Origin of the sequence: Providencia sp. PROV004 (assembly GCF_011045615.1) — a bacterium.
GTDB lineage: Bacteria > Pseudomonadota > Gammaproteobacteria > Enterobacterales > Enterobacteriaceae > Providencia > Providencia rettgeri.
Map to the genome: position 1 here is coordinate 2,935,994 of NZ_CP042859.1, position 56,338 is coordinate 2,992,331.

Annotated in this window: 66 protein-coding genes (2 of these 66 cut by a window edge); 31 read left to right on the forward strand and 35 right to left on the reverse strand. The window is 40.7% G+C overall.

What is annotated here, in order from left to right; translation table 11 throughout:
* A protein-coding gene (locus FVA69_RS13265; RefSeq protein WP_004910017.1) for a hypothetical protein crosses the window boundary here: on the reverse strand, positions 1-309 show its 5' portion. Its footprint begins 51 nt before the window's first position; 309 of the gene's 360 nt are visible here — the first part of the coding sequence; its start codon is at positions 307-309; the stop codon falls past the left edge of the window.
* Positions 310-1,023: 714 nt separating this feature from the next.
* On the opposite strand from FVA69_RS13265, the gene FVA69_RS13270 reads away from it, so the two are divergent.
* On the forward strand, positions 1,024-1,944 hold the full coding sequence (locus tag FVA69_RS13270) for a chitinase (RefSeq protein WP_109911183.1): 921 nt from the start codon (positions 1,024-1,026) through the stop codon (positions 1,942-1,944).
* Between the two features lie 19 nt (positions 1,945-1,963).
* Here the strand turns inward: FVA69_RS13270 and kdgR are convergent, their stop codons facing one another.
* A complete protein-coding gene (gene kdgR / locus FVA69_RS13275; RefSeq protein ID WP_164528941.1) occupies positions 1,964-2,743 on the reverse strand; it encodes a DNA-binding transcriptional regulator KdgR in 780 nt (259 codons plus the stop codon).
* A gap of 231 nt (positions 2,744-2,974) precedes the next feature.
* Between kdgR and FVA69_RS13280 the strand changes: the two genes are divergently transcribed.
* Both FVA69_RS13280 and FVA69_RS13285 read left to right on the forward strand, forming a co-directional pair.
* Positions 2,975-3,934, forward strand: coding sequence for a sugar kinase (locus FVA69_RS13280; protein ID WP_109911181.1), 960 nt, complete (start codon positions 2,975-2,977; stop codon positions 3,932-3,934).
* A 12-nt stretch (positions 3,935-3,946) separates the two neighbouring features.
* Positions 3,947-4,564 carry a bifunctional 4-hydroxy-2-oxoglutarate aldolase/2-dehydro-3-deoxy-phosphogluconate aldolase gene (locus FVA69_RS13285; protein ID WP_004910004.1) on the forward strand — a complete coding sequence of 206 codons (618 nt, stop codon included), beginning with the start codon at positions 3,947-3,949 and terminating at the stop codon, positions 4,562-4,564.
* A gap of 227 nt (positions 4,565-4,791) precedes the next feature.
* Here the strand turns inward: FVA69_RS13285 and FVA69_RS13290 are convergent, their stop codons facing one another.
* Together FVA69_RS13290 and cbpA are read right to left on the reverse strand one after the other, a co-directional pair.
* A complete protein-coding gene (locus FVA69_RS13290; protein WP_004910002.1) occupies positions 4,792-5,085 on the reverse strand; it encodes a chaperone modulator CbpM in 294 nt (97 codons plus the stop codon).
* A complete protein-coding gene (gene cbpA, locus FVA69_RS13295; protein WP_123382179.1) occupies positions 5,085-6,026 on the reverse strand; it encodes a curved DNA-binding protein in 942 nt (313 codons plus the stop codon). The genes FVA69_RS13290 and cbpA overlap by 1 nt, the downstream gene beginning before the upstream one ends.
* A 209-nt stretch (positions 6,027-6,235) precedes the next feature.
* On the opposite strand from cbpA, the gene FVA69_RS13300 reads away from it, so the two are divergent.
* The gene (locus tag FVA69_RS13300; RefSeq protein WP_164528942.1) at positions 6,236-6,682 is read left to right on the forward strand and encodes a GNAT family N-acetyltransferase; all 447 of its coding nucleotides are present in this window, start codon (positions 6,236-6,238) and stop codon (positions 6,680-6,682) included.
* Positions 6,683-6,890: 208 nt separating this feature from the next.
* Here the strand turns inward: FVA69_RS13300 and FVA69_RS13305 are convergent, their stop codons facing one another.
* Together FVA69_RS13305 and FVA69_RS13310 are read right to left on the reverse strand one after the other, a co-directional pair.
* Positions 6,891-7,604, reverse strand: a complete 714-nt coding sequence (locus tag FVA69_RS13305; RefSeq protein WP_109911178.1) for an RNA polymerase sigma factor FliA — start codon at positions 7,602-7,604, stop codon at positions 6,891-6,893.
* Positions 7,605-8,053: 449 nt separating this feature from the next.
* Positions 8,054-9,148, reverse strand: coding sequence for a FliC/FljB family flagellin (locus FVA69_RS13310; RefSeq protein WP_164528943.1), 1,095 nt, complete (start codon positions 9,146-9,148; stop codon positions 8,054-8,056).
* Between the two features lie 381 nt (positions 9,149-9,529).
* Here FVA69_RS13310 and fliD point away from each other — a divergent pair, with 381 nt between their 5' ends.
* From fliD to fliT, 3 genes are read left to right on the forward strand one after another with little or no spacing between them, the layout of a single operon-like run.
* Positions 9,530-10,966 (forward strand): flagellar filament capping protein FliD, encoded by a 1,437-nt coding sequence (gene fliD, locus FVA69_RS13315; RefSeq protein ID WP_123382088.1) that lies wholly within the window; start codon positions 9,530-9,532, stop codon positions 10,964-10,966.
* A gap of 18 nt (positions 10,967-10,984) precedes the next feature.
* The gene (fliS, locus tag FVA69_RS13320; RefSeq protein ID WP_004909969.1) at positions 10,985-11,383 is read left to right on the forward strand and encodes a flagellar export chaperone FliS; all 399 of its coding nucleotides are present in this window, start codon (positions 10,985-10,987) and stop codon (positions 11,381-11,383) included.
* A complete protein-coding gene (gene fliT / locus FVA69_RS13325) occupies positions 11,373-11,762 on the forward strand; it encodes a flagellar protein FliT (protein WP_164528944.1) in 390 nt (129 codons plus the stop codon). The genes fliS and fliT overlap by 11 nt, the downstream gene beginning before the upstream one ends.
* A 52-nt stretch (positions 11,763-11,814) precedes the next feature.
* On the opposite strand, the gene def is transcribed toward fliT, so the two are convergent.
* Positions 11,815-12,324 carry a peptide deformylase gene (def, locus tag FVA69_RS13330; protein WP_004909962.1) on the reverse strand — a complete coding sequence of 170 codons (510 nt, stop codon included), beginning with the start codon at positions 12,322-12,324 and terminating at the stop codon, positions 11,815-11,817.
* A 706-nt stretch (positions 12,325-13,030) separates the two neighbouring features.
* Between def and FVA69_RS13335 the strand changes: the two genes are divergently transcribed.
* On the forward strand, positions 13,031-13,945 hold the full coding sequence (locus FVA69_RS13335; RefSeq protein WP_238789238.1) for a YadA C-terminal domain-containing protein: 915 nt from the start codon (positions 13,031-13,033) through the stop codon (positions 13,943-13,945).
* 134 nt (positions 13,946-14,079) lie between these two features.
* On the opposite strand, the gene FVA69_RS13340 is transcribed toward FVA69_RS13335, so the two are convergent.
* On the reverse strand, positions 14,080-14,580 hold the full coding sequence (locus FVA69_RS13340; protein WP_042851567.1) for a hypothetical protein: 501 nt from the start codon (positions 14,578-14,580) through the stop codon (positions 14,080-14,082).
* Positions 14,581-15,044: 464 nt separating this feature from the next.
* Between FVA69_RS13340 and FVA69_RS13345 the strand changes: the two genes are divergently transcribed.
* From FVA69_RS13345 to aes, 3 genes are all read left to right on the forward strand, one after another.
* A complete protein-coding gene (locus tag FVA69_RS13345; RefSeq protein ID WP_004909951.1) occupies positions 15,045-15,512 on the forward strand; it encodes a DUF1097 domain-containing protein in 468 nt (155 codons plus the stop codon).
* 551 nt (positions 15,513-16,063) lie between these two features.
* Entirely contained in the window at positions 16,064-16,195 is a 132-nt protein-coding gene (locus tag FVA69_RS13350) for an entericidin A/B family lipoprotein (protein WP_004909948.1), read from the forward strand.
* A 218-nt stretch (positions 16,196-16,413) separates the two neighbouring features.
* The gene (aes, locus tag FVA69_RS13355; RefSeq protein ID WP_164528945.1) at positions 16,414-17,379 is read left to right on the forward strand and encodes an acetyl esterase; all 966 of its coding nucleotides are present in this window, start codon (positions 16,414-16,416) and stop codon (positions 17,377-17,379) included.
* A 92-nt stretch (positions 17,380-17,471) separates the two neighbouring features.
* Here the strand turns inward: aes and cspE are convergent, their stop codons facing one another.
* The gene (gene cspE, locus FVA69_RS13360; protein ID WP_004909940.1) at positions 17,472-17,684 is read right to left on the reverse strand and encodes a transcription antiterminator/RNA stability regulator CspE; all 213 of its coding nucleotides are present in this window, start codon (positions 17,682-17,684) and stop codon (positions 17,472-17,474) included.
* A gap of 1,162 nt (positions 17,685-18,846) precedes the next feature.
* Between cspE and uraH the strand changes: the two genes are divergently transcribed.
* Complete coding sequence (uraH, locus tag FVA69_RS13365) at positions 18,847-19,257, forward strand: hydroxyisourate hydrolase (protein WP_109911174.1); 411 nt, start codon at positions 18,847-18,849, stop codon at positions 19,255-19,257.
* An 85-nt stretch (positions 19,258-19,342) separates the two neighbouring features.
* Here uraH and FVA69_RS13370 read toward each other — a convergent pair whose 3' ends face one another.
* From FVA69_RS13370 to FVA69_RS13385, 5 genes are all read right to left on the reverse strand, one after another.
* Positions 19,343-19,903: a DedA family protein gene (locus FVA69_RS13370; protein ID WP_004909929.1), complete on the reverse strand. Its 561-nt coding sequence runs from the start codon at positions 19,901-19,903 to the stop codon at positions 19,343-19,345.
* A gap of 199 nt (positions 19,904-20,102) precedes the next feature.
* Positions 20,103-20,369 (reverse strand): helix-turn-helix domain-containing protein, encoded by a 267-nt coding sequence (locus FVA69_RS13375; protein WP_004909925.1) that lies wholly within the window; start codon positions 20,367-20,369, stop codon positions 20,103-20,105.
* Between the two features lie 727 nt (positions 20,370-21,096).
* A complete protein-coding gene (locus FVA69_RS21835; RefSeq protein WP_004909922.1) occupies positions 21,097-21,270 on the reverse strand; it encodes a hypothetical protein in 174 nt (57 codons plus the stop codon).
* A gap of 65 nt (positions 21,271-21,335) precedes the next feature.
* Complete coding sequence (locus FVA69_RS21840; RefSeq protein WP_432652811.1) at positions 21,336-21,479, reverse strand: terminase small subunit; 144 nt, start codon at positions 21,477-21,479, stop codon at positions 21,336-21,338.
* A 141-nt stretch (positions 21,480-21,620) separates the two neighbouring features.
* Positions 21,621-22,136 carry a lipocalin family protein gene (locus tag FVA69_RS13385; RefSeq protein ID WP_004261469.1) on the reverse strand — a complete coding sequence of 172 codons (516 nt, stop codon included), beginning with the start codon at positions 22,134-22,136 and terminating at the stop codon, positions 21,621-21,623.
* 400 nt (positions 22,137-22,536) lie between these two features.
* On the opposite strand from FVA69_RS13385, the gene FVA69_RS13390 reads away from it, so the two are divergent.
* Positions 22,537-22,668, forward strand: a complete 132-nt coding sequence (locus tag FVA69_RS13390; protein ID WP_109911171.1) for an entericidin A/B family lipoprotein — start codon at positions 22,537-22,539, stop codon at positions 22,666-22,668.
* Between the two features lie 438 nt (positions 22,669-23,106).
* Here the strand turns inward: FVA69_RS13390 and fliE are convergent, their stop codons facing one another.
* Positions 23,107-23,418: a flagellar hook-basal body complex protein FliE gene (gene fliE / locus FVA69_RS13395; RefSeq protein WP_004909916.1), complete on the reverse strand. Its 312-nt coding sequence runs from the start codon at positions 23,416-23,418 to the stop codon at positions 23,107-23,109.
* Between the two features lie 246 nt (positions 23,419-23,664).
* On the opposite strand from fliE, the gene fliF reads away from it, so the two are divergent.
* From fliF to fliR, 13 genes are all read left to right on the forward strand, one after another.
* Positions 23,665-25,350 (forward strand): flagellar basal-body MS-ring/collar protein FliF, encoded by a 1,686-nt coding sequence (gene fliF / locus FVA69_RS13400; RefSeq protein WP_164528946.1) that lies wholly within the window; start codon positions 23,665-23,667, stop codon positions 25,348-25,350.
* A complete protein-coding gene (fliG, locus tag FVA69_RS13405; RefSeq protein WP_004909913.1) occupies positions 25,347-26,339 on the forward strand; it encodes a flagellar motor switch protein FliG in 993 nt (330 codons plus the stop codon). Before fliF ends, fliG begins: the two co-directional genes overlap by 4 nt.
* Positions 26,332-27,060 carry a flagellar assembly protein FliH gene (gene fliH, locus FVA69_RS13410; RefSeq protein WP_109911169.1) on the forward strand — a complete coding sequence of 243 codons (729 nt, stop codon included), beginning with the start codon at positions 26,332-26,334 and terminating at the stop codon, positions 27,058-27,060. The genes fliG and fliH overlap by 8 nt, the downstream gene beginning before the upstream one ends.
* Positions 27,057-28,421, forward strand: coding sequence for a flagellar protein export ATPase FliI (fliI, locus tag FVA69_RS13415; RefSeq protein WP_164528947.1), 1,365 nt, complete (start codon positions 27,057-27,059; stop codon positions 28,419-28,421). The genes fliH and fliI overlap by 4 nt, the downstream gene beginning before the upstream one ends.
* An 11-nt stretch (positions 28,422-28,432) precedes the next feature.
* Positions 28,433-28,876: a flagellar export protein FliJ gene (fliJ, locus tag FVA69_RS13420; protein WP_004909907.1), complete on the forward strand. Its 444-nt coding sequence runs from the start codon at positions 28,433-28,435 to the stop codon at positions 28,874-28,876.
* The gene (locus FVA69_RS13425; protein WP_164528948.1) at positions 28,877-30,244 is read left to right on the forward strand and encodes a flagellar hook-length control protein FliK; all 1,368 of its coding nucleotides are present in this window, start codon (positions 28,877-28,879) and stop codon (positions 30,242-30,244) included.
* A 162-nt stretch (positions 30,245-30,406) separates the two neighbouring features.
* Positions 30,407-30,886 carry a flagellar basal body-associated protein FliL gene (gene fliL, locus FVA69_RS13430; RefSeq protein WP_109911167.1) on the forward strand — a complete coding sequence of 160 codons (480 nt, stop codon included), beginning with the start codon at positions 30,407-30,409 and terminating at the stop codon, positions 30,884-30,886.
* A gap of 5 nt (positions 30,887-30,891) precedes the next feature.
* Entirely contained in the window at positions 30,892-31,899 is a 1,008-nt protein-coding gene (gene fliM / locus FVA69_RS13435) for a flagellar motor switch protein FliM (RefSeq protein ID WP_004909898.1), read from the forward strand.
* A complete protein-coding gene (gene fliN / locus FVA69_RS13440) occupies positions 31,892-32,308 on the forward strand; it encodes a flagellar motor switch protein FliN (protein WP_004255621.1) in 417 nt (138 codons plus the stop codon). Before fliM ends, fliN begins: the two co-directional genes overlap by 8 nt.
* 22 nt (positions 32,309-32,330) lie before the next feature.
* Positions 32,331-32,789 carry a flagellar biosynthetic protein FliO gene (gene fliO, locus FVA69_RS13445; RefSeq protein WP_109911166.1) on the forward strand — a complete coding sequence of 153 codons (459 nt, stop codon included), beginning with the start codon at positions 32,331-32,333 and terminating at the stop codon, positions 32,787-32,789.
* A gap of 13 nt (positions 32,790-32,802) precedes the next feature.
* Positions 32,803-33,546 carry a flagellar type III secretion system pore protein FliP gene (gene fliP, locus FVA69_RS13450; protein WP_004909893.1) on the forward strand — a complete coding sequence of 248 codons (744 nt, stop codon included), beginning with the start codon at positions 32,803-32,805 and terminating at the stop codon, positions 33,544-33,546.
* Between the two features lie 22 nt (positions 33,547-33,568).
* Positions 33,569-33,838: a flagellar biosynthesis protein FliQ gene (gene fliQ, locus FVA69_RS13455; RefSeq protein ID WP_004255630.1), complete on the forward strand. Its 270-nt coding sequence runs from the start codon at positions 33,569-33,571 to the stop codon at positions 33,836-33,838.
* 2 nt (positions 33,839-33,840) lie between these two features.
* Positions 33,841-34,620, forward strand: a complete 780-nt coding sequence (gene fliR / locus FVA69_RS13460; protein WP_117162049.1) for a flagellar biosynthetic protein FliR — start codon at positions 33,841-33,843, stop codon at positions 34,618-34,620.
* Between the two features lie 885 nt (positions 34,621-35,505).
* Here fliR and flgL read toward each other — a convergent pair.
* The 11 genes from flgL to flgB form a co-directional block, all read right to left on the reverse strand.
* Positions 35,506-36,441: a flagellar hook-associated protein FlgL gene (flgL, locus tag FVA69_RS13465; protein ID WP_004909889.1), complete on the reverse strand. Its 936-nt coding sequence runs from the start codon at positions 36,439-36,441 to the stop codon at positions 35,506-35,508.
* 28 nt (positions 36,442-36,469) lie between these two features.
* Positions 36,470-38,113, reverse strand: coding sequence for a flagellar hook-associated protein FlgK (gene flgK / locus FVA69_RS13470; protein WP_110731852.1), 1,644 nt, complete (start codon positions 38,111-38,113; stop codon positions 36,470-36,472).
* Between the two features lie 141 nt (positions 38,114-38,254).
* Entirely contained in the window at positions 38,255-39,235 is a 981-nt protein-coding gene (flgJ, locus tag FVA69_RS13475) for a flagellar assembly peptidoglycan hydrolase FlgJ (protein WP_109911162.1), read from the reverse strand.
* A complete protein-coding gene (locus FVA69_RS13480; protein WP_164528949.1) occupies positions 39,235-40,338 on the reverse strand; it encodes a flagellar basal body P-ring protein FlgI in 1,104 nt (367 codons plus the stop codon). The genes flgJ and FVA69_RS13480 overlap by 1 nt, the downstream gene beginning before the upstream one ends.
* A gap of 35 nt (positions 40,339-40,373) precedes the next feature.
* A complete protein-coding gene (locus FVA69_RS13485; RefSeq protein WP_004909879.1) occupies positions 40,374-41,156 on the reverse strand; it encodes a flagellar basal body L-ring protein FlgH in 783 nt (260 codons plus the stop codon).
* A gap of 70 nt (positions 41,157-41,226) precedes the next feature.
* Positions 41,227-42,009, reverse strand: a complete 783-nt coding sequence (gene flgG / locus FVA69_RS13490; RefSeq protein WP_004909875.1) for a flagellar basal-body rod protein FlgG — start codon at positions 42,007-42,009, stop codon at positions 41,227-41,229.
* Between the two features lie 18 nt (positions 42,010-42,027).
* The gene (locus tag FVA69_RS13495) at positions 42,028-42,783 is read right to left on the reverse strand and encodes a flagellar basal body rod protein FlgF (RefSeq protein ID WP_109911160.1); all 756 of its coding nucleotides are present in this window, start codon (positions 42,781-42,783) and stop codon (positions 42,028-42,030) included.
* A gap of 15 nt (positions 42,784-42,798) precedes the next feature.
* Complete coding sequence (gene flgE, locus FVA69_RS13500) at positions 42,799-44,067, reverse strand: flagellar hook protein FlgE (RefSeq protein ID WP_164528950.1); 1,269 nt, start codon at positions 44,065-44,067, stop codon at positions 42,799-42,801.
* 27 nt (positions 44,068-44,094) lie between these two features.
* Complete coding sequence (locus tag FVA69_RS13505; RefSeq protein ID WP_004909870.1) at positions 44,095-44,952, reverse strand: flagellar hook assembly protein FlgD; 858 nt, start codon at positions 44,950-44,952, stop codon at positions 44,095-44,097.
* A gap of 12 nt (positions 44,953-44,964) precedes the next feature.
* Entirely contained in the window at positions 44,965-45,369 is a 405-nt protein-coding gene (gene flgC, locus FVA69_RS13510) for a flagellar basal body rod protein FlgC (RefSeq protein WP_004909868.1), read from the reverse strand.
* Between the two features lie 5 nt (positions 45,370-45,374).
* Entirely contained in the window at positions 45,375-45,788 is a 414-nt protein-coding gene (gene flgB / locus FVA69_RS13515) for a flagellar basal body rod protein FlgB (RefSeq protein WP_004255669.1), read from the reverse strand.
* Between the two features lie 206 nt (positions 45,789-45,994).
* On the opposite strand from flgB, the gene flgA reads away from it, so the two are divergent.
* From flgA to FVA69_RS13530, 3 genes are all read left to right on the forward strand, one after another.
* Positions 45,995-46,663 (forward strand): flagellar basal body P-ring formation chaperone FlgA, encoded by a 669-nt coding sequence (gene flgA / locus FVA69_RS13520; RefSeq protein ID WP_164528951.1) that lies wholly within the window; start codon positions 45,995-45,997, stop codon positions 46,661-46,663.
* Positions 46,664-47,032: 369 nt separating this feature from the next.
* Positions 47,033-47,335: a flagellar biosynthesis anti-sigma factor FlgM gene (gene flgM / locus FVA69_RS13525; protein ID WP_004909864.1), complete on the forward strand. Its 303-nt coding sequence runs from the start codon at positions 47,033-47,035 to the stop codon at positions 47,333-47,335.
* Between the two features lie 11 nt (positions 47,336-47,346).
* Positions 47,347-47,787: a flagella synthesis protein FlgN gene (locus FVA69_RS13530; protein ID WP_110732275.1), complete on the forward strand. Its 441-nt coding sequence runs from the start codon at positions 47,347-47,349 to the stop codon at positions 47,785-47,787.
* Positions 47,788-47,961: 174 nt separating this feature from the next.
* Here FVA69_RS13530 and FVA69_RS21385 read toward each other — a convergent pair whose 3' ends face one another.
* The 3 genes from FVA69_RS21385 to flhB all read right to left on the reverse strand — a co-directional run bounded on the left by FVA69_RS21385 (position 47,962) and on the right by flhB (position 51,588).
* Positions 47,962-48,153 carry a hypothetical protein gene (locus FVA69_RS21385; RefSeq protein WP_231136804.1) on the reverse strand — a complete coding sequence of 64 codons (192 nt, stop codon included), beginning with the start codon at positions 48,151-48,153 and terminating at the stop codon, positions 47,962-47,964.
* Between the two features lie 191 nt (positions 48,154-48,344).
* A complete protein-coding gene (flhA, locus tag FVA69_RS13540; RefSeq protein WP_004909858.1) occupies positions 48,345-50,444 on the reverse strand; it encodes a flagellar biosynthesis protein FlhA in 2,100 nt (699 codons plus the stop codon).
* A complete protein-coding gene (flhB, locus tag FVA69_RS13545; protein WP_109911158.1) occupies positions 50,437-51,588 on the reverse strand; it encodes a flagellar biosynthesis protein FlhB in 1,152 nt (383 codons plus the stop codon). Before flhB ends, flhA begins: the two co-directional genes overlap by 8 nt.
* A gap of 283 nt (positions 51,589-51,871) precedes the next feature.
* On the opposite strand from flhB, the gene FVA69_RS13550 reads away from it, so the two are divergent.
* Both FVA69_RS13550 and FVA69_RS13555 read left to right on the forward strand, forming a co-directional pair.
* Positions 51,872-52,012, forward strand: coding sequence for a CcdB family protein (locus tag FVA69_RS13550; protein WP_227024189.1), 141 nt, complete (start codon positions 51,872-51,874; stop codon positions 52,010-52,012).
* Positions 52,013-52,027: 15 nt separating this feature from the next.
* Complete coding sequence (locus tag FVA69_RS13555; protein ID WP_164528952.1) at positions 52,028-52,585, forward strand: hypothetical protein; 558 nt, start codon at positions 52,028-52,030, stop codon at positions 52,583-52,585.
* A gap of 51 nt (positions 52,586-52,636) precedes the next feature.
* Here FVA69_RS13555 and FVA69_RS13560 read toward each other — a convergent pair whose 3' ends face one another.
* The 6 genes from FVA69_RS13560 to FVA69_RS13585 form a co-directional block, all read right to left on the reverse strand.
* A complete protein-coding gene (locus tag FVA69_RS13560; protein ID WP_238789239.1) occupies positions 52,637-52,954 on the reverse strand; it encodes a helix-turn-helix transcriptional regulator in 318 nt (105 codons plus the stop codon).
* Positions 52,955-53,040: 86 nt separating this feature from the next.
* Positions 53,041-53,679, reverse strand: coding sequence for a protein phosphatase CheZ (locus tag FVA69_RS13565; protein WP_164528953.1), 639 nt, complete (start codon positions 53,677-53,679; stop codon positions 53,041-53,043).
* Positions 53,680-53,703: 24 nt separating this feature from the next.
* Positions 53,704-54,096 (reverse strand): chemotaxis response regulator CheY, encoded by a 393-nt coding sequence (cheY, locus tag FVA69_RS13570; RefSeq protein ID WP_004909843.1) that lies wholly within the window; start codon positions 54,094-54,096, stop codon positions 53,704-53,706.
* A 41-nt stretch (positions 54,097-54,137) separates the two neighbouring features.
* A complete protein-coding gene (locus tag FVA69_RS13575; RefSeq protein WP_004909841.1) occupies positions 54,138-55,205 on the reverse strand; it encodes a protein-glutamate methylesterase/protein-glutamine glutaminase in 1,068 nt (355 codons plus the stop codon).
* A complete protein-coding gene (locus FVA69_RS13580) occupies positions 55,205-56,041 on the reverse strand; it encodes a CheR family methyltransferase (protein WP_164528954.1) in 837 nt (278 codons plus the stop codon). The genes FVA69_RS13575 and FVA69_RS13580 overlap by 1 nt, the downstream gene beginning before the upstream one ends.
* A 133-nt stretch (positions 56,042-56,174) precedes the next feature.
* Positions 56,175-56,338, reverse strand: the 3' end of a protein-coding gene (locus tag FVA69_RS13585; protein WP_109911154.1) for a methyl-accepting chemotaxis protein. It continues 1,405 nt past the right edge of the window; only the last 164 of its 1,569 coding nucleotides appear in the window; its start codon lies off the right edge, out of view — the gene reads right to left on this strand; the stop codon is at positions 56,175-56,177.

A 56,338-nucleotide genomic window follows, 5' to 3' on the forward strand; every position in this document is an offset into this window, starting at 1 on the left:
ATTCATCCAAGCCATTGAATTAGGGCACCCTGCTCCCGTCGGGTTAACATCACACACATTAAAACGCTGTGGAAACGCGTTTTCATCTGCATTTCGCTGTTCTAACAACGCTTGATAACTTTGTTCTTCTTGAGAAAGTTTCTTTTTGGGATCAAAGACAAACTTTTGTTGTGCCTGTAATTCTTTAATTCCTTGGTAGTCTTTATCAAACTCGCGATCAGCGGGTGACTTTTCTTTAAATGTAAAGTCGCTGGCAAAGCCATAAGAAGTGAAACAAAGAAAAATAATAACAATAATCTTTTTAAACATATCAATTTCCTGCTGTGTCCATAAGCGAATATTATATGTCAGCAGCAACACTGAATGTTGAATAATAATAAGTGAAATTTATAAAAACCTTAATATTCAAATAAGTAATTTACATGAGTTATTAAATCAATTGATTGATACATCGTTGTTATTGACTTATCTGAATACTAAGGGTGTTTTTTCACCAACCATCCCCCACATTAACCCATTAATTTCTGTTACTTTTCAACCTTGTTATCCTCTTCAATTTTGTCCAAGTATATAAGCTCAACTTCAAAACAAATCAGAATAATTAATTAGTTCCATTATGGGTTTATTTTAAATCTGTTGGTTGTTTTTATGGCAATGCGAAGATGAAATATTAATCTCAAAAAGGGTGTTTACACAGCATATGATGATGCAAATGGCAATCTAAGCGTCTCTGCTAATTGGGGGAATACAAATTTGAAAGAAGGCAAAGCGCCAGCTCCTAGATAAAAAGTGGAGGTAGGCGAATAAGCAAATATCAGTATATGATCCGGCTTTCTGAACGCAGTCGACAGCGAATCACTTCCATTTCCATGCTCATAACCGACCTATAACCTATTAGGTTACTAATAATTTTTGTTCTTGTTACAGAGTCAATTTTCTATAAAAGTGACCTTGTCCTATCAATTACACCGTAGAGCATAGGCTAAAATTTCCTTTTATAAATTAATAAACTAAGGGTATACAATGCATAAAACTTATTTTGGTCCTTATATGGATGTCAGTGTTGATGCAACTTGGAATGATTGGCAAAATTACCCAAATGGCAGGCCTAATGCAAAATATAGCCAAGCCGCTATTAAGTATGGGGTAGATATACTGTCTCTTGGTTTTTTAACCGCCACATTAGATAAAAAAGCAGCATGGTCAGCCCAGCCATCCATGCCAATTAGCTGGGCTAAACCTTTGTGTGATGAACTGATTGCTGGCGGTGTTAAAGTTGCTGTTTCATTTGGGGGAGCTGCTAACCAAGATGTTTCATTGGTACAAACACAAGAACAACTCATCAACACCTACCAAGAAGCCATTGATACACTCAATGCCTCACATATTGATTTAGATTTCGAGAATGGTCTGTACGATGCTGATAATGCATTTTATGCCTTAAAAGTCATTGTAGATAATAATCCACAAATCACCCTCAGCTTAACCTTGCCGACTATGCCAACAGGGCTAACCAGCACAGGCTTAGCACTCGTGAAAAAATCGGTTGATGCGGGTTTAATGATGAAGGTTAATGGGATGGCAATGGACTACTACGACCCGAATATCACGAGCCTTGGGGATGCAGCGGTAAAAGCCGCCAATAGCATCAAAAACCAACTAAAACCGCTATATCCAGGGATAGACGATAACGAACTATATAATTATGTACAAATTACACCCATGATTGGTCTCAATGATGACCTCACCATGTTTAACTTTAATGATGTCAATATTCTCGCTGAATTTGCTAAAAATAATGGCCTTAACTTGGTGTCAATGTGGAGCTTAACCCGTGACCGCCCGGGAAATAAACCTTTCCCAGAGGCCATAAGCTCTGGCAACCCAGAACAAACCTATGAATTTGAATATACCGATTTATTTACTCAACAACTTAATTCATAAATAGCCCATATCACCAATATTATGGATATTGGTGATAACCCATTTTCTGTGAAATATTACGCCCGGCTGTTTTCAGTAATTCGACATAATCGCCAATGCGTTGTTCATCAAAACGAATAGTTGGGAATGAAATCGATAACCCTGCAATCACATGGCCAAACCTGTCATACACTGGTACTGCAATGCAGCGCAGGCCTAACTCCTGCTCTTCTCGGTCCTGCGCATAATGGCACTCACGAACTGTGGCTAATTCCGCCAGCAAGTCCTCTAAGGTTAAAATCGTCGTTGCTGTTTTTTGGCTAAAGGTTTCATCTTTCAATGCTAGACGAATCGTTTGTTCATCTTGCCAAGCGAGTAAAATCTTACCGATTGCAGTGCAATATAATGGGTTACGACGCCCAACTCGTGAATACATACGCAAATTATAACTCGAGTCGATTTTATGAATATAAATAATGGCGTCTTCATCTAATGCACCCAAATGCACCGCTTCATTCGTCAGTTGGCCTATATGGCGCATTTCCTTATCTGCAATTTCGATTAAATCAACATACTCGAGGGATTTCGCACCTAATTCGAAGAGCTTCAAGGTCAGTGAATACTTATCTGCCCCACCTTCTTGTTCGACATACCCCAACTGCTTCATCGTTTGCAAAAAACGAAATGTAGTGGCTTTTGACATCAACAAACGTTGGGACAATTCAGATACGCCAATCTCCTTTTGCTCTCCAAGGGCACTAAGAATACTAAATACCTTTACTACCGCTGACACGGCATCCGTTTGTGTTGTCTTATCCATTACCTTTCCATCATCCTATAAATTGCAAAATTGATAGCAATATTATACCCCAAATTAACGAAACTAACTGATATCACCTAAGTTTGAGTAGCATAATTGTCTCTTCATACAAAAACAAGAACGATGATTCGATATTTTTAAAACGGCGTTTCATTTTTATTGAAATTGGCAATGAAATGCGCTTTAATAGCACTATCAAGTCAGCAATAGTTTACTAATTCGGTGGTGAAAATGAGTGCATATCCGCAAGTTGCCGTTATTGGCGAATGCATGGTTGAGTTGCAAAAATCGGGTGAGCTTTATAAACAAACGTTTGGTGGGGATACGCTAAATACCGCACTATACCTGTCTCGTTTAACCAAAGATCACAGTGTGATAACCCGTTACATCACCGGTTTAGGCAAAGACCCATTCAGCCAACAAATGCTAAACAGTTGGCAACAAGAAGGCATCAATACTGAAGAAGTGTTTATTTCAGACAAACATTTGCCCGGGATGTATTTGATCGAAACCGCTGCTGATGGCGAGCGCCGTTTTTTCTATTGGCGAGATAATGCCGCGGCAAAATTTTGGCTTGATGCAGTGTGCCTTGATCAAAACAGCAAAGCCCACACACAGCAAATTCTAAATTCACAACAATTTATCTATTTAAGTGGCATCAGCCTAGCCATTTTGCCTGACGCTTCACGTCAGTTACTATTTGAAATGTTACAACAAGCTAAGCAGAATGGCGCCAAAATTGTATTTGATAATAACTATCGCCCAGCACTTTGGCCATCGAAACAAGCCGCTCAACAAGCATACCAGCAAATTCTCACGTTAACGGAGATCGCTTTTCTGACCTTTGATGACGAACAACTGCTTTACGGTGATATTGATGAAACCGATGCAATTGCCCGTACCCAACAATATGGCGTGAATGAGATTGTGATTAAGCGCGGTGCCGATGCCTGTTTTGTGGTTATTGATAACGAACGCATTGAAGTTCCTGCCAATAAAATAAGCCATGTGGTTGATACCACTGCCGCAGGGGATTCTTTCAGTGCCGGCTACCTTGCTTGCCGTATTTTAGGTGGCAGCCCATGCGAAGCGGCAAAAACAGGTCATTTACTGGCTGGAACCGTCATCCAACACCGGGGAGCGATTATTCCATCCGAAGCTATGCCAACCACTGCTTTAGAAACATGTTAAGAGGCTTTAACCATGAATCAATTACTTGAAAGAATTAAGAAACTCAATGTTGTTCCTGTTATCACCATTAATAGTGCAGAGCATGGTGCGCCATTAGCAAAAGCCTTAGTGGATAATGGCCTGCCATGTGCAGAGGTCACCTTCCGCACCCCGGCCGCGGTACAAGCGATTAAAAATATGCGTGCTGCCTACCCTGAATTACTGATTGCTGCAGGTACCGTATTAACCACAGAGCAAGTTGACCAAGCCATTGAAGCGGGTGTGGATTTTATCGTCAGCCCGGGCTTTAACCCCAAAATTGTCGCCTATTGCCAACAAAAGAACGTGATCATTATTCCTGGTGTGAATAATCCAAGTTTAGTAGAACAAGCCCTTGAATTTAATCTCACCACGTTGAAATTCTTTCCAGCCGAAGCCTCTGGCGGGGTTGCCATGCTCAAAGCACTCAGCGCCGTTTACCCGGTTAAATTTATGCCAACTGGCGGTATTGGTGTGAAAAATATTAAAGAATACACAGCACTACCTTCTGTATTAGTGTGCGGCGGTTCATGGATGGTGCCCAATGACCTTATTGATAGTGAGAACTGGCAAGAGCTTGGTAAGTTAATTGCTGAAGCTGCAACCATTTAATTAACAATAAAAAATCTCGTTGTCGTTATTACGCCCTTACTGGATGGTAAGGGCTTTTTTGTTGTTCGTGTTCATTAAAATATTATTTAATTATTAGCTTTATCAAATTAATCAAAAAATATAATACAATTTACTAATAATTTAGATTTTAGATGTAATTATAACCACCACAAACCCAATTTTAGTTATTAAGGCTCGTGGTGGTGAACAATTAAACTATTAGCTAACTAACCAATAAAACGTTTTAGTTGTAGCCGCAGCATCTCATTTTCACGCTGAAGCCGCTCATTTTGCTCCATCAAGCTCATTGCCATTGCAATTCCCGGCCAGTCAATTTCGAGCTCATGGTAAAGTCGCACTGCCCTTCTCACGATGATCACTGCGTGATCATCAAATAACCATTCATTAGCAGTTTCAATGGGTTGAACTATCCCAAGGCCGACAATTTCCCGTAATTCCTCTTCCGCAATACCCGTGTGAATACAGAAATCAATAACGGTTAATGATGTGAACTGTTCCATTATTTGCCTCCCCAATTTTTACGTGGGTCAAAACTCTGTTGGGTCTCCGCCAATTTCTGCCACAGCGCATCCGCTTCTGCATTACTGCTATTTGGCATCACGATTTTTATAATCGCATACAAATCCCCTGCTGTACCTTTATGTTTCAGTCCTTTACCTTTAATACGTAATTTTTGTCCGGCTTGGCTATTAGCAGGAACAGTGATCACAATTGGGTCTTTTAATGTTGGAATGGTGACTTTAGTTCCGAGGGCTGCCTCCCATGGAGCAAGCGGCACGACCACTTCTAAATCATGGCCTTTGATATCAAATAATGGGTGTGGTGCAATGCGGATGGTTATCCATAAATCGCCATTTTCACCGCCATTTTCCCCCGCAGTGCCTTGCCCTTTTAAACGGATGCGTTGCCCGTCAATCACGCCTGCTGGGATAGTGACATTAAGTGTTTTGGGAACTTCATTTTCGATAAAACCAAAAGCGTTATAGACCGGTAGGTTATAACTGATGGTACGCTTATGCGACTCTTGACTTTCTTCAAGGAAAATAGCCAATTCAACTTCTAAATCCTGCCCACGATGACTGCGCGCCTGCCTTGTGCTGCCACCCCGTGCTCGTTGAGAAAACATCGATGAAAAAATATCATCAAAGCCGCCTGCATCAAACCCTTGCTGGGAATAGGTGTGGCTCTGTTGGCCTTGGTTAGCTTGGTTAAAATAAGGGTCATTCCTGTGTTCCCACATTTCATCGTATTCTGCGCGTTTTTCTTTGTCACCAAGTACCGCCCATGCCTCTGCAATTTCTTTAAAGCGCGCTTCGGCATCCGGTTCTTTACTAACGTCAGGATGATATTTTCGCGCTAAACGGCGATACGCAGTCTTAATGGTTTTTAAATCATCAGTGCGTTTAACACCCATGATGCTGTAATAATCCTTTAGTTCCATAGTCATATCTCGTTCACTTGTCTGTTGAATAGAATTCTTATGGTATTTACCCAGTTGGGCTAAACATCACAACTACCTTGAATTTAACTTAGGACATTTACGCAGTAATTGGAATAGCTAGGCTATGATAAAATTCCACAAAAAACAGGAAATTTACGTTATTTCAGGCTAAACCTATAAGAGTGTCGTTTGATTACAAAGGGAACTCTATGGATGCTATTGCCAGTCGCCTGAACTATAAAGTCAACTTTGCTATCTCTATTGAGGATTTTATTCGGTTAATTCGCCAGTCTCCATTTAAGGAAATGGTGCCAACCGATAATCTTACTCAATTAGATGCGATGCTGAATAATGCGGATTTATTGGTTAGTGCATGGGATGGCGAACAAGTCGTCGGATTTGTCCGCACAGTAACAGATTTTAGTTCTTGTTGTTATATCTGCGAACTGGCCGTTGATGCGCATTATCAAAAACACGGCATCGACCGCCAATTAATGCGCCTCGCCGCTGAAGAGCTCCCCGCCGACTGCCAGATTTTATTTTTTTCCACCGACAGTAACCTCACCGAATATTTAAAACTGGGCTTCACCCAATCCCCAAGAGCGTGGCATACCAAGGCAGGGAACTATTTGGCTAAATCTGCCAATGAAAATTAATATTGAGATATTATTTAGCAATACGATGCTTTAAACATTTACACAAAATAAATTTAAGAAAAGATCTTTTAACACCAATGCGGATGCTCTAAATAATTCGGATTGTGGGTAGAAGACCAGAGAGGATATCTCGGGGAGCATACATAAGTATGTGACCCGAGTAGCCGAGCGCAGTCGACACCCCCACAATGCGAAGTATGACGAGCATCTATCTGAGGCGGCCACGAAGGCGCTTGATAGCCTGACTATGCAGCTGACTCACCCTCGACTCCCCTACATCCAACACCGCCCCAATCTCTTTAAGATTCAGCTCTTCTTGGTAATACAGTGTCAGCACCATTTTTTCGCGTTCTGGTAACTGATTGATTGCCGCCGCGATTTGGTCACGTAGGCTAGAATCCAGCAACAAACTCAGCGGGTTGCCGCCATCGTCTTCATCCATTTGCGGCTCACAGCTTTCCCCGTGAATTTCATGCCACTCATCGTAGGAAAACAGTTGACTATTATTGGTATCTAGTAGCGCTTGGCGATACTCCGCAAGGTCGATATCCAGCGCTTTGGCGATTTCTGGCTCAGTGGCACTGCGCCCTAACGATTGCTCCAGCACACCAATGGCTTTGGTCATTTCTCGTGCTTGGCGGCGCACACTGCGCGGCACCCAGTCACGGCTACGCAATTCATCTAACATCGAACCACGAATTCGCTGCACTGCATACGTGGCAAACGATGCCCCTTGGGTAACATCGAAACGTTCCAATGCATGCAGTAAACCAATGCCCCCCGCTTGAATTAAGTCGTCGATATCAACACTGGCGGGTAGTCTGACTTGCAGTTTCAGGGCTTCATGGCGTATTAGAGGGTAATAACGCTCCCATAGGCTATTTTTATTAATCACACCTTCGGCAGTATACAAATCACTCACAACCTGAATCACCCTTCAAGCTTTATAAAAGGTATTCATTATCTGTGTTGGTTTTGAATTCAATCCGTAGAGTAAGGCACTAAATGTGGCTTTATTTGCCTTATCCTAAATAGGTCAAATTTGAATAATTACCAGGTTAATGATTGTTTTAACACAACTTTCAGGGGATTTTACTGGCAATACAAGTGGGAGTGGTTGGTTTGTTAAAACCACTTTTTGAACCATTTTTAGCTTTTGGTGTTTTGGCTTTAAAAATATGTTTCTTTAGCCTATATAGTTCGTGCTATAGCTAGACGGCAAATAAGTTTATACCGATGAGCGTACATAAGTACGTGATTCGGATGAACTTATGAAGCCAACAACGCTATGGTGCGAAATATGACGGCTAATATGACGGGCAAAGAAAAGGCCAGCATTGCTGGCCTTCAATATAATCAACCAATCACGAATTAACGTAACAGGCTTAAAACACCTTGTGGAACTTGGTTAGCTTGTGCTAACACAGCGGTACCTGCTTGTTGCAGAATTTGACCACGGCTCATGTTAGAAACTTCTGTTGCGAAGTCAGCATCTTGAATACGGCTACGTGCTGCACTCAGGTTGTTAACAGAGTTGTTCAGGTTGTTGATGGTAGATTGGAAACGGTTTTGGATCGCACCTAATTTAGAACGGCTTTCATCAACTTTATTAATTGCGTCATCTAAAGTTTTCAGAGCATCAGCTTTAACTTCTAACCCAGCTTTACCGTCAGTAGCTTTAAATTCACCCTCTTCAGCATTGATAACTGCTTTATTAGCATCTGCCCCGGTACCTACTTTTAATGTCGCAACCACTTCGGTACCATCATCTTTCGTTACAACAAATTTGTTTGCAACGTCTGCACCATCTTCTTGATATTTAGTGACCGCTGTGATACCCGCACCGAAGCCAGTTGCACCTGCAATCGCAGCATCAGCAACTGTTGCATCTATTGCGTCACCTTTAGAAGTAGCTGTGCCCGCAACTTTCGCATCAAATAATTTTTCTTTTTCAACTTCTAAAACTTTAGTATCAATTTTATCTAATTTAAAATTGATAACTTCATTATCATTAGTACCCACTTGGATACTCATATCTGTTTTTTCACCACTCAGAACTTTAACACCGTTAAACTGCGTTTCTTTAGAGATACGATCGATTTCTTTTAAACGTTCATCAACCTCATTCTGAATCGAAGTGATATCTGAATTAGAGTTAGTGCCATTTTTCGCTTGAACCGTTAACTCACGAATACGTTGTAAGTTATCATTGATTTCGTTCAATGCACCTTCAGTGGTTTGTGCGATAGAGATACCATCGTTAGCGTTACGAGCTGCCTGAGTTAAACCTTTAACGTTTGAAGTAAAACGGTTAGCAATCGCTTGGCCTGCCGCATCGTCTTTAGCGCTGTTGATACGTGAGCCAGAAGATAAACGCTCAATTGCAGAACCTAATACGCCTTGTGAACGGTTTAAGTTGTTCTGAGTTGTCAGAGACAGAATGTTAGTGTTGATAACTTGTGCCATGATGTGATCCTTATTATTCAAATTAATGCGTTAAGCCAAAATGCTTAACTTGATGAATTTCGTCAGCAACTAGGTTATCGGCTACAAAAAAGTCCCCTTTAGGCTTTTTGATGAAAATTTTTATCTATAAGGTTAGAAATGGCTTTACCGCCCGCTTTTAATGCCATTATTTTTTAACACTTTCGTTTTTAACACACTCATTTATCTTTATTAACTTTCTTATTATTTAATTTCAATAGCGATAATTAACTACTTTTCTCTTATCAGCTCCCGCCATCACTCTTTTTCAGAATAGTCTAAAATTTTGCTCCGTTTTGCCGATAAGACTCTAAATAGATTTTATTACAGGTTTTATGTCACAGACATAGCGTAGGAGAAAATATGGCAGGAATATCCACTCTCGGTATCGGGGCAAACTTAGATTTAAATGTGCAAATGGACCAAATTGAGGCAATGGAGCGTCGCCGCCTTGACCCATTAACCACACAGAAAGCCAGCTATGACGCGCAAATTAGCGCCTATGGCAAAATGCAATCATCATTAGAAAAACTGAAAAAAGCCGCTGAGGACTTAAAAAAATACGGCGATATCAGTACCACCAAAGTCACTGGTGAATATAAAGCCTTTGACGTAAAAACCGATGGTAAAGCAGTCGCCGGTGTGCACGATGTGTTAGTGACGCAACTTGCTAAAGCACAAACTATCGCCACTAAAGGCCATTCTGACAACAAGCAACTCTTAGGCAGTAATGCTAAAGAACGTACCATCACGATCACTCAGCCTTCACAAAAAGAAGAAAAAGATAAGATTGTTATTAAACTTGATGACCAAAGTACATCTTTAATCGAGCTCGCTGATGCAATTAATAAAACAGATAAAGGTGTTACCGCATCTGTTATTAAAGACCGAGATAATCAATACCACCTTGTCGTAACCTCAAAAAAAGAAGGTACTGACAACCGCATTAGCATTAATGTGGAGGGTGACGATGAACTGGCTAAAATACTAAATGTGGAATCTGATGTTGATAAAGACGGAAAAATTATCATCAAAGATGAGAAAACTAGCGGTATGGAGCAAAAGGTTGCCCCTCAAAATGCACAGTTAACTATTGATGGATTCGAACTTGAGTCGCAAACCAATGAAGCCAAAGATTTGTTCCCTGGTTTAACACTGACACTAAAAAAAGAAAGCGAAGACAATAAAGCTGACCATTTAATGGTTTCTGAAGATATCGAGCCCGCTAAAGATAAAATTAAAGCATGGGTAGATGCCTATAATGAATTCCAAACGTTAGCGAAAGAACTGACAAAATACACACCAAATGAAAGTGGAACAACTCCTAATAAAACCAACGGCCCGCTCATTGGAGATTCCACGTTACGAGTTATTCAAAGTACGATGCGTACTCAAGTCCGTGCTCCACAAAATAGTGGTGAAATCGACACGCTGAATAAAATGGGGATCAAACAGAAAACAGATGGAACCTTAGAAATTGACAATAAGGTTCTGGATAAAGCGCTTAAAGAAAACCCATCAAGCGTCAAAGTATTTTTTGCAGGTGACGGCAAAGAAACCGGTTTTGGGACTGAAAACTTTAACTTTTTAAAGGGTACTTTAGATACAAAAGATGGTTCACTACACAACGCCACCGATGGTATCCAAAAGAAAAAGAAAAGTTTAGATAAACGTATTGAGCAGACCAATAAACAAATCGAAAACACCATGGACATGTACCGTCGTCAATTCCAAAACCTCGATAAAATGATGAGCTCACTCAATAGCACTACGAATTCTTTAGGCCGATTATTAGGCTAACACTTTTAGGTTAAAAACATGTATCAACGACACGCACAGCAAGCTTACCAACAGGTTGATTTAGAGAGTGAAATCACCAACGCGACCCCATACCAACTGATCCAAATCCTGTTTAAAGGGGCCCTTAGTGCCCTGAAACGCGGTGAGATTTTTATGCAGCAAGGTAAGGTGGCAGAAAAAGGTAAAGAAATCTCAAAAGCTATCGACATCATTGACACTGGGTTAAAGCAGTCGTTAAATTATGAAGCTGGCGGCGAACTTGCAGAAAATTTAGCAAGTTTGTATGAGTACATGACAATGCAGTTACTTCGCGCCAACCTCGAAAACAACGTGGCTTATGTCCAAGAAGTTTATCAGTTACTCTCCGATATCGCCTCTGCGTGGCAACAAATCGGTGCAAATGTGGATGAAAGATAATCAGGTGGACAATAAAAATCCTATCGATTTACATGAAATATACCGTAATGTCTTAGTATTAAGTGAAAATTTAGTTGCCTTAGCGCAATCCGGGGAATGGGAGACGTTGGTCTCCCGAGAGACAGAATATGTCCTTGCGGTGGAAAACCTCACCAAGTTAACGCAAGCGTTCGAAGAACAGCAGCCAATAACTGAAGAGTTTATTCAGTTATTGCATAAAATTATTGAAAATGAACGCATTACTAAAGAATATTTACAACAGCATTTAAACTTTTTAAGCAAAGAAATTAAGCTATTAGACCAAAAACGGGTATTAAATAACAGCTATGGCCAATTTGATGAGCCGGATACCCCGTTAGTCGTTCGCCCGATGGAATAATTTGAGTGTCAGGCCGACAGACCTGACACGCCTTTTATCTTCAACTCTCAGCCTATTGCTGCTGTTTTAAACGTTGCTGCTTTTTCAGCTTTTTCAACAGCATATTGCGTTTTAGCGGCGATAAGTGATCGAGGAACACTTTACCGTGTAAATGGTCGATTTCATGTTGCATGACAATCGCTAAGAACTCGTCGCTGTCTACTTCAAACGCTTTACCGTGCCTATCGAACGCTTTCACTTTAACGCGCAGGAAGCGGTCTACATCGGCGTAGATTTCGGGTACTGACAGGCACCCTTCTTGATAACTGGTTTCCCCTTCACTTTCGACGATTTCAGGGTTAACAAATACCATCGGCTCATCACGGTTTTCTGAAATATCAATCACCATAATGGATTTAGTTTCCGCAATTTGCGTGGCAGCGAGACCAATACCGTTATCGGTGCTGTACATGGTATCTAACAAATCGTCGATCAAGGTTTGTACCGCAGCGAAATCCGTCACTGGGCTGCATTTAATACGCAGTCGTTCATCTGGAATTTCAATAATTTCTCTTACTGCCATAATTTAAACCCTATAAATTCGATTACTTTCATTCAAATATCAATCATTCAAACTATTTTAAGCAACAGTGACGCATACAATAGCCGCTAACTGCCGCCACAACTCTGCCTGTGAAGTATGAAGAACAGATAAAATATTATCGTCTTTCTATTTCACCAACAACATGCAAAAAATGGCATTGTTAATCAGAAAACAAAATTTATTTTAAACATCAATAAATTAACGCCTGCCTATTTAGACTGCCCCTTCATGGAACATAAGCCACATAAAATTTTACAGAAAAATAACACGTTATTTGGAAAAAAACATCTAAAACAGGAAAAATGGTGACCCTTTGTAGGCTCTTCACTGTTTTTGCTTTTACCCACTGATGGCATCTATTCGCTTGTGGCTATTTTTTCGCTTTTAGTTTTTATTAATATTGAGAATATATTTAGGCCACATTAAAGTTACTATCAATTTAAATTAACTTTTCAAAATAAGCACTATCAACTATAATTCCATCAAATAAAAGTATCTAGTTAATATAAAAAATATATATCACTGTATTTATTTCACTCAAACACGGATATCCCGAATAAATATCATTTTAAAAATCGATTTTACCCACCAAATAAATATCTTTATTATAAACGAATAAAGGAAAATAAATTTATCTTTCATTCTTCTTTTAGATAATAATTTTAAATAATACGGAAATTAACAAATGAAAAAGAAAATATCATCCCGTCTTTTGTCAGCTCTATTACTTAGCGGTGTGTCTTGCAATGTAATAGCCAACACTTCATTTTCAAGTCCTCCACCATCCTTAAGCAGTGTCAACGCGCAAGGTATCAGCACTAATGTTAAAAAAATTAGTGATATCAGTGGAAAAATCAACCATATCAACACTACAATTAACCAAATGGACTCACGTTTTAATAGCGACATTGACACATTAAAACAAAATAATAGTAAACTTAAATCAGAAACTATAGATATACGAAATGATTTAAAAGCATTGAATGATGAAATCGTTAGTTTTGAACAAATATATTCTCAAGATATTTTTCAGGAAATAAAAAACAACAATGATTTAATTAATAGTAAAATCACATCAATACAACAAGGCAGAGAAAAAGAGCACCATGCACTTGACTCAAAATTAAAAGATGTCGAATTACATTTGCAAGGAGCACTAACTGGTGTCAATGCGGCTGACCAAATCACCAACCAATTAAATACCAATATGCAAAATCTAGATAACAAAGTGATTGGAAATACCTCGTCAATTAAGACCCTAAAAAGTAACACGTCGAAAACGCAAAAAGCTAATGAACTCAAATTCACCAGCTTAGAAAATAAAGTTGATCATGGGCTCCATCAGCTTGATAGGAAAATAGATAAACGTGCTCAAGAAGCGAATTCCGGTATTGCGTCTGTCGCAGCAATGAGCAATATTCCTTACGCAACAAATACTCGTTTTAGCGCAGGGATTGGTGCAGGTAATTACAAAAATGGCTCAGCGATCGCTGCCGGTGCTCAATATCAACTAAAAGAAAACATCAACCTACGCAGTTCTGTATCTTGGAATAATTCAGATGCTGCGGTTATTGGAGCGGGTGTCGCCTTCGGGTGGTAATTCTTCAACCTATATTGTTCTTATCATTTTTATAAATTATTTATAAGCCTTAACCAATAGTACCAATGATATATTGGTACTATTTATATTCGCCACGCAAATTAATATCAACATTAACTGGCTTTAAATTAAGCTTAATCTTGGCTGTAAGTGATAATGGCAATTGGTGTAGGGTTAATGGTAACCCAAAGATTAGACATGCCACTACGAGTTTGAGATGACTCACTCACTTTGTGACAGCTAGTCTCTGATTGGCATTTAGTGAGAATGTCACTAGCGACTTGTGAGCTAAACCCTTGCTTTGTCAAATAGCCCATTTCATTTTCTAGCTTCTGTTGGAAGTCCAAAAAATCCGGTTTTGGCGAGGCATAATCCTCAACCCCAACAAGTGTGGTAGCCACTTGAATGAGCGTACCACCATCAAAAGTGAGTTGGTTTTCATAGCTCCAATCATTAAATGGCTTTTGCTGCCCAAAAGTACAAACTGTTTTACTACCACTTGCTTGGCATTTCCCCGCCTTAATAAAACTGATGCTATCAATGCTTTGCCCCCAGTTTAAGCCAAATGGTGCAGTCGATGTGCTATCACACCCTACCAATAACAGTGCAGTAGCACCAGCTATCATCCATTTCATACCCTTACCTCACAAGTCAATTTTCTTCATGCTACAGCGAGGAGTCGCTAAATTAAAGTAAAAAAGCCATCAACTATTCACACACTCAAAATTAATCTTTAAATTATACATTATTTATTTAACGTTAAATTTACAGATAATTATTTATTATCAATAAGATAAAATTAAAACATATAAATTATCGGATACTCATTGCCAGATTTACCTTAGCTCTATACAATGCTTTTCTTTACACGGCCCCAGAGTCACTGCAATTACAAATAACTATCCTATTATTAGTCAGTTACCCCTCTAGCCATACCTAAAACTCCCTAGATGGTGTTCGAATAAAAGATAGCTGAATCGTTAAAGCTTAACTCTAGAATAAATTGGCTTTGCAGCTAATGGGCTTAGTAACCAAGCGATAGGCCATAGCATTCATCGTCCGTATTATTAACAAACAACCATAACGTAAAGTGCATATTGTGAAATTACTATTTTGTCTTTCTTTAACAACCGCCATTCTTTCTGGTATATGGGCTTGGGTTGCTGATAGTTTAGGGCTAATCGGCTGGGCAGGCTTTTTAGGCTGTACAGCCTATTTTGCTTATCCTAAAGATGGGATAAAAGGTCTGGGTATTACCGCATTAACCGTCTGTAGTGGTGTGGTTTGGGGCTTAGTGATCCTGCACAGCGGTGACTACCTGAAGCAGTTACCTCACTTTGTAGGATACTTCGTTACTGGTATTGTTGCCTTTTTGATGTGTATACAAGCTAAAAAACAGTGGCTTTCTTATATACCCGGCACGTTTGTCGGCACCTGTACTATTTTTGCGGCAGAAGGTGTTTGGTTGGTCACTATTCAATCACTATTAATTGGTGTGCTATTTGGTTTCGCAATGAAAAAAAGTGGGCTTTGGTTATTTGAAAAGTTCTCACTGGGTAAAAACTAAAAAAAACCGCCTATATGGCGGTTTAAATAAATCAATGAAACCAAGGGAATTTCAAACAGATTCGATATTACATTAAAATTCTCTTACGACAATATATAACATTTTGATTTAACTTGTGATTAATTAAAAAATCGACTAAGTATTATTACATAAGCTCACAAATATAATAACGATGAATTTGTTAACAAAATGATAAAATTCCATCATGGAATATCCATTTAGATTAATAAAGTTTATGTAACTGGTCTAATACCAGTCGCATTCATGTTTACTAACATAAGGATATAGTGGAATTCGGATTTTTCTGTATCTTTCTTTTCTCTAAAATAGTTAAAACTATTTATCATTTATTGCTATAATTCTCTTTTTATTTATTAACTTATAGCCTTATGCTTCATTAAAATGAAAAATCAAAGCATAATAAACTGATAATTTTTATATTATCAAATCGCAACATACGTCAGCTCAAAAAACACTCATTTATCCTTCTGCTATACTTATACGTGAAATATCTTATAACCCGTAAGTGAGTTTAACCAAAGGAAGAAGATATGATTAAAAAAATTTGTTTTTTGGCCTGTTCATTAGCTGTCGTATTCTCTTTAAGCGCATGCAACACCACTCAGGGTGTTGGTGAAGACATAGAAGCCGGTGGAGAAGCCATACAAAGAGCTGCTAAATAATTGTTAACTGACATCATCGTTAAATATTAACTTTCCCACCTAAAACTCTCATATATTTCAAACGGTGATGATCTCACCGTTTGAGATATAAATTAAAATACCTATAAATTCTCAAGCCTTATAATTTAAAAATACAGAACCTTTTAATATTGGTTAGCAGGATCACAACTTAATTATGCCCCCCTTTTACAATGGAAACATCTAGCTAGGAGAGCATAATGAACAAAAAAAATAAAATTAATGTGTTAGACCTTATTTCACCTGAGATGCAATCTGTAATGCGATTTTATGCAGAAAATCCATCTCCAGCACCTCTTGACGCCACTTATAATGGTATGCGACAAGCGTATATTGAAGATAGAAAATATTGGAATTCAGAAGCGCCAACGATGCACTCCATTCACGATATTCAAGTTCCAACTAAATATGGCAATATTTTGACGCGTATATTTCAGCCGATTGAATCCCCATCAGCCACCTTGTTTTATCTCCATGGCGGTGGGTTTATTTTAGGTAATTTACAGACCCACGAACGTATTATGCACTTACTGGCACTATATTCGGGCTGTACAGTTATTGGAGTTGATTATTCGTTATCCCCTGAAGCAGGCTACCCTCAAGCAATTGAGGAAATATCCATGGTTTATCAGTACTATCAGCAAAATGCTGAACAATATAATATCAATATGCAACAAACTGGCTTTGCCGGTGACTCAGCTGGCGCGATGTTATCTCTTGCTTCTGTACTTTGGTTACGTGATAACGTGATAGAATGTACCAATATAAAAGCTGTTTTATTGTGGTATGGGCTGTATGGTTTACAGGATTCAATAAGCCGACGGCTATATGGTGGAGAATGGGATGGGTTACAAAAACAAGATTTAGAAGATTATGATAATGCCTATCTTGGTGAAGCTGGCGATAGAGAGGCGCCATATTATTGCTTATTCAATAATGATTTAACCTACGGTATTCCACCTTGTTATATTGCCAGTGCTGAGTTTGACCCACTATTAGATGATAGTTTGGCTTTATTCCGAACGCTAGATGCCAATGATATACCTTGTGAATATAAAATGTACCCAGGAACTTTGCACGCCTTCTTACATTATTCACGCATGATGCAAATATCAGACGAGGCGATTCGTGATGGTGCTAATTATTTTATCAAACAACTTTTATAATATTAACTCTGTATTTATTGAAAATAGCAGGCTATAAAACGAAAAAACCTCGCATTTAGCGAGGTTTTTGAATGCTTAGCGATTCGTTATCGTTATTTAGCGATAACGTTAGCTGCTGCTGGGCCTTTAGCACCATTTTCGATGCTGAATGAAACTTGTTGGCCTTCTGCTAATGATTTGAAGTTATCACTTTGAATTGCAGAAAAGTGAACAAATACATCTTTGCTGCCGTCTGCAGGAGTGATAAAACCAAAACCTTTATCATCGTTAAACCATTTTACTGTACCAGTCATTGTATTAGACATAGAATTTCCTTTAATTTTTTAAAATTGCCATAAGGCATGTTGCGGTTTGTTCTTGTTGTACTTATGGGAATTAATTAGAAGGAATTCGCAATGAAGTGGTATCTGAGATAGCGCTTAATGGTGAACATCTTAAAACTGACTAACATAAATAGGCCTGTACTTCCAAACCAGTGAGCATATTAAGCCACACTTAGAACCAAATGGCAAATTTTATTTTCGCGTCGATTTTATAAACAAATAGTTTGCTGTTCATCTTAATCTTAACCCAAAAGTTCTTACGTCCTCGGGTTTAGTATCTATCAAAAACGCCGTAATCCGGTCTTTCACCTCTCATCACAGCTCGCTGTTGCTCATGTACAGCCTCTCTATCAGCTCTTTTTTGTTCAGATGAACGGGCGTCTTTATGTGGCTTAGGCCAGGTTGACTTATTGGGCTCAAAAGAAGGTGTAAATGTACAACCTGTCACTAAAAAGAGGCAAAAAAGCGAAGAGATTAATTTCATAATGATCTACTTGGGTAATTATTGACAATAGAAAAACCTAGCAAAATTAAATATCGATAACAACCTTAAATATCCTATGTGAATGTTGAAAACATTAAGGATTGGCGGCTTAATCCTATTTAAATGAATAATAGGTAATAGAAACGACTATAAAAAAGTATCAATCAACTGACTGATTGATTCCATAATATAAAAAGCAGCCATTTATAGCGGCCTCGCCATACTAGATGTCTATATATTTACATTATAATCATCGAATTCTTTAATTATCTCATCAGCTATCTGCTCAAAAAAACTACTTATATTTATATTAAGGATCCTTAGTACTGATACCAACATATGGTATCAATTTTATTAACACCTCGTACATCGCGATACAATTATTGATCACTTTTACAGCCGCTCAATCTTGCAAACTCACTTGCGGTATATCCAGCATTGCGCCTTAATATTTTAATTTTCTTTCCTATTAATGTTGACACAGTGCTTTCAGTCTTCATACAAAGACTCCAGTCGAAATCGATAAACTTACTATTTTTAATCTATCTACCATTAACTAATGTAATGAAGTTTAGATTAAAAAAATGTAATCAAACTGTAAGGCTAACCATTAGCCTCCATTGATAAAGTATCCTCAATATATCAATAGAGGATATCTAAATGAAAAAAAAACTACTTTTAGTATTCATTCCTTTTATTTTAACTCCAGCAACTTCAATAGCGTCAAATAATATTTTAAGTGTTCATATTCTTAATCAGCAAACAGGGAAGCCAGCCCCTAATGTTGAGGTTACATTAGAGAAAAAACAGGGAAACAATTGGGTACTCATAAACACAGAAAAAACAAGTAATGATGGCAGAATTAAATCTATCTTACCTGACAGCCCTGAGAAGCCTTCTATAGGAGACTATAGAGTGATTTTTAAAACTGGTGAGTATTTTAAGCAACAAGGTAAACACAGTTTTTTCCCTGAAATCCCCGTTGAATTTCAAATAGATAATTTAGATGAACATTACCATATCCCCTTGCTTTTAAGCCAATATGGTTATTCAACATATAGAGGGAATTAACTCTTTTCAGCTTATAAACCAATGCAGTATTAATCAGGTATTGATACTGCATTCGCATAATATAATTACAAGTAACTATCTCGTATTATTTCCGCATTTTTTGCAATAGATGTTTTCTCCAAAAAATTAGCAATAACAAAAATATACCTACAGCTATTAGCATACTTATTGAAAAATGAGTTGGTAGTGAAAGAACTAGTTTACTAATAAAATATCCTGCAGAAACTATCAAAGCTCCCCAAATTGCGCCACCGATAATATTTAATATAAAAAATTTAAATGGACTTACATCACTAGCACCGATAATAATAGGTCCTATTGTCCTTAACCCATAAGCAAAGCGAATACCTATAACAACCCAATTCTCATTTTTTTGAATATATTCTTGCGCATATACTATTTTATCTTTTTGACTATGTAGTTTGGGTAAAATTTGTGCTCCAAAATAACGGCCTATAAAAAACAATACATTATCACTAACAATCCCACCTAAAGAGGCTGCTATAACTACTTGAGGGTAAGAAAGTAATTGATTATGTGCTGCTATGCCCGATAAAAAAGCTACTGTTTCTCCCTCAATCATGGAACCCAGAAACACAGCTAAGTATCCATATTCAATTATCCAGTGAGATAGAGCCTCCGACATATTATGATTGACCTTTATTATGACGTTTAACAATAGCTATAAATATCATGTAATTAATTCAATTGCGAGAATTAAATAAATACACTATATACTAGTATAGTAATCACTTTATCGCTCCTCCCTATATAGTAAAAACCAACCGTTTACAGTTGGTTTTTGCTATATAACTCAAGCGAAAGCAAGTTTCATCGAAATAAACTTAGTTTATATCTCCGCTACATGCAATTATAGTTTTATACTCATCCAAATTACTAAAAAAACTTTCAATATCAACATTCAATACCTTTAATATAGCTACTGTCTCCGCTATTCCTATCTTATCAATTTCATATTCATAACGATATAGTTGCTGCTCACTCTCTATTCCCGCCATTCTAGATAGCTCGAATACTGATAACCTAGCTTTTATCCTTAATTGACGAAGACTGCAAGCAATATGATTAGAAATCGAATTTTGGTTATCCATTAAATATCTCCTATTATTAATTAGTATTTACATAAAAAGCCTTGAAGGTAGTGACCTGTTTTATGGACTAATTAATAATATATGGAAACATTTAATTTATATCGTATGCTGTAAGTATTAAAAATTTCATTACTAAATTTCTGACTCTACCTTTTGCATACTCTTTAGCCTGTTTATTTAGTAAGTAATTGAATACCAAAATTGGAAAACTCACATAATTAGATAATGTTCTAAATATACCAACCACTCAAGCTGACACATGAGTTTTTTCCTTACGATGATTGATTAAATCCACTTTCACAAACTTTAAATTCATCACTCAATTTTCCCCAGTTTTCAGGTGCGCCACTACCTTCATAAGTCCATAATGAATTAGCTTGCGATGAAAAAGTGAAAGCAGCCAAAATACATAATATTATTTTATTGTAACACATATGATAATAACTCGAGTTATTAATTTGAGTTTCAAAACTACACTTTGATTCACACAAATAGCATTAGGATTCACCCCATTAATTCAGCAAAAAGCACTCCTTATCAAAAACAAACCATACAACACTCTGTTATAATCAAAATACCACCCAAAAGTTAACCTAAATCTCCAAATCCATTTCCACTTCGTCCGCTAATTGCTCTGCTTCTAGCTTAGCGAGTCTCTCAGCTTTTCCGTTCAATTTGCTCTTTAAATGCCTGAATTTTGACATTCTTACCTAAGAGCTCATGATTTTTAATCTTTATCAGGCCATTTGATTTTCATGAGAATAGTTTCTTTGGTGCTCTCATCGTAGTCACGGATTGTCGTAGAGATATCAAAACCTGATAATGTTGTCCGCCATGATTTAGGCCAACTGCTTATTGGTTTTAGCTTCCCACCATCATTGACAATATCTGATACATCCATTTGGTCAATTTCGACAAAGCGGTTAAAAACATAATCAGCATTTATTTCGACACGTTCATTCCTATTTAATTTAAGTCTTTAATTCTATTTTGAATGTTAACATTTATTAACAGTCGGCTTGATTTTACGTTTGCAGTTTTATCGCTGTATCCTGCACGAATAGCCGCCTGTGTAGTGTTTAAATCGCTGAGGTACTCGCAACAAAAAATTTCTTATTTGCTGGTAAGCGCCATATTATGCCTATAACTTTGCTTAAGAGGATATAGGTAATAATGTCAAATAAGAAACCCGCACTTGGCGGGTCATATATTTCACTTGTTAAACTTCTCATTTTTAATAAAGAATAGGTTCTACTGGAATATCAATATTCTTTGCCTATCAAAACCATGGTTACTTGCAAAACTAAGGTATTCATTTAATAACTCTGGTGGCATAGTTGGAGTACGCGATAGTACCCATAGATAATCTTTATTAGGTCCAACAACTAATGAATACTGATAGTTATCATCTAGCTTAATAATATTATAGCCGCCGTAAAAGGGCCCAAAGAATGAAACCTTTAAAGCCCCAGTATCCGAGGATTCAACAAAGTAAGCTTTCCCTATACTCTCTTTCCATTTTTTGCTTTCAGAATTCCATCCTCTATTCACTACTTTTACACCTCCGTCATCACGAAGAGAATAGTTAGCAGAGACTTTACTTAATCCTTTTTCAAATCGATTATCTATTCTCGCTACTTCATGCCATTCGCCAAGGTAACGTGATAAATCAAACTTCTCAACAGGTGATATATCTTTTGGCACTTTAACGCTACATCCGTTAAGTAGAAGCATACTTAAAAACATAAAAATTGACTTCACTCGCATGGTAACTCCGTTGAATATTTCTCGATGAGATACTATCCTACAAAAAACTTGTGGCGTTACCTAACCAATTAGGTAAGGCTATTGATGATAATAACAAAAGAAAACCAAATAATAAGTATTGAAAAACATAAAGCATACGGATAAATAGCTCTTTTAATATCATAGAGTATACCCTTTATTGCTAATGTAGATTGATCACCCAAAATAAGTACTAACACTTAAAATATAGCAGCTCATTTTCATTTGTCAGGTATCACTAACAATACTAATTCCACAAAAATATGAGGGTTTAATCCTAACCTTACTGCAGTATACAGCTAAAAATAGTCATCGACTTGTTCTGCTATAATTAAAGATGACCTTTTGTAATTTATAACTTTAAACTTGAAAGGAAGATAATATGTTAAAAAAAATCAATTTCCTCATTTGCTCATTAGTTGTTGCTTTCACATTAACTGCCTGTAATACCACTAAAGGTGTTGGTGAAGATATAGAAGCAGGAGGAGAAGCAATACAAAGAGCGGCCCAATAAACATTAATGCTCTTATTTCAAATGCTAGAGGGTATATTTATTTTGAATCCTCTAGTATTCCTTATTCATTTAACGAGACTCTAATTTGTATTTTATTTTCTGTATTGCTTACACTTTATTCATGTAAATCCTTTATAAAGAGTCTATGCTGATAGTGTACTCTAACCTATTGTATCAGTTTATTTTTCCTTGATATTTGGGGCTTTTCTTTGCTTTTCAGTTTTTCTATAAATAAAAGCCATCAGCTATTAACTGAAGGCCTAAGAAACTACAAAAAAATCAGATTTTAATAATGCCACTTTTAAAGTGGAACCATGTTTTTCTCACATTCCTGCCGAATTTGCTCAAGCGCAGTTTCCCACGCCCATGTTTTCTAACACACGTTAATATACGGCCATCACTATCAACGACTTGACCTTATTCAAATAGATAAACCAATCACACTGGCATTGACATAATTTCTTGATACGCCGCCACCAGCTTATTACGCACTTGAATACCCATTTGTAAACTTAAACTGGCTTTTTGCATATCGACCATTACATCATTCAAGGAAATATCTTGCTTTCCTAACGTGAAATTTTCAATTTGCTTGGCAGAATCATTACGTGTTTTATTAATTTGATTTACAGAAGCAACCAGATGGTCAGCAAATCCAACTGGCTCTATTGCTGGTTTTATTGGGTTAGTGGCTTGGGTTGCCACGACATTTAATTGTGAAATAACCCCTTCAATGGCTTGAACTGTCATTCGATTCTCTTCTTATTAATTATTGTGAATTTTTCACTAACCTATATTGGCCAGCTTACCCTATCACACCCTTTTTAACTTGAAGCCGATAAATAACACCAATTTTATAGGCTGATTCCGTCATTAGATTCCCGCAAGACAAGAAATAATAGCAAAGTGAAAAAGTGACGTTACGAAGAGGGAAATAACATTGTTTCACCAAAAGTATTTTCATCCGTCTAGTAGTCTGCCAAGCAGGGAATATTTATGAGTGCCGCATCTAAAGACACGGGGGAGGCCAAAAAGGGTTTTGCCTCTATAGTTGAAAGGATTAAAGCTGATCCTAAAATACCGTTAATGATTGCGGCGGCTGCGGCTGTTTCAATTATTGTCGCCCTTCTCCTCTGGTTACGCAGCCCTGACTACCGTGTACTTCTTAGCAATTTAAGTGCTAAAGATGGTGGCGATATTGTTGGCCAGCTAACTCAGATGAATGTGCCATATCAAATTGCTGATAATGGTAGCGCTATTTTAGTTCCTGCAGATAAAGTGCATGAATTACGTTTAAAGCTCGCTCAATCAGGTTTACCTAAAGGTGGCAATACGGGTTTTGAATTATTAGATAAAGAACAATTTGGTATTAGCCAATTTAGTGAACAAATCAACTACCAACGTGCGCTAGAGGGTGAACTCTCACGAACTATTGAATCATTAAGCCCAGTACAAAGTGCTCGGGTACATTTAGCGATTCCTAAACCGACCTTATTTGTGCGTGAGCAAAAGCTGCCAACAGCTTCGGTGACGGTCGGTTTATTACCAGGAAGAATGCTCGATGAGGGGCAAATTAGCGCCATTGTGCATATGGTATCCAGCAGTGTCACAGGATTAACTGCAAGCAATGTCATTATTGTTGACCAAGCGGGCCGTTTACTGACCAATAATGATAATAGCCAGCAGTCGGTTAATAGTGCGCAAATAAAAATGACCAAAGAGATGGAGTCGCATCTCAAACAGCGTATTGAAGATATTTTGTCCCCTCTCGTGGGGCGCGCCAATATCCATGCACAGGTTACCGCGCAAATGGATTTCTCTAAAGTGGAGCAAACTTCAGAGGAATATAAGCCTAACCAAACGCCAGATAGCGCTGCTATTCGTTCCCGCCAAAATAGCCAAAGTATGCAAAATAATAATGGTGGAACAGGTGGAGTACCAGGAGCGCTTTCAAATCAACCCGTTAGTGCACCAAATGCACCAATTGAAACCAATAAAGACAATAAAGATGGCACTCAAACAGCAAATAACCGTAATAGTGTCTCAAACTCACAAAGCGATGAAACTACGAATTACGAGGTAGATCGCAAAATTAGCCATACCCAACGGCAAATTGGTGTCGTTGATAGGCTCTCGGTCGCAGTTATTGTTAATTACCATTCACAAGATGGCGAAAATGGTCCAGAAATGAAGCCATTGCCGCCAGAAATGCTGCAACAAATTGAAGCATTGACACGCGAAGCCATGGGTTTTTCCACTGCACGAGGTGATTCTCTCAACATTACCAATTCATTGTTTACCAATGAGACGCCTGTTGAGGAAGAACCATCGTTACTGGAAAGCCCACAATTTATTGCTCAGCTTCTGGATTACGGAAAAATACTGCTTATTGCCATTATTGCTTGGTTTATGTGGCGTTTTGGTATCAAACCACAATGGGTTAAATACCGTAAGACACAGCAAGCTCAAGCCGATGCTGAAGTTTTCGTTGCAACACAAATGAAAACCCCTCTCGTGGTTGATGAAGTGATTGATGAAGATATGGATGAGCAAACGCGTCGTCGTCTAACTCGTCAACGTGTTAGCGCAGAAATCCAAAGCCAACGCATACGTGAAATGGCAGAAAAAGACCCACAAATCGTGGCAATGGTTATCCGTCAGTGGTTAGGAAAATCCCAATGAGTTTAAGTGGAACAGAAAAAAGTGCCGTCATGTTAATGACACTCGGTGAAGATCAGGCTGCTGAAGTGTTTAAGCACCTGAACCCTAAAGAAGTTCAGCAATTGAGTATGGCGGTGTCAAACATGCGCCAAATCTCAAATAACGAACTGGCGGAAGTGTTAACAGAATTTGAAGAGTCCGCAATTCAATTTGCGGCGCTTAATATTAACACCAACGATTACCTACGTTCTGTATTGATAAAGGCTCTGGGCGAAGAACGTGCTGCGAGCCTGCTGGAAGATATCTTTGAAAAACAAGAAACCACCTCAGGGATCGAAAGCCTCAACTATATGGAACCACAAACCGTTGCCGATATTATTCGCGATGAACATCCACAAATTATCGCCACCATTTTGGTTCATTTAAAACGCAACCTTGCAGCAGATGTACTTGAATTATTCGAAGAGCGCCAACGCAACGATATTATGCTACGTATCGCCACCTTTGGTGGCGTACAACCTGCGGCATTAGCGGAATTGACTGAGGTATTGAACAATTTACTGGATGGTCAAAACCTCAAGCGCAGCAAAATGGGTGGCGTAAGAACCGCGGCAGAAATCATCAACTTGATGAAAAGCCAGCAAGAAGAAAGCGTTATCGATGCAATGCGTGATTACGATGGTGAACTGGCTCAACGAATTATTGATGAAATGTTCCTATTCGAAAACCTTATCGAAGTGGACAATCGCAGCATTCAACGTATTTTGCAGGATGTTTCGACAGACTCGCTGGTTATTGCCCTCAAAGGCAGCAACCAAGCTCTACGCGACCACTTCCTCAACAATATGGCTGCTCGTGCAGCGGAAATCGTACGCGACGATTTGGAATCTCGCTCTCCTGTACGTATGTCTCAAGTGGAAAACGAACAAAAAGCCATTTTGCTTATCGTTCGTCGTTTAGTCGAAAAAGGCGAAATCGCTATAGGTGGTGGAGACGACGTGTATGTCTAAGTCAACAATTCCAAATGACCAATGGCAACCTTGGCAGCTTCGTGAGCTTAATCAATGGGATCTCAACTCAGGCATTCCTGCATTAAGCGATGTTCCTGAACCTGACGCCCCCAAAGTCCCATGCCTTGAGCCGAAAGAAGTGTTAGAGCAAATTAACTTGCTCGATAACATAAAAGAAGATGCGCAGCGCACCGGCTACCAACAAGGGCATGAAAAAGGCCAGCAAGAAGGTTATCAAGCTGGCTTTGAACAAGGCTTGCGTGCTGGAGAAGAGCAAGGCCGTGAGCAAGCGCTCGCTATGCAACAACCCGTAATTGAAACATGGCAAAAATTGCTGTCTGAGTTCAATTATTCACTCGATACCTTTGATACGGTGGTGACCACTAAGCTGTTGCAGATAGCGTTGACCGCCGCTAAGCAAGTCTTAGGCCAATCTACCGTCTGTGATGGTACGGCATTACTGGAAGAGATCAGTCATTTACTCCAGCAAAAACCAATTTTTGCTGGGCAACCTGAGCTGCACGTCAATCCAAATCATTTTGAATTAATCGAGCAGCATCTCGGTTCCCTACTCAACTTGAATGGCTGGCGCTTAGTGGCTGACCCTAAACTGCATATCGGTGGTTGCCGAGTCGTCGCAGAAGACGGTGAAATTGATATGACTGTGGCGACACGCTGGCAAGAATTGTGTCGTTTATATGCACCGGAGAGCTTTTCATGACGGCACGATTGGGACGCTGGATTGCCTCACTGGACGATTTAGAATCGCGGATGAAAGGGATCCCGATGGTGCGTCGTTATGGCCGCCTCACAAAAATCACTGGCTTAGTGATGGAAGCCGAAGGTATTAAAATGCCTTTAGGGGCAACCTGCTTTATTGAGCGCTCTATTAATGGCGGCTCGGACGAAGTGGTATGTGAAGTCGTCGGTTTTAACGGCCCAAGAATGCTATTAATGCCCCTTGCTGACCTTGAAGGAATTGCACCAGGTGCACGTGTTTATGCGCAATCAACTGGCGATGACGGGCAAACTAGCCGCCTATTACCCATTGGTAATGAATTATTAGGTAGAGTACTTGATGCGCAAGGTAATCCATTAGACGGAAAAGGTCCATTGGAGGTAAAAACCCGCGCTCCGTTAATCACTCCACCAATTAACCCATTGGAACGAACGCCTATTAGCAGTGTATTGGATGTTGGAGTTCGTGCAATCAATGCGTTATTAACGGTTGGTCGAGGCCAGCGCATGGGGCTATTTGCAGGCTCTGGTGTGGGGAAAAGCGTGTTACTTGGCATGATGGCTCGCTTTACACAAGCCGATATTATCGTAGTCGGGTTGATTGGTGAACGTGGCCGTGAAGTTAAAGATTTTATTGAAAATATTTTAGGGGCTGATGGCTTAAAACGTGCCGTTGTCGTTGCTGCGCCAGCCGATGTGTCCCCTTTATTGCGCATGCAAGGCGCCTCTTATGCCACTCGTATCGCTGAGTATTTTCGCGATAAAGGTTTAAGTGTGCTGTTGATTATGGATTCACTCACCCGCTACAGCATGGCACAACGGGAAATTGCTTTAGCCGTAGGTGAACCACCAGCAACGAAAGGCTATCCACCTTCTGTATTTGCCAAATTACCGGCATTAGTTGAACGTGCAGGAAATGGGAAAAATGGTGGGTCAATTACCGCTTTCTATACCGTTTTAACGGAAGGGGATGACCAACAAGACCCAATTGCTGACTCGGCTCGCGCCATTTTGGATGGCCACATTGTTCTTTCACGTTCACTGGCAGAGTCAGGGCACTACCCTGCGATTGATGTCGAGGCATCCATCAGCCGAGCAATGACGGAGCTCATTCCTAAAGAGCATTACCGAAAAATTCAACGTTTCAAGCAGTTAACGTCTAGTTATCAACGCAACCGAGATTTAATTAACGTCGGTGCGTATGCCATGGGCAGTGACCCCATGGTGGATACAGCAATTCAATATTACCCACGGATGTCGAAGTTCTTGCAGCAAGATATTGATGAGCGATGTGATTATCAAACCGCATGCGAACAGTTGACTCAAGTGGTTCCCAACGAATAACGAGGGGATAAATGGCCAAAAATAATGCCTTAACAACATTACTCACCTTAGCTGTTGAAGCCTCGGAAGAAGCGGCGAAAGTGTTAGCTCAAGTACGCCAAACGCATACACAAATGGCGCAGCAGCTGAGTATGTTGGAAAACTATCAATCCGAATATCGTCAAAAACTCAACCAAACCTTGCATACAGGCATGGAATCGGATAAGTGGCAGAATTATCAGCAATTTTTGGTCACATTGGAGCTGACCATCGAGCAGCAGCAACAGCAACTGAATTTATGGGAGCAACGCGTTAACGAAGCTAATCGTCACTGGCAAGAAAAACAACAACGTGTCAATGCGTTCGATACATTAATTCAACGCGCTGAACATACTGAATACCAACGTCAAAACCGCTTAGAACAAAAGCAAATGGATGAGTTTGCTCAACGAGCGACTTTACGGAGACCTCAATAAATGGACATCAACGCCCTGAATATGCCAGCTTCGTCATCGACAAAAAATGGCAATCTACCACAAAATGAATCGCGCGCTGATGAAAATCAAGCCCCTGCTCTTCCCTTTCAAGCCATGCTTGATAGCCAGCAACCTATTGAAAAACAAAACGTTACTAATCAACCTGTTAATGAAGAAGCTCTTAATAAAGACATTGTCGACAACAAATTGGCAATAGCGGGTAAAGAAACGATAGAGCAAACCCAAGCTGGACAAAAAACGGCTGAAAGTGCCATAGAACAGCTCAATTTTAGCCGTAACTTACGGGCAGATAGTGTACAAACTGCCCTTAATACTGACTTATTGACAGGTAAAGACGCCAACGAGCAAGCATGGTTAAATAGCTTGAAACAGTCATTAGCAGGCCAAGTACAAACAGCAGCGAATACCACAATCCGAACTGAAGCTCATCCGGCATTAGGCGCATTTAGTCAAAAAATGCAACATCTAACGGATAATACGAATGGCATCATTAATCAAGATGATGGCAAGCATCTTGAGGGTTCACAGCTACAGTTGGCAGGCGAAGAAGACAGCCCAGAGCTTGGGGTATTTATTAAGAATGAAAAAGAAGAACGTCGTGACCAATCTCTTTTTTCCCTTGATAACCCAAAAGATATACGTGGCAAAAATTTAACTACCGATTTTATGGCATTGAATAAAAAAGTGAGTGATAAAGAACCCGTATTAAACCTACAAAATGTTTCAAGCGATACCCTAAACCAAACCACAAAAGGTGCGTTTACCTTACAAACTGAAACTGGTGCTTTTACTACCACATCGTCACAACATACAACAACTGCGCCGATTAGCATGATGCCAACTACATCAACGGCCCAAGCGGCAACGATGAATGCACCAACGGCTACACCAACTCTGCATTTAGCCAGCCAATTAGGCAGCGAAGCATGGCAGCAGCAATTAAGCCAACATATGCTGTTTTTCTCTCGCCAAGGGGTTTCTCAAGCGCAAATTCGTTTGCATCCTGAAGAGTTAGGTTCACTAAATGTGCATTTACGTATCGAAGATAATCAAGCGGTGATGCATTTTGTGTCACCACATAGCCATGTACGTGCCGCCATGGAGTCGATGATGCCAGTGCTACGCAGTGCATTACAAGAAAGTGGTATTCATCTCGCTCAGGGCTCTGTTGGCCAAGATAACTTGAACCACCAATCTGATAGCTCGCAGCAAAATACCCACCAACACGATGGACAAATTCAAGCCACACATCCATCCGTGGGGGCTGTCGGTATCAGCGAAGCGAATGCCACTGTTACACCAATAACAACGGCATCACGACAAGGTGGAATTAACACTTTTGCATAATAAATAAACAAATTGCGGTAATTTCCTAGCTAAAGCGCCGAGTTACCGCCTTTTTGTTTCGTTTTTCACTCCTTTAACTCTTGGCAACCAAGCCATAATGCTAGAGATCATAACGTAAAAACCCATTTGGGTTTAGCATCCAAGAAACAGGAATTCAGCTAAATGTCGTCGAGCAAAAAATCAAAAAGTTCCAATAAAGGGTTGCTTATTCTACTTACCCTTATCGCCCTTGCTGGTGCAGGGTTTGGGGGTTATACCTGGTGGACGACACAACAAGGCACACAAACGGCGAATGAGGAAGAAAAGCGTCCGAACATGCCACAACCTATTTTTATGGAATTAGAGCCATTTACCGTCAATTTAACCGGTGCTGCCGATGCGCCGGATCGTGTGCTTTATATCCATGTGACCTTGCGACTGGCGAATGAAAAATCGCGTAAACAACTTCATGAATACCTCCCTGAAGTACGTAGCCGTATGTTACTGCTGCTTTCAGAGCAAAAAGCAAAAAATATCGAGACGCATGAAGGTAAGTTGCAGTTAATGAAAGATATCAAGCAAACCCTTACCCCTACCCTGATCCCGGGGGATACCGATCAGGATATTTCTGATGTGTTATTTACTACTTTTATTCTGCGGTAATATTCATGAGCGATAATATTTTATCTCAGGCCGAAATTGATGCGCTGCTTAATGATGATACGCCATCAAGCAGTACGCCTGTGCCAGAGACTCAAGGGAAAGATAATGTTCGCCCTTACGACCCGAACACTCAACGTCGGGTTATTCGTGAGCGAATGCAGTCTCTCGAAATCATCAATGAACGTTTTGCTCGCCAGTTCCGTATGGGTTTGTTCAATATGCTACGCCGCAGCCCAGACATTACAGTAGGCGGAATTAAAATTGAACCTTATCATGAGTTTGCGCGTAATTTACCGGTACCAACCAACCTCAACTTAATTCATATGCCTCCGTTACGCGGTACGGCATTGTTTACCTTTGAACCCGCACTAGTTTATATCGCTGTCGACAACCTATTTGGTGGAGATGGTCGCTTCCCTGTACGGCAAGAAGGTAAAGAGTTTACCAATACTGAACAACGCATTATCAATCGCATGCTCAAATTAGCTTTAGGGGCTTATCGCGATGCTTGGAAACCAATTGCTGATATTGAAGTGGAATATGTACGTTCTGAAATCCAAGTCAAATTCACCAATATCACTACCTCTCCTAATGACATTGTGGTGACCACACCGTTTTTAGTGGAGATAGGCAATACCGTTGGTGAATTCAGTATATGTATTCCAATTGCCATGATCGAGCCATTGCGTGAGCGCTTGATTAACCCACCAATGGAGCAAGGTCACCAAGAAAATGAAACTTGGGTAACCAATCTTGTTACCCAAGTAAAACGCTCTGAACTTGAATTGGTTGCCAACTTTGTTGACATTCCAATGCGAATTTCTCGCTTACTGCAACTGCAAAAAGGGGATGTGATCCCAATTGAGAAACCTGACCGCCTCATCGTTAATGTTGATGGTGTTCCCGTATTAACCAGTCAATACGGTACTCAAAATGGCCAGTATGCATTGCGTGTAGAACATTTGATTAACCCTGTATTAAACACTCTAGATGAGGAAAGTACCAATGAGTGAGGCGAAGAACTCTCCTGATGCATCAACCAATCACGACAGTGAAGACCTATGGGCTGAAGCGCTGGAACAGCAAAAAAAAGCGGAATCCGCCTCAGCTGGTGCACAGGCTTTCGACAACTTTGATGGACAAAACCCGCTAAATCAGCTGTCCGATATCGATATGATCATGGACATCCCAGTGCGTCTTTCTGTTGAATTGGGTCGCACTAAAATGACCATTAAAAAGTTACTGAGCTTATCCCAGGGTTCAGTGGTTTCTCTGGATGGCTTAGCGGGTGAGCCGCTGGATATTTTAATCAATGGCTATTTAATTGCACAAGGTGAAGTGGTCGTGGTTTCAGACAATTACGGTATTCGTATCACTGATATCATCACGCCTTCTGAACGTATGCGCCGTTTAAGCCGTTAATTAACAACGTGAGTCGCTAATAATGGCAATATCCAATCAAACTGAGCAGGCACCGACATCTGTGCCTTTTTTATCAACAACCGTTTCCTCGAGTGAACCTAATGCGCCGGCTATTGACCATAATGATAGCTTAACGCAGATATCCGGTACTTTAGGGGGGATTATTTTATTGATATTAGCAGGGGCTTGGTTGGTGAAAAAATTAGGATTTGCGCCAAAAAAAATGGGCAATGAGCAAATCATAAAAGTCAAAAGCCGCTGCTCATTAGGAAATAAAGAACGTATTGTGGTGGTTGAGGTGAATAATGAGTGCTTAGTATTAGGTGTTACCACACAAAATATCAGCCTGTTACACCAATACTCATCAGAACCTGAAAGCACAACGGGATTGCCAGTTGAACCGCTCACATTTCAGTCTTTATTAAAGAAAAAACAAGAGGCTGCAAAATTTGCAGCTTCAGTGACATCTATGCATAAGTAATCGGAAGCACTCAATGTTACCTCTAAAATCTCTTTTCACGATTACTGCGCTCTTGTTTTTACTGCCGAATTCAGCTTCTGCGGCACTACCTGCCGTTATTAGCCATTCTCTAGCAGATGGGGGACAAACTTGGTCTTTACCCGTTCAAACTCTATTATTTTTAACCTTATTAGGCTTTATTCCTGCCTTATTGTTAATGATGACCAGTTTTACTCGCATCATTATTGTTTTAGGTTTATTACGTAACGCTCTCGGAACGCCCTCCGCGCCTCCGAATCAAGTCTTACTAGGCTTGGCGCTATTTTTGACCTTTTTTGTGATGTCACCCGTTGCTGACCAAGTTTACCGCGAAGCCTACCAGCCGTTTAGCGAAGATAAAATTAGCCTCGAAACCGCTTTAGAGAAAGGCACTGCACCATTAAGAACCTTCATGCTAGGGCAAACGCGAGAATCCGACTTGGCCCTGTTTGCAAGGATAGCTAAAGTCGGTGAAATTCAAGAAGCGAAAGATGTTCCGTTACGTATTTTAGTGCCCGCTTTTATTACCAGCGAACTAAAAACCGCATTCCAAATTGGCTTTACCATTTTTATTCCATTTTTAATCATCGACTTAGTGGTTGCCAGTGTTTTAATGGCATTAGGGATGATGATGGTTCCACCTGCAACAGTTTCCTTGCCATTTAAATTAATGTTGTTTGTTTTGGTTGATGGCTGGCAATTATTACTTGGCTCATTATCGCAAAGCTTTTTTAATTAGGATTATTTTACTCGGAGTAGTTATGACACCTGAATCAGTGATGGCGATGGGAACTGAGGCGATGAAAATCGCACTGATGCTAGCGGCTCCCTTGTTATTAGCCGCTTTAGCCGCAGGTTTAATTATCAGCTTACTGCAAGCCGCCACACAAGTGAATGAAATGACGCTATCTTTTATCCCTAAAATTTTATCGGTCATTTCTGTGATTATTATTGCAGGGCCCTGGATGCTGAACTTGCTTACCGATTATATGCGGTCATTATTGAGCAATTTACCGTTTATTATTGGCTAACAATGCTAACTATCACCAGCGAAACACTCACATTGTGGCTAAGCCAAGGTTTCTACCCTTTCATACGCCTTTTGGCGCTGCTTGGTACAGCGCCCTTTTTTAATGAAAAACAGGCAATTACCAAAGTTCGCGTCGCATTGGCTTTTTTTGTCGTCTTGATTGTTTCCCCACAACTTCCTGTCGTAAATATTCCCCTATTTTCTGCCATGGGGCTATGGGTTATCGTGCAGCAAATGGTGATTGGTATTGCGATGGGACTCACAATGCAAATGGCATTTGCTGCCGTGCGCCATGCGGGAGAAGTGATTGGTTTGCAAATGGGGTTATCGTTCGCCACCTTTTTTGACCCGACCGGTGGACCTAATATGCCGATTTTAGGGCGCATATTTAACGTCATCACTATTTTATTGTTTCTCGCTTTCGATGGGCACCTGTGGCTTATTTATATTGTGGTCAATTCATTTGAACTTATCCCAATTCAAACCGCACCATTAAATCGCGATGGTTTTTGGGTGTTTGTTCAATTTGCTAACACTATATTTATTAATGGGTTAATGCTAGCACTACCGTTCATTACACTATTTCTCATTCTTAACCTTGCTCTCGGTATTCTAAACCGAATGACCCCACAGCTATCCGTGTTTGTGGTGGGTTTCCCCCTTACATTAACCATCGGTATCAGTATGTTAGGGTTGATTATTTCCATACTTCCCCGCTACACGGAACGGCTTATCCACCAAGCATTTGAGCAGCTATCATTGATGTTTAATTTGTTTGTTTGAGAATAGATAATTAATAAATTAATTAATGATTAATTGATTATCAAAGTAATTTTTCGAATTTGATAATTAAAGTAGCCCAAGAAAAACTGATTTAATTTCCTATTTGTAGTCTATATTAAAAGCAACTAGTATAGTTGTAAATATCACCTATTATTTGATACATTTCTAAACTATCTAATGACAGTCTCAGTAAATACCCAATACTAAACCTAACTAAAATTTAGGTATAAAATTAATTTATTTTCGCAAGTAAATTTATATGCCAGTGTCGCTCTGAACATGTCACAATAGCCATTCTCTCACATCATTGACTTCTCATTAATATTTTAATAAGTGTCATTATATTTTGTGTATTGTTTCATTTCTTTAATGAATGTATTTAAATATTGTAATTTATTTATATTTTCATAAAGAGGAAATCAGATGAATGATGTAATGGTAGTTACCCCACATAGTAGTTTCCGTGATAATTTGATATACGATGGAATCGCTCCCACAGCACATGGTAATATTTCGTTAAGTGATGCTGCTAATGTATATTGCATGAAACTCACCCAACCAGTTATTAATATTAGTTACAGTAGAATTTGAGAACACATTTAGCCATATTGCAGCTAAAGGAATAGCTCCTAATAAAACAATAATAGTGAAAACCCATTTAGTATTTACCTTAAAAACTCGCATAAATCTCCTATATCACAAAACACTCAAATGAGAATAATACATATTATCATTTAATTATTAAAGTTTATTGCGTAATAAAACATTAATTCAAATTTTTTACATCAAATCTATAACATATTGTCTAACATAGCATTTTTAAAGCTCAAAAAAACCGCGCTTGGATCACTCCAAAGCGCGGTGAGTAAAAATAATATTAAATAATTAACGGCTGCCGAAAAGTGACATGCTGTTTAAGTCTTTAAAAATACTTTGTGAAGCTTCAAACATCGCTTTTTCTTTATAATAATCTGTAGTGGTGCCAGTCCAGTTGGTTTCTAACAACTCACTTTTACGGGCTGCATTTTGAATAGAGCGCGTGTCAGCTAAAAAGTCTAATTTATCAATTTCCTGTAGCTGTAGACCTTGCTTAGCTTCAATGTTGGAAATTTGATCTAATGCGGACTTGATGGCACTGTTCGCTTCACCCAACTCTGCTTGCGCTTGGTCTAAATCTGCTTGTGGTGCTCCTTGCAATGGTTTTTTCAGTGATTCGATACCCGTGTTCAACGCTTTAAAAATATTGACCACACCATTACTGTCTGTATCAAACACTTGCGCACCGGTGAAATAGGTTGTCATCTCACGGTCACTCGCCACATTCTGCATAATGGCTTTATCACCACCGTGATAGAGCACCTCACCACTAGCATCAATTTCAAATGGCGGTTTATCTGATTTAAAACCCGCAAAAATATACCGACCATTTCCATCTGTCGAGTTACCTAACGCCACTAATTGCTCTTTTAAACCCGTTAGCTGTTCAGCCAAAGTATTGCGGTCTTTATCGCTTAAAGCACCTTGGTTTGATGCCTGAATAATCGTGGTATCGATTTGCGTCGTCACATCCGTCATCTGAGTCAAAATACTCATTTGCAATGTCATTCCCGTTTTCGCAAATCCACGGCTTGCTACATATTGTTGGTTACGGTTTTCTGACTGATTAATCCGCACCGCTTGCGAAGATGCTTGCGGGTCATCAGAAGGCTTGCTTACACGCTTACCAGAAGCTAATTGGCTCCCTGCATCCATCCAACGCGCTTGCGCACTATTCATGTCTTGCAAGCGTTGGTGATAAATCATATTGGTACTTAAACGCATCGCTAAATCCTTATCCTATCGCTAATATTTAGAATGCACGCATCAATGCGTTAAATAAATCATCCACCGTTTTTAGCACTTGCGCATTGGCATTGAAAAACTGTTGGATTTTCTGCATCTGAATACTTTCTTCATTCATATTCACGCCCGAGATAGCTTGTTCTTGCTCATAGAAGCTCTCGGTCATCTTGTTCTGTGTTTCTGAATCAATTTGCGCTTGTTTGGTTTTACTACCCACATCATTAACTAACGTTGCATAGAAATCGGAAAACGTAGAACTACCATCAATCAGTTTTTCGTCTTGTAATTTAACCAGTTCTTTAATGTTTTCATTGTCACCAGGGCCACTGTCTTTGCTTCCCGCTGCCGCAAAATCGGATGCATTGCTGACCAAGGTCTGCATACCGTTGATCACACCACTCACTGGCTTCACCAGAAATGAGTCACCTTTTGACATACCCGTACTATTGCTGATTTTGATTTCTAAACCATCAAATTTCAGTGTCCCTGCCGTATTTGAATCCACAGGTACTTTGGTACCTTCTGGTAAACGTGTGACATTCCACTCACTGCCGTCAAAACGCATCTCGTAGTTATTGCCTGTGACTTTAGACACATCGCTATAACTGAGATCAAAGTCCGCTTTGCCACTATTATGGGTGTTGCTAACGACAGTTCCTTTACCAATTTCAAAGAAGTCTTTGCCCGTGTTGCCGTTGGCATCATAACCTTTGCTATGTACTTCATTGAATTTAGTCGCGAAAACTAATGCTAACTTATTGAGTTTTTGATAAGCCGGGTCCATGACTTCTTGGCGAGAACGCAAAATACCACTGAGTTCCCCACCACGAAATGATTCGTCAGGAATTTCGCGGACTTGGCCATTAGCTCCAACAAAGCCAATACTAAAACGGCTATCATCTTTAGAAGACGGAACCGCTTCCAGACGATTAGCTTTCTCCCCCGTGACTAGTGGTAACCCATTGGCAAAGGTCACATTATAGTTACCGTTTTGCTCAATAACCTTCACTCCAATTAATGAGTTAATTTCATTGACTAAACGGTCACGCACGTCTAATAAATCGTTTGGCTCTGAACCACTTACTGAACGGATCCGTGAAATTTGCTGGTTTAAGCCGGCAATTTTTTCAGCGTAGATATTGATGTCTTTTACTTTATTTTCTATCTGATGATTGGTATCGCGTTCCATTTCCTGCAGACGACGATCCGCTTCTTTAAACTGGCTTAGTAGTGCATTTGAATTGCCTAAAAAAACGTCAATCAACGTTTTGTCACTTGCATCACTGCTAGCTGCATCTAACGCGGTGAAAAAGCTACCAATATTGCTTGAGATATCTTCAATATCATTAGTAAGCAAATCATCAACTTTATTACAATTCTTAACGTACGCCTCATAGTCGCCACTACGTGCGCGGGATTGGCTGTACTGCGCATTGATAAATTCATCAAACTCACGGCGAACATGGCTGAAATAAGTGCCGTTACCAAAATAGCCATTAGGTGTCATCGTACCGGGATTCTCCCCGAAAACAGCACTTTGGCGGTGATAGTAACCCACACCAGCGTTGGCTAAGTTGTTAGAAATAACACTTAACCCGCCTTGTGCAGCGTTCACACCACTGAGCGCATTATTCATTACATTGTTCAGCATAAGCTTTTCCTGTTCTGGGTGCTTATCGCCACCATTGGCTGACACAATGAAAGCGATAGCAACTCAAATTATTTAGAGCATATTTGGTTATCGGAAATTCAGCGTAATTGTTTAGTCCAAACTCCCAATAATTCCGTATTTTTAGAAGATATCGTTCAAATCTATGGTATATGCCTGTACAGCCCTTGAAGCAGAATGACTACCTATTGGTTGATGACCACGTATTTGATTAATCAAAGTAATCAGTTTGTCCGAATAACTCGGGTCTGTGGCATATCCTGCTTGATGTAAACGGCGTGCAGCAATCTCTGGTGTCGGCGCTTTTTTGACGTCTTTATAACGCGGGTTTTCTGTCAATAGATTGATATAATCCGCAATCGCCTCTTCATAAGAGCCATAAACGCGGAAATCATCACGTATTTTGATGGTTTTGCCGTTAATCACTTCTGTTGTCATAATATTCGTAACAGGCCCTTGCCAGTTTTTTCCCGCTTTGATCCCAAATAAGTTATGACTGGTTTTTCCATCTGACTTCAGAATTTCTCGCTGACCCCAACCACTTTCTAATGCCGCCTGTGCTAATACCAGAAAATGTGAAATACCGCTGTCTTGGCTCGCGGCTTTTGCGGGGCCAATTAATCGGCTAATAAAATTGCTGCTGTTAAGCGATAATGCTTTGATTTTTTGGAATGGTGCCGATAGTGCATCGCCCATTGGCGCAAAGTGTCGCATCATTTGTTCCATATTAAATGGTGGTAATGATTGTGCTGTTTTTTCATCTAACGCTAGTAAGCTGTTGGATGTTGGCTCGCTTGAAGTATGTTGGTCTCGAGTGAGCTGTTGGTACATCATTTCCCCGAAACCTAAACCTTTTTGCGAAAGATCTTGGGCGATTTGCTGGTCATACATACTGGTCAGCATACGAGTTTGGTCGCTGGAAAATAAGCCATCTTGCGGGAGTGCGTCACGCATACTTTTTAGCATCAATTGAACGAATGTTGCCTCAAGTTGCTGCGTGACATGGCGCAGCCCTTGCTCCGAATTTTTATTCAGTTCACCTTTTAACTGCCCCAGTGACTGTAAATCAAATGCGGCACCTTGCAATAGCTGCATGTCACTCATTAGATGATCTCCAGTTTCGCGCGTAAACAACCTGCGCTTTCCATCGCTTGTAATATCGACATCAAATCGTTTGGTGTTGCACCGAGTGTATTCAGTGCTTGAATAACTTGGTTTAATTGCACACTTGCATTGACTTTTTGCAGCGCCCCACCTTGATCACGCACCCCAACATTGGTATTACGAGTCACTACGGTTTGCCCTCCCGCAAATGGGGTATCCGGTTGGCTAACTTGAGTTTGTCTTTCTACCGTAACCGCTAAACTGCCGTGTGCAACAGCACAGCTATCTAAAGTGACACTGCGGTTAATCACTACAGATCCCGTACGCGAATTGAGAATGACTTTCGCCTCAGCCACTGGCGCACGTACATTCAGTTCCTGTACCCGGGCTAAAAAACGCACTTGGTCACGGTTATTGGCAGGCAGCAGTAGTTGTACCGTTCTTGAATCTAACGCCGATGCAGTCCCCATACCGCCCATACGGTTAATTGCATCAGCAATATCTTGTGCCAATGTGAAGCTATCTTCGTTTAATTGCAGGTTAATCGCACCGTTTTGCCCGAAACTGCTCGGTAATTCGCGCTCAATAGTCGCTCCACCTGTAATACGGCCACCATTGAGTTGATTAACCTTAATACTACTCCCACCGCCACTGGCACCCGCACCACCCACTAAGATGTTACCCTGAGCCATTGCATAAATTTGCCCATCTACCCCTTTTAGGGGGGTCATCAGCAGCGTACCACCACGTAAGCTTTTCGCGTTACCCATTGAGGAAACAACAATATCTACGGACTGCCCAGTACGTGCAAAAGGCGGCAATTTCGCGGTGACCATGACCGCTGCCACATTCTTTAATTGCATATTGGTACCCGGCGGAACCGTAATCCCCATTTGTGACAGCATGTTATTCAAGCTTTGTGTGGTAAACGGCGTTTGCATGGTTTGGTCACCTGTCCCATCCAGACCAACGACTAAACCATAGCCAATCAACGCGTTATCTCGTACACCTTGTACGGTAGTTAAATCTTTAATACGCTCACTGTATGCTGAAAAAGCGAAGCAAAAAAATAGTGATAGCAAAATTAATACTTTGTTTTTCATTGAATTATCTCGGCTGTTTTCTCGCTAATGTTTAATTAATAAGGCGAAACATTTAAGAAAAAGCGTTGTAGCCATCCCATGTTTTGCGATTCGTTAATATAGCCGTCGCCCACATATTCAATACGTGCATCAGCGACTTGTGTCGAACTCACATGATTGTCTGAACCAATTGTGCGTGGGTTAACCACTCCCGAGAAACGAATCGACTCAGTACCTTGGTTTATCGCGATACGTTTCTCACCAACCACATGTAAGTTACCGTTCGCCAATAATTGATCTACTGTGACAGTAATGGTGCCTTTAAAGGTGTTGTTGGCATTGGCACCGCCTTTGCCGCTAAAGTCACTGTTACCTTTAATATCTAATTCTGTGTTTTTACCGCCAATCCACCCTTGCATGAAACCCGGTAAGATCGCAGCTAAGAAACCTGTTTTCCCACTACGATTCGCATTCGCAGAGGAATTTTTGCTCGCACTTACGTTTTCTTGCAAATTAATGGTTAAAATATCGCCAACATTACGAGGGCGCCTGTCTTCAAACAACGGTTGATAACCATAATAAGCGGGTTGCGCGCTTTGAAATATCGAGCCATTGGGTGCAGGTGCTGTCGGTGCTGTTGGAATTGCAGTGGTTTGTGTGTCCACTAATGGACGCGATTTGATTTGTGCACAACCGCTGGTAACTAAGACCAAAATGGCAAGTAACCCTGCCTGTTTAGGCGCTATGAAATGCGTTAGCAACGCTGTTTTTTGCTGTTGAGAAATCGTGCCGCTTTCAATCATCATGTTACTCTTTTGCTGCTGTGTACGTTTTATCATCACGAAGAGATCCCTCTCATTGATAACTCATCACTATCGCAATGAGTTATTTTTACGTATTTTTTACCAATTACAATTGCGTTAAGCGCTGTAACATTTGGTCAGAAGCGGATACCGCCTTACTGTTGATTTCATAAGCACGTTGAGTTTGGATCATGTTGACCAACTCTTCTGCCACGTTAACGTTAGAGGTTTCTAACATATGTTGATAAAGTAAACCGGCGCCGTTAGTACCTGGTGCGCTCTCATTTGGTGCACCAGAACTGGCCGTTTCCATATACAGGTTTTCACCCATACTTTCCAAACCGGCGTCATTGATGAAGGTGGTTAATGTTATTTGGCCAATTTGCTGTGGTTGGTTATCGCCATATACAGTGATAGTCACGGTACCATCGCGCGCAATTGACAAGCTATTCGCGTTATCGGGGATCATAATCGCAGGAACGATTTGATAACCACTTGAGGTCACTAACTGGCCATCTTGGTTTGGCTGTAATGCCCCATCACGAGTATAAGCATCTGTACCATCCGGCATTTGCACATGTAAAAAACCTTGCCCTCTGATAGCGATATCGTTGGTATTTCCCGTTTTATTTAATGCGCCTTGCGCATGAATACGCATTGTGGCAACAGGGCGTGAACCTGTACCCATTTGTAAACCAGATGGTAACGAAGTTTGTTCTGAACTCATGGCACCCGGCTGGCGAATATTTTGGTACATTAAATCTTCAAAAACAGCACGTTGGCGCTTAAAACCATTCGTACTAACGTTGGCTAAGTTATTGGAAATAACATCAAGGTTAGTTTGTTGAGCATCAAGCCCTGTTTTGGCAATCCATAATGAGCGGATCATAATAATTCCTTTGTGAAATTAGCTAACAGCGAGCAATTGGTTCGCCCGTTGTGCATTTTCATCAGCACTGCGGACAACTTTCATTTGCATTTCAAAGTGCCTTGCATTAGCAATCATAGAAACCATCGCTTCCGCGGCATTGACATTACTGCCTTCAATGACTCCCGCGGTGACAATTCCTCGTTCACTTTGTGGCAAAGCATTACCATTTGCCGCTTGCCCTTGTGGTGATAAATGGAACAAACCATCTTCGCCACGGATCAAGTCTTGCGGTTGCGCTTCAACCACTTTCAAACGCCCGATTTGCCCTAACATCGTTGGCGGGTCAGTGGCTAAAAGTGCGGTAACTGTCCCGTCTGCACCAATGGTTAATTCTGCATTTGGCGGAACGTTAATCGGCCCACCATCACCTTGTAAGCGGCGCTCGCCAATGACAAGTTCACCTTCGCTAGACACTTGGATGTTGCCGTTACGGGTATAAGCCTCTGTGCCATCGGCTAACTCAACAGCCAAAAAATGCTTATCGTTTAACGCAACATCGGTTTGTTTACCCGTATAATTGAGTGGCCCTTGGCTCATATCAGCACCAGGAGTCGATGCCACCACCAGCGTTCTGGTTTGCTCGCTGTCACCATTTATTGGAACGGCACGCATTGCGGACAATTGCGCTTTAAAGCCTGCAGTTGACACATTGGCAATGTTATTTGAAACAATCGCTTGGTTTTCCAGCGCATGACGCGCTCCCCCCATCGCGGTATAAATGACGTGATCCATGGCCACCCTCTTGTTTTATCGTAAGTTAACCAGCGTCTGTAACATCTGATCTTGTGTTTTTATGGTTTGCGCGTTTGATTGGTAATTACGCTGCATCACAATCATGCTGATTAACTCTTGGCTCATATCGACGTTAGAAGATTCCAATGCACCACTGGTTAATTTACCAAACTGGCCGACACCCGGAACACCGTCCATTGGGTTACCAGAGGCATTAGAAGAGGCCCAAACGTTGCCACCTTGGGATACCAGACCATTTGGGTTTGCGAACGCAGATAACGCCACTTGGCCAACCACACGTTTTTGTTGGTTAGAATAGTTAGCGGTAATCAAACCGTTATCTTCAATTTTAAAGGTGGTGTATTCACCAGCAGGATAACCATTCACATCAATCGCACTGACGGAAGATTCGCTGACTTTTTGTTGACGAGTTTTCCCTAAATCAACTTTTAAGGTGCCATCATTTGCACCATTTAGCCCTTTGTATGCAAAATCAAACGTTGTTTCTATTGGCGTTACAACAGGCTCATCACCTGGATTCGGGCCCGGTGTTACCGTTTCTGTCACCAATTTTCCGTTACCATCAAATGACATATCCCCCAGCTTAGTTGCTGCTGTGTCATTCGCATCTTTAGCGTAAGCCGTCCACTTGTTGTCCGCTGTTTTTACAAAATAAACAGAGATTTCATGCGTGTTACCTTGGCTATCATACGCCGTCATGGTTGTACTGAAATTATAAGTCGCGGAATCATCAGGGTTATCAACATCGAAAGCTTTATCTTTGATTTTGTCTTCTGAATTCAAATTAATGGTTAATTTCGCTAACTCCGATGCTTTTGCATCCATCATATCCGTTGGGATATTCAAGCCCTCAGGTACACCACCACTTTGAATGGTAACATTGCCTTTTTCGTCGACACTCGCAGGATAGCCTGTGACCACCATACCTTGGTTATTCACTAGGTTACCGCTTTTATCCCGTAAGAATTGGCCATCTCGGCTGTAATAAGTATCACCGTTTTGGTCTTGTACACGGAAAAAGCCATTTCCGGAGATAGCAACATCTGTCGCTCTATCAGTACGCGTGATTGGGCCATCTTTAAAATTTTGTGTCACCGCGGCCACATTAACACCGAGACCAACACCTGAACCTGCAAACATATCTGCAAATGAGGTTGTCGCTCCTTTAAAACCATTTGTTGCGGAGTTGGCAATATTATTACCAATTGAATCAAGCCCCGCTGAGGCTGCATTTAAGCCACTGACTGCTTGTGAAAAAGACATATTTTCTCCATGAGTATTGGGGGTAAATTAAGAAGATGGATAAACCTTGAAAATGCTGCTCAGCGGGACACTTTGCCCAATGCCAACATCAAGTAATGGTGCGTCAGCCCCTGGAGTCACACCGTTAACACGGGTATACCCCAGTTTGGTGACTTCGATTTCAGCCCCCGAACTGACGGCTTTCACATCAAAGTAATATTTTCCTGTTGTATCTGTGACTAAGTTTCCGTTGTTATCACGACCATCCCACGCCATATCATAGATATCGGGTTTAACTTCCGTATCATAGGTAATGGTTCGCACAACCATTCGGTTTTTATCACGAATAGTAATTTCAACTTTGTCTGCCAATTTCGGTAAAAAGAAACCAAACGGCGAAGAAATATATTCAGATTGCGGCTCTTCAGCGCCCTCTTCACCTTCAATGGCATCTTTGTTACTCAATCCAAACATTGAAGGGCTATTTGGGCTGATGCCTTCATCAGGAAGCGGGTTTGATGGCTTAGTCACATTGCTGTCTTCACCTGTGCTCTCTTTCTTGAGCGGCGCTAAGATGATTTCATTGCGCGGAATAAGCACACCCTTACCAACCAGCTGAGTGGCTTGTAATGACTGACCTGAACCAATTTGTTGGGAAATACCACTCACGCTATCGCTGAGTTTATTCATGCTTTCAAGCGTGGCAATTTGCGCCAATTGGCTGGTTAAGTCCGTGTTTTCCATTGGCTTGGTTGGGTCTTGGTTTTGCATTTGCGTGACAATCATTTTTAAAAAAGTGTCACGCATATCGTCACTTTGACTTTTCTTTGGCACATTACTCGCAGCTGGCTCAGGGCCAGCGGTTGTATTATCCAAAGGGTCGTACATTGTGGCTGCAATTCCCATGAAAACGCTCCCTTACTGGCCTATTGTGAGTGTCTTTTGCAGCAAGGTTTTTGCTGTATTCATCACTTCTAAATTGGCTTGATAGCTACGGGAAGCTGAAATGGTGTTGATCATTTCACCGACCATGTCGACATTTGGCATTTGCACATAGCCTTTTTCATTCGCTGACGGGTGGCCGGGCTTATATTCCATACGAGGTGGCGTAGGGTCTTCTATCAACTCGCTCACACGTACACCACCTACTTCATGGCGCCCTTGTGGTGCCATTTGAAAAACCACTTGTTTTGCACGGTATGGTTGGCCATCAGGCCCTGCTATACTTTCTGCATTGGCCATATTGCTCGCACTGACATTCAAGCGTTGAGATTGCGCGGTCAATGCTGATGCAGAGATATCAAAAATACTCAGTAAAGCCATGAAGATTACCCTTGCTGTAAGACAGCCAACATACTTTTGACGCGGCTATTGATGAATGTAAGGTCGGCCTGATATTTCAGGGTGTTATCTGCGAATTGGCTACGTTCAATGTCCATATCTACCGTATTACCATCCATTGAGGTTTGGTAAGGAACTCGATATTTCAGGTCAATATTGGGGGCTTTGCCTCCTCGCCCTTCGATATGCCCTTTCGAAGTGACAGCAAGAGTCACACCTTTTCCCCCTACCACACCTTTATCCATGGCTTGTTGAAGTTGACGATTAAAGTCAATATCACGTGCTTGGTAGCCGGGTGTATCGGCATTAGCAATGTTTGAAGCTAATACGGTCTGCCTTGCTTCGCGTATTGACAAAGCCTGTTGCTGGAAAGCAAACGTGGCGTTTAATTTATCAATCATAGTGGCCCTCAATGGAGATAACGCGATCCCTGATTTGAACGTTCGCGAGTAAAAATTAAAATTCGACCTGCATATCTTAGCGGCCTACGAAAAATTCTAATGGCGAGATAAAGGCAAAATAATTGACCTATTTGGCTCATTCGTTATTTCAGAGTTGCGTAAACTGCAATCGTGAAAAAGTTTGCTTGCTGGGGGAGATAAAAGGGATGTATTACGCTAAAAAATTGCCATTATACTTGGTAATCAGCTTATTAGGGCTTACTCCAACGCTTTCTCAAGCGTCGTTACCTCAAGACATCAACCAATACTTTCGACAAATTCATGGGAAAGGCAAGCAAGTTTCAATTGAGATTAAAACACCGATTGAGCGTTGGCCGACTTGTGAAAACCCCCAGCTCAACCCCCCAGTTGGTGGGCGCAATATGGGTAATGTTTCCCTACCGATACAATGTGGTAAGAAAAAGCAGTTTATTCAGCTTACCGTGAATGTGACAGGTCAGTATTACGTGGCAACACGTAATATAAATAGAGGGGAATCCATACAATTTGTCGATATCGGTACCAAGAAGGGCTTATTACATAAACTCCCCACAGGTGCAAGCACCGATAAAATCGCGCTACGTGGTGCGATAGCCCTGCGTAATATTCCTGCCGGGCAAACATTCACAAAATCAATGACAAGACAGCCTTGGGCAATAAAAGCGGGACAAACGGTATTTGTGTTCGCCAATGGTGATAATTTTTCAGTGAAATATGAAGGTCGTGCCATTAATAATGCCACTGCCGGCCAAAATACCCGAGTACGCTTGTTAAATGGGCAAGTGGTGAATGGGGAAGCGTTAGAAAATGGCAGTGTCCAAGTGGTATTGAGGTAAAGATAACCCCATTGATACGCTAAATAATTCGAGTTGCAGCTAGGCGACAAGTGAAGATAGACCGATGAACATACATGAGTCTATGATTCGGCTAGCTGAGTGCAGTCAACAACGCTGCAACTTGCAGTAATACGAGTATATACTCTAAATAATTCGAGTTGCAGCTAGGCGACAAGTGAAGATAGACCGATGAGCATACATGAGTATGTGATTCGGCTAGCTGAGTGCAGTCAACAACGCTGCAACTTCAAGTATGACGAGTATAGCTGGTGAATGATGCAATATTTTGTAACACTATAGACACTAAAGATTCATCAATATAAGCCGATAACTGACATATGACAAAAATCGGGAATAGGAAAATACATTATGGCTATTGAGCAAACATCTGCAATTTCTGCGCTGACTCAGGTGACAAACCGCGACCCACAAGATGCGGCTGCCCCGATGCGCGACAAAAAAGTGTCCAGCAATGAAGTCGTTCAAGAGAGTTCTTTTGCGCCAAGTGAGTTACAAAAAAAATTATTGCAACCTCAAGCTAGCGATATTAACAGTGCTAAAGTTGAGCAAATCAAACAAGCTATCAAAGATGGCACCTTAAAAATGGACGCTGAAAAAATTGCCGATGGCATTTTACGTGATGCCCATGAATGCATGTTATCAATGAAATAAAAATAGCCATCATGACTGACGAATTACTGATATTACTCGAGCAACAACTCTCTCACTTGCAATCATTACAGATAGTAATGAAAAATGAAGAGTTATTATTAGGTTATCACCGTGTACCACCTTCGCCTTTTCAAGAAACCACTGAACAAAAACGGTTTCTGGTTGCCGCAATTGGTCATGGTGAAACAAACCGCTTGGCATTAGAAGCACAAGCGGAGGTTAGTGCACCTTATGAGAACAATGACGCACTAGCTGGGGTATGGGAAGCCATTAAAACCTTAACCACCAACCTAAAAGAGCTGAATTATCGTAATCACCAGATGCTGCAATTGCATATTGAGCTAAATGCTCAGCGCCTAAACTTTGTGAAAAAGCATAATAACCAGTCTACTTATGGTGCTGATGGCTTAGAGTCAAAGCGCCCTGTATTAGGTAAGAAAATTTCAATTTAAGGTTGTTTTGTATTTTTAAACTAAAAAGGATTACCCTTTCATGTACTAGATAATAAACACCTTTTCATCAATTAGTTTGAGTAGCCTTAATGCTGCACCATTTGGTTTAATCTCCCCTCTTTCCCATTTAGAAACACTTTCCTTGGTCATATTTAATATCGAAGCGAGAGAAGATTAAGAAATATTATTTTGCTCACAAATACGTTTAATGTCTTCTCCTGTCATAGACTTAGGGTTGGTGAATTTTTTCTTAAGCTCTTGTGTTTTTATCCGCGCCTCGATACGGCAAGCCGCGGTGCCATCAGCACCACCAATTGCTTTCATTTCTTGAGCAAATTTCAGTAACTCATTTATTTTATTATTCATAATGAATCCCCACCAACAGGTTAGCTTCAACTCACTATAATTTTTACTATAGTAAAAATTATCATGGTTAAGGAAGAAAATATGCTAATTAAGCAAAGTCTTGGAATAAAAAAAGAGGAAAATTACCGTATCCTATTGGCAATTTTCCTCTTTTTAATACTGTAGCTAAATGGCAAATAATACCGATAGAATTAACTGCCGCTGATCATTGACGTCATTCTGATCTTACGGTGGTCAGTCATTTCTAAATTCGACATGACCACTAGCTGTGGCAGGCTGCGCCGCAAGAAACGCGACAAAATTAGGCGTAAGCCATGGTTAACTAATAATACCGTTGGGGCTCCCATCGCCTCTTGGTGTGCCACGGCTTGCTCCGCTTGAGTTTGAATAAACTGCGCCAAGTTTGGCTCTAATCCCCCGCCATTTTTAGCGGCTTGCAGTAAGATCTGTTCAAGACTAGCTTCTAAACCGATAACTTGAATTTCTTCTGCATTACCAAACCATTGCTGGGTGATAGCCCGACCTAACGCAATTCTCACTTGTGACGTCAGGTAATCCGTATCTTTATTCTCACCATTTTCCCCCGCCATTTCAGCTAAGGTTTCAATGATGGTACGCATATCGCGGATTACCACATCTTCCATTAATAAATTTTGTAGTACACGGTGCAAAATGGTTAACGAAATGGTATCTGGGATCAGGTCATCTGCCAATTTTGGCATCTCTTTTTTCACACGATCATACAACATTTGTGCTTCTTGGCGGCCAAATAAGGTGCTGGAGTTTTGCAACAAAATTTGATTAAAATGAGTTGCCACTGCGGTACTCGCAGATACCACGGTATACCCTTGTATTTGCGCTTGCTCACGTAAATCATCATCAATCCAGATTGCAGGTAAACCAAATGCAGGCTCTTTGGTGACGTCGCCTTGTAACGACCCGGCGGCATTACCTGGGTCAATAGCCAGGCTACGACCAGGCTGTGCTTCTCCCCGCCCAACTTCTGCACCTTTGATCAGAATTCGATATTCACAGGGGGAAAGCGCCAAGTTATCGCAAATATGTACGACAGGTGGTAAATACCCCACTTCTTGAGCAAATTTCTTACGTAAACCACGCAGTCGCCCTAATAATTCACCTTGCTGGTCATTATCAACTAAGGGAATCAACCGATACCCCACTTCCATCGCCAACAAATCTTCTAGTTGCACGTCATCCCACGTGGCTTCAACCACTTTATTTGCTTCTTGGAAATGCTGCGATTGGCTATTATCTCCCGTGGCACTTTCGGGTTGTTGCGATTTACGCACTAAATACCAACCAAGGGCGGCCAGTGCTGCAGTAAATAGCAAGAAAACAAAGTTAGGCATACCCGGAATCAAACCGATTAGGCCTAAAACGCCTGCGCTCAACCACATCACTCGCGGGTTATTAAATAGCTGGGTGACCATCTGCTCACCCACATCTTCATCGGTTGCCACTCGAGTGACAATAACCCCAGCAGCCGTTGAAATAATCAAAGCAGGAATTTGCGCCACAAGGCCATCACCGATGGTCAGCAAGGTATACGCACTTGTCGCCTCACCCAATGACATATTGTGTTGACCAACACCGATAATTAACCCGCCAACCACGTTGATCACCATAATCATGATCCCCGCAATCGCATCCCCACGCACGAACTTACTCGCACCATCCATTGAACCGTAAAAATCCGCTTCTTGAGTCACTTCCGCACGGCGTTTTTTCGCTTCATCATCCGTAATGATACCTGCGTTCAAGTCGGCATCGATGGCCATCTGTTTACCCGGCATACCATCTAACACAAAGCGAGCGCCCACTTCCGCAATACGCCCTGCTCCCTTAGTGATAACCATAAAGTTAATCAGTACAAGAATAATGAACACCACAATACCGATGGCAAAGTTACCGCCCACCAAAAAGTGACCAAAAGCTTCGACAACTCGTCCAGCTGCATCTGGCCCTGTATGGCCATCTAACAAAATAATTCGCGTTGAGGCGATATTCAAAGAAAGGCGCAATAAGGTTGCAAATAGCAAAATGGTTGGAAATGCAGCAAAGTCTAATGTGCGCTTAGTGAACATCGCCACTAATAGCACCATAATAGAAAGTGCAATATTGAAGGTAAACAGTAAATCCAATAAAAATGCCGGCAATGGCAGTACCATCATCGACAAAATCAATAAGATAAGAACCGGTCCAGCAAGTATTTGCCACTGCGTTCCCTGTAAATTTTTCGGCAATTTTAATAATGAAGCCAAATTAGCCATCGCGATTGTTATCTCCAGCAAAGTCCAGCGTCGGTGGCACTGGCAAATTTTTCGGTTTTTTTGGTCTGAGCCCACCTTCACGGCGCCAGCGGCGCAATTGGTAAACCCATGCTAAAACTTCTGCAACCGCCGCATATAAGGCAACAGGAATGCTTTGGCCTATCTCCGCATGGCGATATAGCGCACGAGCAAGCGGCGGTGCTTCTAACTGTAATATTCGGTGCTCTTCACCAATTTCCTTGATGCGCTGAGCCAATACGCCCGCACCTTTCGCTAATACTTTTGGCGCCCCCATTTTTTTGTCGTCATATTTAAGGGCAACCGCATAGTGTGTCGGGTTAGTGACGATGACATCCGCACTTGGGACATCCGCCATCATTCGGTTACGCGCAATCGCACGCTGTTGTTGGCGAATTTTGGCTTTAATCTGCGGGTCACCCTCTTGCTGCTTGAATTCATCTTTAATTTCCTGACGACTCATGCGCAATTTTTTTAAATGGGAGCGAAACTGATAGAAAACATCAAAAGCCACCATCGGGATCAGCAAAAACACAATTAAATACCCGGCAAAAATGACTTTCTGTAGTGCATTACTTAGCGCCGTAACCGGTGATTCCATCACTAAATGCAGTAATGATGGCCAACTTTGCCAAAGAAAAATAAACGCCCCTAAACCCACAAATAAGGATTTTAAAATTGCTTTAAATAACTCAGATAACGCATTCATCGAAAAAATACGCTTTAGCCCTTTGATTGGATTTAACTTTTTCAAATCAAATTTAATCAACTTGCTATTAAAAACGAGCCCACCCACTAACGATGACGCAGAAATCCCCACCAAAGCTAACCCACCAATCACGGGTAATAAGGCAAATAAAGCCTCACTGACAACACGTCCTAAATAGCTGATCATCAAGCCTGTGTTTTGTAAGTAATGACCATCAAAAATAAAACCCTGACGAGCTATTTGCCGCAGTTGTGCCGCCAAATGTCCGCCACTTAACCATAGCAAGCTCACGCCAGCTAACATCATCATTAGCGAACTCAATTCTTTTGAACGAACGATTTGCCCATCATCTTTGGCTTTTTGCTTTTTATGGGGGGTGGGCTCTTCTGTTTTTTCTACATCACTCTCGTCGGACACCGTGATTCCAAAATTTAATGAAAATACGAGTTATCGCTATAGCATGACAGAGTGTAAAAAAATCAATGGTGGAAAATAGACGTAGTTCAAGGGGGTTATTTGGCTATTGAGCAATAAGCATGCTTAATTACACATGCCTGAACACGTGTAATTAAGGAGATACCATGAGTACAATGGCTCAAAGCATGAAAAAAACGCCAGTGTCACTATCGCGCCTGAACTTTATGAGCAAGCAAGGCTTGTTAAAAAAACATTACCTGTACGCCTAAATCCACAATTATCAATCAACGGGCAGGTTTTCATTTTAATGACTCATCAAATGGCTTGCGTCCCTCATTCATTATTAGGGAAAAAAATCGTTGACTTAAGTTGCCAACGAGACACCATTAAGCACGCAATCGACTTACTTATTAATGGCTTTTAACAATAAAGGGTTATTATGAATACTTGCCACCTTGTTGCCCCAGATATTTCCTTAGAAGATGCCCCCAAACATGCCCAGCGCATGCTTGACTGGCTAAAAGAACAAGGCATTATTGACCCACATTTCCAAGGCGTTGAATATGGTGAAGTCATTTATCGCCCTACACCCGCTCACAAAGAACCCATTTTATACGTCATTAATGATGAAATCGTCCCGACCCAACTCCCGGAAGATATGCTAAAAAATTACCTGTCTATCGTAACTGAACATACGGTTTTTCACGCAGGTGGCAATGGCCTCGGTATTTACTGCCCACAATGTGCCAGTGAACAAAGCGAACAGAGCCACGCATGGAGCGATACGGTATCCGATTGGTATGAGGGAAAACCAGAAAACCTCGCTTGTTTTTGTTGCGATTTTCATGGTCCACTTAATGCGTGGCAATTTGATCCGCAATGGGCATTCGGTAATTTAGGTTTTAGTTTTCATAATTGGGATGTCCGCGATGATTTTATTGAGCTATTTGCACAAATACTTGGCAGTAAGATCATCGCAGTCTATCAACATGATTAGCGATTAAATACTCACCTGAATACATATAGATTTACTTATACACTATATAATTCAGGGCTTAGAAGGAAAACCCAAGGTAAGGCGCAAGCCAACCGCTTCCGCATATTTTAATAATGTGCCTAATTTCGGGTCGAATTGCGCTTTTTCCAAACGCGACACGTTTTGCTTTTGAGTTTGCATTTTTTCTGCAATTTGCATCTGGGTTAAGTTATTGGCTAAACGCGCTTTTTTAAGTTGATTGATTAACGCTTGCCTCATTTGTAATTCTGAAGAGCACTCATCAACATCCCCGTTATTTTCTTGAACGATATCAGCTTGTTCTTTTTGTTCTTTAATCACGAAAGTAGAAATTAAATCGTTATTTATCATTGCAATCCCTTCCTTGTAACGCAAGTACAATAAAACTACCCTAATCCTATGTAATTAGAGTAGTTTAATTAAAATCTTGTTAGCAATTAGAAACCTAACTCATCAAGTAAATCATCAACCTGAGACTGTGATGCCATGACATTAACGCCTTCTTTATTGATTTGCGGGCCATTGAGCAAACTTTCGTTTTGCGTTTTCGCACGCATTTCAGGTGGCGTATTTTCCATTAATAATGCGAGCAGTTGTTTTTCAGCTTCTTCAACCACTTCCATCATTTTTTTGATGACTTGTCCTGTTAAATCTTGGAAATCTTGCGCCATCATGATTTCCAACAACTCTGCTTTAGTAACTTCGCTGTCTTGGATCACCTGTCCTAAAAAGGCTTCTGTTGACTCACGCAATTGTGCAGGAACCGCATCTCCAGCGGTTTCTTGCCACTGCTGTTGCAGCACCTGCGCATTTTTATTCATTTCCACTTGCAGTGGTTTGATGACATCAATGCCATTTAAGGTTTTTTCTGCCGCTTGCGCCGTCATTTGTGCGATATAACGCAGCCTGTCTTTTCCGTCTGGAATACTCGCCACGGCTTGTTGAACGCTTTTTTCTAGGCCCAATTCGCGCATACTTTCACGCAGGGTTCTCATTAGCGTACCAATGCGTGTAATGACTTGTTTTAAATCATCATTACCATTGCGAATACCTTCCATACCCACTTGTTCAGTCATGAAAATCTCCTTTGGCACGCACTGTTATTGCAGACCCATTTTTTCGAATACTTTATTCAATTTTTCTTCTAAAATAGCGGCAGTGAACGGCTTAACTACGTAACCACTCGCACCCGCTTGTGCAGCCGCAATAATATTTTCTTTTTTCGCTTCAGCCGTCACCATCAAAACTGGGATGTGCTTTAATGCATCATCACCGCGAATAGTTTTGAGCAGTTCTAAACCATCCATATTTGGCATATTCCAATCGGCAACCACAAAATCGATGCTGCCTGCACGAATTTTCTCTAAGGCATCAACACCGTCTTCCGCTTCTTCTATTTTATTAAATCCGAGCTCTTTTAATAAGTTACGAACGATGCGGCGCATAGTAGAAAAATCATCAACAACCAAAAAACTGAGATCTTTAGCGGCCATAACCACTCCTTCAAAATACAATTGTGAATTCCTGCCCCGGGTTAAACCGTGACAGAAGAAAGTCTTGCTAAAACACTTGGGGCAATCTTGAGAATATCTTGCACTTCATCCGCAGCTCCCATTTCAATCGCAGCACGCGGCATACCAAATACCACACAACTACTTTCGTTTTGTGCGTAAGTGATTGCCCCCTGCTTACGTAAATTTAATAGTCCTTTCGCTCCATCCATCCCCATTCCCGTCAATAAAATACCAATGCATTTTCGCCCAACACATTGAGCTACTGAATCGAACAACACATCAACAGAAGGACGGTGCCGGTTAACAGGTTCGCTTTGCTGTAAAATGACTTGAAATCCCTTGCCTTTATCGGCAATCAACATATGCGAATCGCCTGGTGCGATATATGCATGGCCTTTTTGTAATAGCTCGTTGTGTTCAGCTTCTTTTACGGTCAATACACACAGCTTATTTAAGCGATCAGCAAAAGAACGCGTAAAACCCGCAGGCATATGCTGAGTGATCACGACAGGTGGGCATTCATGAGGTAACATTTCCAGAAATTGACGTATCGCCTCTGTTCCACCTGTCGATGCGCCAACCGCAATCACACGGCTGTTACAAACATAGGGAGAGAGCGCTTTGGCTTGAGAAACTGGCTCACTGACCTTTTTGTCCGGACGAGCAAAACGGCTGCGCTGAGTAATTTTTGACATAGCTGCTGCGCGAATTTTTTCACCAATAATATCGCGATAACTCATCATGGTTTCACGAATACCAATTTGCGGTTTCGTGACAAAATCCACAGCACCTAATTCCAGCGCCTTTAATGTCACTTCAGAACCTTTCGACGTTAATGTTGAAACCATGACCACAGGCATTGGGTGTAAGCGCATTAATTTCTCTAAGAAATCAATACCATCCATTCGTGGCATTTCCACATCTAACGTAATCACATCCGGCTCATATTGCTTGATTAAATCACGAGCAACATAAGGGTCTGGTGCGGTATCAACCACTATCATGTCATCATGGCTATTAATAATTTCGCGCATTAATTGGCGCATCAGTGCTGAGTCATCCACACATAGCACTTTAATTTTTTTCATTACCCCCTCCTCGCCGCTTGCAAGCTGTAGACGGTTTGCCCTTTAATAACGAAACTTTGTGATAACTGCGATAAATTTTCAGAATGCCCAATAAATAACAAACCATCTGGCTTAAGCAATGGAGCAAAACGCTCCAGCATTTTTATCTGCATCTCTTTATCAAAATAAATCATGACGTTACGACAAAAAATCGCATCAAATCGATGTTGCATTTGCCAATCATGGTCACTCAAATTTAAATAACGAAATTCAATCATTTGGCGTAATGCTGGCTTGACTCGCGCATAGCCATCAAACTCGCCAACGCCTTTCATAAAATAGCGTTGTCTCTGTAATACCGTTAAAGACTTCAGCTCTTCTATGCGATACACGCCTTGTTTCGCTTTTTCTAGCACTTCCGTGTCAATGTCACTGGCAATGACTTTGGCATTAATTGCGTTTGGCCCAAGCACATCACTCAATGTCATGGCTATCGAATATGGCTCTTCTCCTGTTGAAGATGCAGCGCACCAAATATTAATCGCGCTATTTTTACGTGTGCGAACAAAGTCTGCTAGCGTCACAAAGTGGTGCGGTTCACGAAAAAATGCGGTTAAATTTGTCGTCAGAGCATTCACGAAAGCTTGCCATTCTGCATGGTGAGGCTCACGCTCTAACATCCGTAAATAATCGGAAAAATTGTCGATATTACAATCACGCAACCGCTTTAACAGCCGGTTATAGACCATATTTTTTTTATTCATGGTGAGGACAATGCCTGATTTTTTATGAATAAATCGACAAACCCGACCAAACTCATCATCAGTCAGTGGTTTTACCTGTGGTACAAAAAGCATCGTACTTGTCGTCCTATTCAATAAAAACCCAGAGGCAGCCAGTTATTTGGCTGCCTTTTAGGATGGATAACCTAAGAAAAAATAACCAGTTACGATTATCCACCGAAAACTCAAAAACGAGTTTTCACAACACTTAACGCCGATTACGATTTAATTGACTTTCAGGTAATTCAAAGAATGCAACCGTATCAACTAAGTTGTTCGCTTGATCTTCTAGCGCTGCCGTCGCACTGGTCGATTGCTCAACTAACGCCGCATTTTGTTGTGTGACTAAGTCCATTTGGCTTACTGCTGTTG

What these genes read in the sequence shown, in the direction of transcription:
- flgG (WP_004909875.1), bottom strand. Translation starts at nt 42,009, where the DNA reads ATGATCCGCTCATTATGGATTGCCAAAACAGGGCTTGATGCTCAACAA.
- fliS (WP_004909969.1), top strand. Translation starts at nt 10,985, where the DNA reads ATGTATCAACGACACGCACAGCAAGCTTACCAACAGGTTGATTTAGAG.
- FVA69_RS13505 (WP_004909870.1), bottom strand. Translation starts at nt 44,952, where the DNA reads ATGGGAATTGCAGCCACAATGTACGACCCTTTGGATAATACAACCGCT.
- flhA (WP_004909858.1), bottom strand. Translation starts at nt 50,444, where the DNA reads ATGGCTAATTTGGCTTCATTATTAAAATTGCCGAAAAATTTACAGGGA.
- kdgR (WP_164528941.1), bottom strand. Translation starts at nt 2,743, where the DNA reads ATGGATAAGACAACACAAACGGATGCCGTGTCAGCGGTAGTAAAGGTA.
- fliR (WP_117162049.1), top strand. Translation starts at nt 33,841, where the DNA reads ATGCTAACTATCACCAGCGAAACACTCACATTGTGGCTAAGCCAAGGT.
- FVA69_RS13480 (WP_164528949.1), bottom strand. Translation starts at nt 40,338, where the DNA reads ATGAAAAACAAAGTATTAATTTTGCTATCACTATTTTTTTGCTTCGCT.
- FVA69_RS13530 (WP_110732275.1), top strand. Translation starts at nt 47,347, where the DNA reads ATGACTGACGAATTACTGATATTACTCGAGCAACAACTCTCTCACTTG.
- fliP (WP_004909893.1), top strand. Translation starts at nt 32,803, where the DNA reads ATGTTACCTCTAAAATCTCTTTTCACGATTACTGCGCTCTTGTTTTTA.
- flgJ (WP_109911162.1), bottom strand. Translation starts at nt 39,235, where the DNA reads ATGAGTGACATGCAGCTATTGCAAGGTGCCGCATTTGATTTACAGTCA.
- fliO (WP_109911166.1), top strand. Translation starts at nt 32,331, where the DNA reads ATGGCAATATCCAATCAAACTGAGCAGGCACCGACATCTGTGCCTTTT.
- FVA69_RS13285 (WP_004910004.1), top strand. Translation starts at nt 3,947, where the DNA reads ATGAATCAATTACTTGAAAGAATTAAGAAACTCAATGTTGTTCCTGTT.
- FVA69_RS13375 (WP_004909925.1), bottom strand. Translation starts at nt 20,369, where the DNA reads ATGGATAACCAAAATTCGATTTCTAATCATATTGCTTGCAGTCTTCGT.
- fliT (WP_164528944.1), top strand. Translation starts at nt 11,373, where the DNA reads ATGAAAGATAATCAGGTGGACAATAAAAATCCTATCGATTTACATGAA.
- fliM (WP_004909898.1), top strand. Translation starts at nt 30,892, where the DNA reads ATGAGCGATAATATTTTATCTCAGGCCGAAATTGATGCGCTGCTTAAT.
- cbpA (WP_123382179.1), bottom strand. Translation starts at nt 6,026, where the DNA reads ATGGAACTAAAGGATTATTACAGCATCATGGGTGTTAAACGCACTGAT.
- FVA69_RS13370 (WP_004909929.1), bottom strand. Translation starts at nt 19,903, where the DNA reads ATGTCGGAGGCTCTATCTCACTGGATAATTGAATATGGATACTTAGCT.
- fliH (WP_109911169.1), top strand. Translation starts at nt 26,332, where the DNA reads ATGTCTAAGTCAACAATTCCAAATGACCAATGGCAACCTTGGCAGCTT.
- flgK (WP_110731852.1), bottom strand. Translation starts at nt 38,113, where the DNA reads ATGCTGAACAATGTAATGAATAATGCGCTCAGTGGTGTGAACGCTGCA.
- uraH (WP_109911174.1), top strand. Translation starts at nt 18,847, where the DNA reads ATGAAAAAAAAACTACTTTTAGTATTCATTCCTTTTATTTTAACTCCA.
- FVA69_RS13425 (WP_164528948.1), top strand. Translation starts at nt 28,877, where the DNA reads ATGGACATCAACGCCCTGAATATGCCAGCTTCGTCATCGACAAAAAAT.
- flgM (WP_004909864.1), top strand. Translation starts at nt 47,033, where the DNA reads ATGGCTATTGAGCAAACATCTGCAATTTCTGCGCTGACTCAGGTGACA.
- FVA69_RS21835 (WP_004909922.1), bottom strand. Translation starts at nt 21,270, where the DNA reads ATGGATGTATCAGATATTGTCAATGATGGTGGGAAGCTAAAACCAATA.
- FVA69_RS13270 (WP_109911183.1), top strand. Translation starts at nt 1,024, where the DNA reads ATGCATAAAACTTATTTTGGTCCTTATATGGATGTCAGTGTTGATGCA.
- FVA69_RS13580 (WP_164528954.1), bottom strand. Translation starts at nt 56,041, where the DNA reads ATGCTTTTTGTACCACAGGTAAAACCACTGACTGATGATGAGTTTGGT.
- FVA69_RS13485 (WP_004909879.1), bottom strand. Translation starts at nt 41,156, where the DNA reads ATGATAAAACGTACACAGCAGCAAAAGAGTAACATGATGATTGAAAGC.
- aes (WP_164528945.1), top strand. Translation starts at nt 16,414, where the DNA reads ATGAACAAAAAAAATAAAATTAATGTGTTAGACCTTATTTCACCTGAG.
- FVA69_RS13350 (WP_004909948.1), top strand. Translation starts at nt 16,064, where the DNA reads ATGATTAAAAAAATTTGTTTTTTGGCCTGTTCATTAGCTGTCGTATTC.
- FVA69_RS13290 (WP_004910002.1), bottom strand. Translation starts at nt 5,085, where the DNA reads ATGGAACAGTTCACATCATTAACCGTTATTGATTTCTGTATTCACACG.
- FVA69_RS13555 (WP_164528952.1), top strand. Translation starts at nt 52,028, where the DNA reads ATGAATACTTGCCACCTTGTTGCCCCAGATATTTCCTTAGAAGATGCC.
- fliG (WP_004909913.1), top strand. Translation starts at nt 25,347, where the DNA reads ATGAGTTTAAGTGGAACAGAAAAAAGTGCCGTCATGTTAATGACACTC.
- FVA69_RS13340 (WP_042851567.1), bottom strand. Translation starts at nt 14,580, where the DNA reads ATGAAATGGATGATAGCTGGTGCTACTGCACTGTTATTGGTAGGGTGT.
- FVA69_RS13335 (WP_238789238.1), top strand. Translation starts at nt 13,031, where the DNA reads ATGAAAAAGAAAATATCATCCCGTCTTTTGTCAGCTCTATTACTTAGC.
- FVA69_RS13565 (WP_164528953.1), bottom strand. Translation starts at nt 53,679, where the DNA reads ATGACTGAACAAGTGGGTATGGAAGGTATTCGCAATGGTAATGATGAT.
- fliN (WP_004255621.1), top strand. Translation starts at nt 31,892, where the DNA reads ATGAGTGAGGCGAAGAACTCTCCTGATGCATCAACCAATCACGACAGT.
- cspE (WP_004909940.1), bottom strand. Translation starts at nt 17,684, where the DNA reads ATGTCTAATACAATGACTGGTACAGTAAAATGGTTTAACGATGATAAA.
- cheY (WP_004909843.1), bottom strand. Translation starts at nt 54,096, where the DNA reads ATGGCCGCTAAAGATCTCAGTTTTTTGGTTGTTGATGATTTTTCTACT.
- flgL (WP_004909889.1), bottom strand. Translation starts at nt 36,441, where the DNA reads ATGCGTTTAAGTACCAATATGATTTATCACCAACGCTTGCAAGACATG.
- FVA69_RS21385 (WP_231136804.1), bottom strand. Translation starts at nt 48,153, where the DNA reads ATGAATAATAAAATAAATGAGTTACTGAAATTTGCTCAAGAAATGAAA.
- FVA69_RS13495 (WP_109911160.1), bottom strand. Translation starts at nt 42,783, where the DNA reads ATGGATCACGTCATTTATACCGCGATGGGGGGAGCGCGTCATGCGCTG.
- flgB (WP_004255669.1), bottom strand. Translation starts at nt 45,788, where the DNA reads ATGATTGATAAATTAAACGCCACGTTTGCTTTCCAGCAACAGGCTTTG.
- flgC (WP_004909868.1), bottom strand. Translation starts at nt 45,369, where the DNA reads ATGGCTTTACTGAGTATTTTTGATATCTCTGCATCAGCATTGACCGCG.
- FVA69_RS13390 (WP_109911171.1), top strand. Translation starts at nt 22,537, where the DNA reads ATGTTAAAAAAAATCAATTTCCTCATTTGCTCATTAGTTGTTGCTTTC.
- fliI (WP_164528947.1), top strand. Translation starts at nt 27,057, where the DNA reads ATGACGGCACGATTGGGACGCTGGATTGCCTCACTGGACGATTTAGAA.
- FVA69_RS13560 (WP_238789239.1), bottom strand. Translation starts at nt 52,954, where the DNA reads ATGATAAATAACGATTTAATTTCTACTTTCGTGATTAAAGAACAAAAA.
- flgA (WP_164528951.1), top strand. Translation starts at nt 45,995, where the DNA reads ATGTATTACGCTAAAAAATTGCCATTATACTTGGTAATCAGCTTATTA.
- FVA69_RS13575 (WP_004909841.1), bottom strand. Translation starts at nt 55,205, where the DNA reads ATGAAAAAAATTAAAGTGCTATGTGTGGATGACTCAGCACTGATGCGC.
- FVA69_RS13300 (WP_164528942.1), top strand. Translation starts at nt 6,236, where the DNA reads ATGGATGCTATTGCCAGTCGCCTGAACTATAAAGTCAACTTTGCTATC.
- fliJ (WP_004909907.1), top strand. Translation starts at nt 28,433, where the DNA reads ATGGCCAAAAATAATGCCTTAACAACATTACTCACCTTAGCTGTTGAA.
- fliE (WP_004909916.1), bottom strand. Translation starts at nt 23,418, where the DNA reads ATGACAGTTCAAGCCATTGAAGGGGTTATTTCACAATTAAATGTCGTG.
- def (WP_004909962.1), bottom strand. Translation starts at nt 12,324, where the DNA reads ATGGCAGTAAGAGAAATTATTGAAATTCCAGATGAACGACTGCGTATT.
- FVA69_RS13385 (WP_004261469.1), bottom strand. Translation starts at nt 22,136, where the DNA reads ATGCGAGTGAAGTCAATTTTTATGTTTTTAAGTATGCTTCTACTTAAC.
- fliQ (WP_004255630.1), top strand. Translation starts at nt 33,569, where the DNA reads ATGACACCTGAATCAGTGATGGCGATGGGAACTGAGGCGATGAAAATC.
- fliD (WP_123382088.1), top strand. Translation starts at nt 9,530, where the DNA reads ATGGCAGGAATATCCACTCTCGGTATCGGGGCAAACTTAGATTTAAAT.
- FVA69_RS13310 (WP_164528943.1), bottom strand. Translation starts at nt 9,148, where the DNA reads ATGGCACAAGTTATCAACACTAACATTCTGTCTCTGACAACTCAGAAC.
- FVA69_RS13280 (WP_109911181.1), top strand. Translation starts at nt 2,975, where the DNA reads ATGAGTGCATATCCGCAAGTTGCCGTTATTGGCGAATGCATGGTTGAG.
- fliL (WP_109911167.1), top strand. Translation starts at nt 30,407, where the DNA reads ATGTCGTCGAGCAAAAAATCAAAAAGTTCCAATAAAGGGTTGCTTATT.
- fliF (WP_164528946.1), top strand. Translation starts at nt 23,665, where the DNA reads ATGAGTGCCGCATCTAAAGACACGGGGGAGGCCAAAAAGGGTTTTGCC.
- flgE (WP_164528950.1), bottom strand. Translation starts at nt 44,067, where the DNA reads ATGTCTTTTTCACAAGCAGTCAGTGGCTTAAATGCAGCCTCAGCGGGG.